The organism is Embleya sp. NPDC056575, assembly GCF_042793325.1.
GTDB lineage: Bacteria > Actinomycetota > Actinomycetes > Streptomycetales > Streptomycetaceae > Embleya.
In genome coordinates, this window is record NZ_JBHTVA010000035.1 from 1 (window position 1) to 57,671 (window position 57,671).

The 57,671-nt window shown below is 72.1% G+C and carries 51 protein-coding genes and 2 pseudogenes (1 of these 53 running past the window's edge); 16 read left to right on the top strand and 37 right to left on the bottom strand.

Annotated features, from left to right (window positions below; translation table 11 throughout):
• Positions 1-216: 216 nt before the first annotated feature.
• Positions 217-693 carry a thioredoxin-dependent thiol peroxidase gene (gene bcp, locus ACFRCG_RS26285; RefSeq protein ID WP_380035714.1) on the bottom strand — a complete coding sequence of 159 codons (477 nt, stop codon included), beginning with the start codon at positions 691-693 and terminating at the stop codon, positions 217-219.
• Positions 694-943: 250 nt separating this feature from the next.
• On the opposite strand from bcp, the pseudogene ACFRCG_RS26290 reads away from it, so the two are divergent.
• The 6 genes and pseudogenes from ACFRCG_RS26290 (at position 944) to ACFRCG_RS26315 (ending at position 5,529) form a co-directional block, all read left to right on the top strand.
• A pseudogene (locus tag ACFRCG_RS26290) lies at positions 944-1,980 on the top strand (energy-coupling factor ABC transporter permease).
• A gap of 1 nt (position 1,981) precedes the next feature.
• A complete protein-coding gene (gene cbiQ / locus ACFRCG_RS26295) occupies positions 1,982-2,743 on the top strand; it encodes a cobalt ECF transporter T component CbiQ (protein WP_380035717.1) in 762 nt (253 codons plus the stop codon).
• Between the two features lie 66 nt (positions 2,744-2,809).
• On the top strand, positions 2,810-3,565 hold the full coding sequence (locus ACFRCG_RS26300) for an energy-coupling factor ABC transporter ATP-binding protein (protein ID WP_380035720.1): 756 nt from the start codon (positions 2,810-2,812) through the stop codon (positions 3,563-3,565).
• A gap of 217 nt (positions 3,566-3,782) precedes the next feature.
• Positions 3,783-4,157 (top strand): DUF3618 domain-containing protein, encoded by a 375-nt coding sequence (locus ACFRCG_RS26305; RefSeq protein ID WP_380035722.1) that lies wholly within the window; start codon positions 3,783-3,785, stop codon positions 4,155-4,157.
• A gap of 223 nt (positions 4,158-4,380) precedes the next feature.
• Positions 4,381-4,683: a co-chaperone GroES gene (locus tag ACFRCG_RS26310; protein WP_052173837.1), complete on the top strand. Its 303-nt coding sequence runs from the start codon at positions 4,381-4,383 to the stop codon at positions 4,681-4,683.
• A gap of 183 nt (positions 4,684-4,866) precedes the next feature.
• Positions 4,867-5,529, top strand: coding sequence for an RICIN domain-containing protein (locus tag ACFRCG_RS26315; protein WP_380035725.1), 663 nt, complete (start codon positions 4,867-4,869; stop codon positions 5,527-5,529).
• Between the two features lie 31 nt (positions 5,530-5,560).
• On the opposite strand, the gene ACFRCG_RS26320 is transcribed toward ACFRCG_RS26315, so the two are convergent.
• Complete coding sequence (locus tag ACFRCG_RS26320) at positions 5,561-7,012, bottom strand: catalase (RefSeq protein ID WP_380035728.1); 1,452 nt, start codon at positions 7,010-7,012, stop codon at positions 5,561-5,563.
• A 237-nt stretch (positions 7,013-7,249) separates the two neighbouring features.
• Between ACFRCG_RS26320 and ACFRCG_RS26325 the strand changes: the two genes are divergently transcribed.
• Positions 7,250-8,299, top strand: a complete 1,050-nt coding sequence (locus tag ACFRCG_RS26325) for an LLM class flavin-dependent oxidoreductase (protein ID WP_380035731.1) — start codon at positions 7,250-7,252, stop codon at positions 8,297-8,299.
• Positions 8,300-8,390: 91 nt separating this feature from the next.
• Here ACFRCG_RS26325 and ACFRCG_RS26330 read toward each other — a convergent pair whose 3' ends face one another.
• Entirely contained in the window at positions 8,391-9,953 is a 1,563-nt protein-coding gene (locus ACFRCG_RS26330; protein ID WP_380035734.1) for a molybdopterin-dependent oxidoreductase, read from the bottom strand.
• Between the two features lie 189 nt (positions 9,954-10,142).
• Here ACFRCG_RS26330 and ACFRCG_RS26335 point away from each other — a divergent pair, with 189 nt between their 5' ends.
• Positions 10,143-10,856, top strand: coding sequence for a GNAT family N-acetyltransferase (locus ACFRCG_RS26335; protein ID WP_380035738.1), 714 nt, complete (start codon positions 10,143-10,145; stop codon positions 10,854-10,856).
• Here the strand turns inward: ACFRCG_RS26335 and ACFRCG_RS26340 are convergent.
• The 10 genes from ACFRCG_RS26340 to ACFRCG_RS26385 all read right to left on the bottom strand — a co-directional run bounded on the left by ACFRCG_RS26340 (position 10,835) and on the right by ACFRCG_RS26385 (position 24,504).
• Positions 10,835-15,625 (bottom strand): DNA repair ATPase, encoded by a 4,791-nt coding sequence (locus ACFRCG_RS26340; protein ID WP_380035740.1) that lies wholly within the window; start codon positions 15,623-15,625, stop codon positions 10,835-10,837. The two genes, ACFRCG_RS26335 and ACFRCG_RS26340, sit on opposite strands and share 22 nt — an antisense overlap.
• 45 nt (positions 15,626-15,670) lie before the next feature.
• Positions 15,671-17,701 carry a flotillin family protein gene (locus ACFRCG_RS26345; RefSeq protein ID WP_380035743.1) on the bottom strand — a complete coding sequence of 677 codons (2,031 nt, stop codon included), beginning with the start codon at positions 17,699-17,701 and terminating at the stop codon, positions 15,671-15,673.
• Positions 17,702-17,839: 138 nt separating this feature from the next.
• On the bottom strand, positions 17,840-18,484 hold the full coding sequence (locus ACFRCG_RS26350) for a hypothetical protein (RefSeq protein WP_380035746.1): 645 nt from the start codon (positions 18,482-18,484) through the stop codon (positions 17,840-17,842).
• A gap of 125 nt (positions 18,485-18,609) precedes the next feature.
• The gene (locus tag ACFRCG_RS26355; RefSeq protein WP_380035749.1) at positions 18,610-19,719 is read right to left on the bottom strand and encodes a PucR family transcriptional regulator; all 1,110 of its coding nucleotides are present in this window, start codon (positions 19,717-19,719) and stop codon (positions 18,610-18,612) included.
• Between the two features lie 123 nt (positions 19,720-19,842).
• Entirely contained in the window at positions 19,843-20,445 is a 603-nt protein-coding gene (gene rdgB / locus ACFRCG_RS26360) for an RdgB/HAM1 family non-canonical purine NTP pyrophosphatase (protein ID WP_380035752.1), read from the bottom strand.
• Between the two features lie 103 nt (positions 20,446-20,548).
• Positions 20,549-20,899, bottom strand: a complete 351-nt coding sequence (locus tag ACFRCG_RS26365) for a cupin domain-containing protein (RefSeq protein ID WP_380035754.1) — start codon at positions 20,897-20,899, stop codon at positions 20,549-20,551.
• 124 nt (positions 20,900-21,023) lie between these two features.
• Positions 21,024-21,422 (bottom strand): hypothetical protein, encoded by a 399-nt coding sequence (locus tag ACFRCG_RS26370; protein ID WP_380035757.1) that lies wholly within the window; start codon positions 21,420-21,422, stop codon positions 21,024-21,026.
• A 281-nt stretch (positions 21,423-21,703) separates the two neighbouring features.
• Positions 21,704-22,429 (bottom strand): ribonuclease PH, encoded by a 726-nt coding sequence (gene rph / locus ACFRCG_RS26375; RefSeq protein WP_380035760.1) that lies wholly within the window; start codon positions 22,427-22,429, stop codon positions 21,704-21,706.
• 52 nt (positions 22,430-22,481) lie between these two features.
• Positions 22,482-23,237, bottom strand: coding sequence for an MBL fold metallo-hydrolase (locus ACFRCG_RS26380; RefSeq protein ID WP_380035763.1), 756 nt, complete (start codon positions 23,235-23,237; stop codon positions 22,482-22,484).
• 292 nt (positions 23,238-23,529) lie between these two features.
• Positions 23,530-24,504, bottom strand: coding sequence for a zinc-binding alcohol dehydrogenase family protein (locus ACFRCG_RS26385; RefSeq protein ID WP_380035766.1), 975 nt, complete (start codon positions 24,502-24,504; stop codon positions 23,530-23,532).
• Between the two features lie 143 nt (positions 24,505-24,647).
• Here ACFRCG_RS26385 and ACFRCG_RS26390 point away from each other — a divergent pair, with 143 nt between their 5' ends.
• On the top strand, positions 24,648-25,265 hold the full coding sequence (locus ACFRCG_RS26390) for a TetR/AcrR family transcriptional regulator (protein ID WP_380035769.1): 618 nt from the start codon (positions 24,648-24,650) through the stop codon (positions 25,263-25,265).
• A gap of 123 nt (positions 25,266-25,388) precedes the next feature.
• On the opposite strand, the gene ACFRCG_RS26395 is transcribed toward ACFRCG_RS26390, so the two are convergent.
• From ACFRCG_RS26395 to clpS, 7 genes are all read right to left on the bottom strand, one after another.
• Entirely contained in the window at positions 25,389-26,339 is a 951-nt protein-coding gene (locus tag ACFRCG_RS26395) for a PLP-dependent cysteine synthase family protein (RefSeq protein WP_380035772.1), read from the bottom strand.
• A complete protein-coding gene (locus tag ACFRCG_RS26400) occupies positions 26,339-26,620 on the bottom strand; it encodes a MoaD family protein (RefSeq protein ID WP_380035775.1) in 282 nt (93 codons plus the stop codon). The genes ACFRCG_RS26395 and ACFRCG_RS26400 overlap by 1 nt, the downstream gene beginning before the upstream one ends.
• Before the next feature lie 168 nt (positions 26,621-26,788).
• A complete protein-coding gene (locus tag ACFRCG_RS26405; protein WP_360307782.1) occupies positions 26,789-26,887 on the bottom strand; it encodes a putative leader peptide in 99 nt (32 codons plus the stop codon).
• A gap of 163 nt (positions 26,888-27,050) precedes the next feature.
• Positions 27,051-27,464, bottom strand: a complete 414-nt coding sequence (locus ACFRCG_RS26410; RefSeq protein WP_380002726.1) for a Mov34/MPN/PAD-1 family protein — start codon at positions 27,462-27,464, stop codon at positions 27,051-27,053.
• A gap of 69 nt (positions 27,465-27,533) precedes the next feature.
• Positions 27,534-28,943, bottom strand: coding sequence for an amino acid permease (locus ACFRCG_RS26415; protein ID WP_380035778.1), 1,410 nt, complete (start codon positions 28,941-28,943; stop codon positions 27,534-27,536).
• Positions 28,944-29,072: 129 nt separating this feature from the next.
• Positions 29,073-29,669 (bottom strand): DUF2017 domain-containing protein, encoded by a 597-nt coding sequence (locus ACFRCG_RS26420; protein WP_380035781.1) that lies wholly within the window; start codon positions 29,667-29,669, stop codon positions 29,073-29,075.
• 88 nt (positions 29,670-29,757) lie between these two features.
• Positions 29,758-30,048, bottom strand: a complete 291-nt coding sequence (gene clpS / locus ACFRCG_RS26425; protein ID WP_174861535.1) for an ATP-dependent Clp protease adapter ClpS — start codon at positions 30,046-30,048, stop codon at positions 29,758-29,760.
• Positions 30,049-30,163: 115 nt separating this feature from the next.
• Between clpS and ACFRCG_RS26430 the strand changes: the two genes are divergently transcribed.
• The 3 genes from ACFRCG_RS26430 (at position 30,164) to ACFRCG_RS26440 (ending at position 34,168) form a co-directional block, all read left to right on the top strand.
• The gene (locus ACFRCG_RS26430) at positions 30,164-31,108 is read left to right on the top strand and encodes an RDD family protein (protein ID WP_380035784.1); all 945 of its coding nucleotides are present in this window, start codon (positions 30,164-30,166) and stop codon (positions 31,106-31,108) included.
• A gap of 186 nt (positions 31,109-31,294) precedes the next feature.
• Entirely contained in the window at positions 31,295-32,002 is a 708-nt protein-coding gene (locus ACFRCG_RS26435; RefSeq protein ID WP_380035787.1) for an RDD family protein, read from the top strand.
• 369 nt (positions 32,003-32,371) lie between these two features.
• Positions 32,372-34,168, top strand: coding sequence for an immune inhibitor A domain-containing protein (locus ACFRCG_RS26440; protein WP_380035790.1), 1,797 nt, complete (start codon positions 32,372-32,374; stop codon positions 34,166-34,168).
• A gap of 436 nt (positions 34,169-34,604) precedes the next feature.
• Here the strand turns inward: ACFRCG_RS26440 and ACFRCG_RS26445 are convergent, their stop codons facing one another.
• From ACFRCG_RS26445 to ACFRCG_RS26460, 4 genes are all read right to left on the bottom strand, one after another.
• Entirely contained in the window at positions 34,605-35,228 is a 624-nt protein-coding gene (locus tag ACFRCG_RS26445) for an isochorismatase family protein (RefSeq protein WP_380035793.1), read from the bottom strand.
• A gap of 53 nt (positions 35,229-35,281) precedes the next feature.
• Complete coding sequence (locus ACFRCG_RS26450) at positions 35,282-36,586, bottom strand: nicotinate phosphoribosyltransferase (protein ID WP_380035796.1); 1,305 nt, start codon at positions 36,584-36,586, stop codon at positions 35,282-35,284.
• Positions 36,587-36,695: 109 nt separating this feature from the next.
• Complete coding sequence (locus tag ACFRCG_RS26455) at positions 36,696-37,502, bottom strand: SDR family NAD(P)-dependent oxidoreductase (protein ID WP_380035799.1); 807 nt, start codon at positions 37,500-37,502, stop codon at positions 36,696-36,698.
• Positions 37,503-37,595: 93 nt separating this feature from the next.
• On the bottom strand, positions 37,596-37,958 hold the full coding sequence (locus tag ACFRCG_RS26460) for a zinc ribbon domain-containing protein (protein WP_143658021.1): 363 nt from the start codon (positions 37,956-37,958) through the stop codon (positions 37,596-37,598).
• Between the two features lie 271 nt (positions 37,959-38,229).
• Here ACFRCG_RS26460 and alaS point away from each other — a divergent pair, with 271 nt between their 5' ends.
• The gene (gene alaS / locus ACFRCG_RS26465) at positions 38,230-39,540 is read left to right on the top strand and encodes an alanine--tRNA ligase (protein WP_380035801.1); all 1,311 of its coding nucleotides are present in this window, start codon (positions 38,230-38,232) and stop codon (positions 39,538-39,540) included.
• 188 nt (positions 39,541-39,728) lie between these two features.
• On the opposite strand, the gene ACFRCG_RS26470 is transcribed toward alaS, so the two are convergent.
• A complete protein-coding gene (locus ACFRCG_RS26470) occupies positions 39,729-40,586 on the bottom strand; it encodes a helix-turn-helix domain-containing protein (protein ID WP_380035804.1) in 858 nt (285 codons plus the stop codon).
• Between ACFRCG_RS26470 and ACFRCG_RS26475 the strand changes: the two genes are divergently transcribed.
• On the top strand, positions 40,585-40,752 hold the full coding sequence (locus ACFRCG_RS26475) for a hypothetical protein (protein WP_380035807.1): 168 nt from the start codon (positions 40,585-40,587) through the stop codon (positions 40,750-40,752). The genes ACFRCG_RS26470 and ACFRCG_RS26475 overlap by 2 nt on opposite strands.
• 397 nt (positions 40,753-41,149) lie before the next feature.
• Here ACFRCG_RS26475 and ACFRCG_RS26480 read toward each other — a convergent pair whose 3' ends face one another.
• The gene (locus tag ACFRCG_RS26480; RefSeq protein ID WP_380035810.1) at positions 41,150-42,517 is read right to left on the bottom strand and encodes an FAD-binding oxidoreductase; all 1,368 of its coding nucleotides are present in this window, start codon (positions 42,515-42,517) and stop codon (positions 41,150-41,152) included.
• A gap of 72 nt (positions 42,518-42,589) precedes the next feature.
• On the opposite strand from ACFRCG_RS26480, the gene ACFRCG_RS26485 reads away from it, so the two are divergent.
• Positions 42,590-43,060 carry an Lrp/AsnC family transcriptional regulator gene (locus ACFRCG_RS26485; protein WP_380035813.1) on the top strand — a complete coding sequence of 157 codons (471 nt, stop codon included), beginning with the start codon at positions 42,590-42,592 and terminating at the stop codon, positions 43,058-43,060.
• 39 nt (positions 43,061-43,099) lie between these two features.
• Positions 43,100-43,349 (top strand): annotated as a pseudogene (locus ACFRCG_RS26490) (ABC transporter permease); the annotation flags it as partial.
• 50 nt (positions 43,350-43,399) lie between these two features.
• On the opposite strand, the gene ACFRCG_RS26495 reads toward ACFRCG_RS26490, so the two are convergent.
• The 11 genes from ACFRCG_RS26495 to ACFRCG_RS26545 form a co-directional block, all read right to left on the bottom strand.
• Complete coding sequence (locus ACFRCG_RS26495) at positions 43,400-44,170, bottom strand: PDZ domain-containing protein (protein WP_380035817.1); 771 nt, start codon at positions 44,168-44,170, stop codon at positions 43,400-43,402.
• 84 nt (positions 44,171-44,254) lie between these two features.
• Entirely contained in the window at positions 44,255-44,926 is a 672-nt protein-coding gene (locus tag ACFRCG_RS26500) for an IclR family transcriptional regulator (protein WP_380035820.1), read from the bottom strand.
• A 619-nt stretch (positions 44,927-45,545) separates the two neighbouring features.
• A complete protein-coding gene (locus tag ACFRCG_RS26505; RefSeq protein ID WP_380035823.1) occupies positions 45,546-47,327 on the bottom strand; it encodes a DEAD/DEAH box helicase in 1,782 nt (593 codons plus the stop codon).
• A 236-nt stretch (positions 47,328-47,563) separates the two neighbouring features.
• Positions 47,564-48,574 (bottom strand): phosphotransferase family protein, encoded by a 1,011-nt coding sequence (locus ACFRCG_RS26510; RefSeq protein WP_380035826.1) that lies wholly within the window; start codon positions 48,572-48,574, stop codon positions 47,564-47,566.
• On the bottom strand, positions 48,571-51,066 hold the full coding sequence (locus ACFRCG_RS26515; protein ID WP_380035829.1) for a hypothetical protein: 2,496 nt from the start codon (positions 51,064-51,066) through the stop codon (positions 48,571-48,573). The genes ACFRCG_RS26510 and ACFRCG_RS26515 overlap by 4 nt, the downstream gene beginning before the upstream one ends.
• A gap of 128 nt (positions 51,067-51,194) precedes the next feature.
• On the bottom strand, positions 51,195-52,607 hold the full coding sequence (locus ACFRCG_RS26520) for an MFS transporter (RefSeq protein ID WP_380035832.1): 1,413 nt from the start codon (positions 52,605-52,607) through the stop codon (positions 51,195-51,197).
• 667 nt (positions 52,608-53,274) lie between these two features.
• A complete protein-coding gene (locus tag ACFRCG_RS26525) occupies positions 53,275-55,446 on the bottom strand; it encodes a xanthine dehydrogenase family protein molybdopterin-binding subunit (RefSeq protein ID WP_380035835.1) in 2,172 nt (723 codons plus the stop codon).
• Between the two features lie 13 nt (positions 55,447-55,459).
• A complete protein-coding gene (locus ACFRCG_RS26530) occupies positions 55,460-56,041 on the bottom strand; it encodes a (2Fe-2S)-binding protein (RefSeq protein ID WP_380035837.1) in 582 nt (193 codons plus the stop codon).
• Positions 56,038-56,871, bottom strand: a complete 834-nt coding sequence (locus ACFRCG_RS26535; RefSeq protein ID WP_380003144.1) for an FAD binding domain-containing protein — start codon at positions 56,869-56,871, stop codon at positions 56,038-56,040. Before ACFRCG_RS26535 ends, ACFRCG_RS26530 begins: the two co-directional genes overlap by 4 nt.
• A gap of 268 nt (positions 56,872-57,139) precedes the next feature.
• A complete protein-coding gene (locus tag ACFRCG_RS26540; RefSeq protein ID WP_380035840.1) occupies positions 57,140-57,454 on the bottom strand; it encodes a DUF3039 domain-containing protein in 315 nt (104 codons plus the stop codon).
• Between the two features lie 110 nt (positions 57,455-57,564).
• A protein-coding gene (locus tag ACFRCG_RS26545) for a YqgE/AlgH family protein (RefSeq protein ID WP_078977041.1) crosses the window boundary here: on the bottom strand, positions 57,565-57,671 show its end. It continues 451 nt past the right edge of the window; 107 of the gene's 558 nt are visible here — the last part of the coding sequence; the start codon falls outside the window, past its right edge; the stop codon is at positions 57,565-57,567.

The window sequence follows — 57,671 nt, forward strand, 5'->3', positions numbered from 1 at the left end:
GATGTCGGCTTGGCCTGAAGTCGAGCGGTGGTCTCGGTGCTCGGCCGGGCTGAGCAAAATCCAGCCCGGCCGGCGTTTGAGGCCGCCCGCCCGGAGCCCGGCAGCGTCAGAGGTTTATAAGACACTGGTTTGAGGCCGCCCGCCCGGACTCCGGGCCGACCCAAGCAAAGCCCGGCCGGCGTGTGAGGCCCGGTCGCCCCGGCGCCGGGGCGGGCCTCACGTGGTGGCGAGCTTCAGATCCTTGAGGAGCTTGGCCACGTGGCCCGTGGCGCGGACGTTGTACAGGGCGCGTTCCACCTTGCCGGTCTCGTCGACGATGAACGTGGAGCGGATCACACCCTTGACCGTCTTCCCGTACATCGTCTTCTCGCCGAAGGCCCCGTACGCCTCCAGCGTGGCCTTGTCCGGATCGGCCAGCAGCGTCACCCGCAGGTTCTCCTTCTCCCGGAACTTGACCAGCTTCTCCGGCTTGTCCGGCGAGATGCCCAGCACGTCGTAGCCGGCCCCGGCCAGCAGATCGAGGTTGTCGGTGAAGTCGCACGCCTGCTTGGTGCAGCCCGGGGTCAGCGCGGCCGGGTAGAAGTACACGATGACCTTGCGGCCCGCGTAGTCGGACAGCGAGACGGACCCACCGTCGGCGTCGGACAGGGTGAAGGCGGGGGCGGTGTCGCCCGCCTGGAGGCGGTCGCTCACGAAGAACTCCTCGAATCGAATCGCTCGGCAACGCAACGTACGCCGCAACGCTAGCGCCGCCGTCGGACCGATCCCGGCCGCCCGCCCCCGGCCGGCCGCGCGTCCCCGGGGCGCGTTCTTCGTCAAAGCAGGGCAAAAACCGACGCCCGAGCGCCCTTGTTGCCACCATCACCCAATTGCAAGACTTTTGCAGGTACGGCCGGACGTCATAGGATCCCTCCGCCGAATCCGGCATTTCGGGAGGGGCCACATGCACATACCCAACGGCTTCATCGACGGCCCCGTATCCGCGGGTGCAGGCGTGATCGCGATCGCCGGCGTCGCCGTCGGCCTGCGCGGCGCACGCCGCGAGCTGGACGAGCGCACCGCACCGCTCGCCGGCCTGGTCGCGGCCTTCGTCTTCGCCGTCCAGATGCTCAACTTCCCCGTCGCGGGCGGCACCAGCGGCCATCTCCTCGGCGGCACCCTCGCCGCGATCCTGGTCGGCCCGTACACCGGCGTGTTGTGCGTGGCGGTCGTACTGCTGATGCAGGGCCTGTTCTTCGCCGACGGCGGACTGACCGCGCTCGGCCTGAACATCACCATCATGGGCGTCGTGACGGTCGTGGTCGGCTACGGCCTGTACCGGCTCACCCTCGGCCTGCTGCCCGCCCGGCACTCGTCCGTCCCGATCGCCGCGTTCGTCGGCGCGCTGGTCTCGGTACCCGCGGCCGCCTGCGTGTTCACCCTCTTCTACGCGATCGGCGGCACGACCGACGTATCCATCGGCAAGGTGGCCGGCGCGATGATCGGCGTACACGTGCTGATCGGCATCGGCGAGGCGATCATCACCGCCGCCACCGTCTCCAGCGTGCTGGCGGTGCGGCCCGACCTCGTCCACGGCGCGCGCGGCCTGGCGCGTCCCCTCGAACTGCGCTCGGCTGGGGAGACCCGATGACCCGCGTCCGTACCCGCACCCTGCTGATCGCCGGGGCCGTGCTCGCCCTGGTCCTGGCCGGATTCGTCAGCTACTACGCCAGTCAGAGCCCGGACGGCCTGGAGAAGGTGTCCGCCGACAAGGGCATCGACGCCAAGGAGCGGGACCACCAGTTCAAGGACGGCCCGCTGGCCGACTACAACGTCAAGGGTGTGCACAACGAACGCCTGTCCGGCGGCCTGGCCGGGGTGATCGGCGTCGCGGCCACCCTCGCCGTCGGCACCGGCGTGTTCCGGCTGGTCCGGCGCCGTCCGGTCGACGCCCCGGCGAAGCCCGCCCACGACGGCGTCGACTCGGGCAGCGGCGGCTGACGTGGCCGGCGGACCCGAACACCGGCTCTTGTGCCCGGGCGACTCCCCCGTGCATCGGCTGCCGCCGCACTGCAAGCTGCTCGCGCTGATCGGCTTCGTCCTGGCGACGGTGTCCACCCCGCGCGAGGCCTACTGGGCCTTCGGCGTGTACGCGGCGCTGCTCGCGGTCGTCGCCGCCATCGCCCGCGTCCCGGCCGGCTTCGTACTGCGCCGGATGCTGGTGGAGACCCCGTTCGTGCTCTTCGCGCTGCTCCTGCCCTTCGTCGCCGACGGCCCAACCGTCGAGGTGCTGGGCCTGACGGTCAGCCACGACGGCCTGCTCGGCGCCTGGAACGTCCTGGCCAAGGGCACCCTCGGGGTCGTCGCCGGCGTGCTGCTGGCGGCCACCACCGAACTGCGCGCCCTGCTGCTCGGCCTGCGGAAGTTGCGCATGCCGGCGCTGCTCGTGCAGATCATGTCGTTCATGCTGCGCTACGGCGCGGTGATCACCGCCGAGATGGGCCGGATGCGGATCGCCCGCGAATCGCGCGGCTTCGTCGCGCGCGACCTGCGCCAGACCCCGACGGTGGCCAAGTCGGCCGGCGCGCTGTTCATCCGCTCCTACGAGCGCGGCGAGCGGGTGCACCTGGCGATGCTCAGCCGCGGGTACACCGGGACCATGCCGATCCTCGTGGACACCCGCGCCCGCGCCGCCCAGTGGGCCGCCGCCGCGACGCTGCCCGCGGCGGCGTTCGCGGTGTGGGCGGGGGCACTGCTCCGGTGACCTCGCGCGTGACCGGACAATCGCGGGATCCGCGACACCGCGCGACCCGAGAACGGAGTACCCCACGTGAGTGAGTCCCCGCCCCCCTCCCTCGCCGTCCGCGGCCTCGCCTACGCCTACCCGGACGGCCACCAGGCCCTGTTCGGCGTCGACCTGACCATCGCCCGCGGCGAACGGGTCGCCCTGCTCGGCCCCAACGGCGCCGGCAAGACCACCCTCGTCCTGCACCTGAACGGGATCCTGACCGCCGGCGCCGGCACCGTCGAGGTGGCCGGACTGCCCGTGGCCAGGGAGCACCTGCGCGAGATCCGCCGCCGGGTCGGCATCGTCTTCCAGGATCCGGACGACCAGCTGTTCATGCCCACCGTCCGGGAGGACGTCGCGTTCGGCCCGGCCAACCTCGGCCTGCGCGGCGCCGCGCTGGAGGAGCGGATGCGACACGCGCTCGACCGGGTGGGCATGGCCGACTTCGCCGACCGGCCGCCGCACCACCTCAGCTACGGCCAGCGCCGCCGGGTCGCGGTGGCCACGGTGCTGGCGATGGAACCGGAGATCCTGGTCCTGGACGAGCCGTCCTCGAATCTGGACCCGGCGAGCCGACGCGAATTGGCCGACGTGCTCCGCTCGCTCGACGTCACGGTGTTGATGGTGACCCACGACCTGCCCTACGCGTTGGAGCTGTGTCCACGTTCGGCGGTACTCGCGGGCGGCGTGGTGGTCGCCGACGCAGACACCCGCGACCTGCTCCTGGACCGTGACCTGATGGCCGCCCACCGGCTCGAACTGCCCTACGGTTTCGACCCGTCCTCGGTCCCGGCGTAACCGCCCGCAGCGCGCCGACGGACGCCACGGGACCCGGTTGACCCGGGGCCGGGGAGGTAACTGACAGACTTGGGCGACACACGAGCGCAGGAGCCGGAGAGGACGGGTTGTGAGCGACCACGGGCGGGAACTGTCTCCGGCGGAGTTGGAGCGGCAAGGCCGGGCGGCATTGGGCCGTCCGGTGACGGCACACGCTGAGCGGAGTCGGGTGGAGTCGGTGAACGGTGCACACAAGGCTGACGTTTCGAACGCCGGGCACGGGGACGGCAAGTCCGCCGGGCACGATGTGAACGGTGCCCCCGACCGACGTACGCCGCAGCAGATCGAACGGGACATCGAGGCGGCCCGGGCCAACCTGGCGGTGACCCTGGACGAGATCGTCGACCGGGTGAAGCCGGCCAACGTCGCGGCCCGCGCGAAGGACAAGGTACGGGCGCAGTTCATCGACAGCGACACCGGCGCACCGCGCATGGAGCGGATCGTGCCGCTCGCGGGCGGCGTGGCCGGGCTGGTCCTGCTGGTCGTCCTGGTCAAGAGCCGGGGCGGCGACAAGGCCGCGGCGAAGAAGGCCAAGGCCGCCAAGAAGCGCTGACCACCGCGGCACGCCGGTCGGGCCGACGCCCGGCCCGACCGCGTGCGGCCCGGCCGAAGCCGATCCGGGACGGTTTTCGGGCCGAAGCGGATCGGGACATCACACCTCCCGGTGACGCACGTTCGGCCTCGGACGGGTAGCTTGTCGAAGCGTGAGTTCCGACAGGTCCCAGTCTTCGAGCAACAACACCGCCCACGACCTCGGCGAGAAGCTGCCCATCCGCATGCTGCACGACCGTGTCCTGGTCCGCCAGGACGCCGCGGAGGGTGAGCGCCGCTCCGGCGGCGGCATCCTGATCCCCGCGACCGCGCAGGTCGGCAAGCGGCTGGCATGGGCCGAGGTGGTCGCGGTCGGCCAGAACGTCCGCACCGTCGAGCCGGGCGATCGTGTCCTGTACGACCCCGAGGAGCGCGCCGAGGTCGAGGTGCGCGGGGTCCCGTACGTGCTGCTGCGCGAGCGCGACCTGCACGCGGTCGCCGCCGAACGCATCGAGGTCTCCGGCGAGGCCACCGGCCTGTACCTCTAGCGCCCACCCCACCCCGCCCCGACGCCGACCGATCCGGCGGATCGACCGCGGCGTCTCCGCACGCCGGATGGTGAGTCCGTTCACCATCCGGCGGCCCACACCGGCCGATTCACCCCTTGGGGTGAACTCTTCTGCCAGGATGTCCCGATCCGCGGGAAGAGCCGGCCACGAGGAGAGGGACAGATGCCGCGACGTCGGATCTGGATGGCGGCGCTGTGCGCGGTCGCCTTGGCGGGGTTTTTGGCCGGCGGCCTGGTCGGCGTGTTCGACGGTGGCGGCGGGGGCTCCTCGCATGCCGCGGCGACCTCGCCGGTGCCGACCACCTCGCCCTCGCCGACGGCGGTGAACGCCGGGCAGATCAGCTCCGCGCCGCCGACCACCGCCCCGCCCACCTCGGCGTCGCCGACACCGTCCAAGACCGCGTCCGCCAAACCGCCGTTGGCCGCGGGCGGGCGCTACGTACTGCTGCTGCCGGACGGCCGGGCGATGGACGTGATGGGTGCCAGCGACCGGGATCGGGCCGCGGTGATCGCGTACCCGATGGGACCGGGCAAGGCCAACCAGCAGTGGGTGGTCCGCGACGCGGGCGGCGGCTTCGTCCGGCTCGAGTCGGCACTCTCGCGCAAGTGCCTGGAGGTGTCCGGCGGCCGGGAGCCGCGCGCCTACCAGGACGACTGCGGGCGCGCCGAGAACCAGATGTGGAAGCCGCAGCCCAGCGGCTCCGGCGTGGTCTTCGTGGCCCGCAACGGGGCCGCCCTCGGCCTTGGCGACCAGGTCGGCGGCCAGCAGGGCCTGGGCCTGGTCCCGGTCGGCTCCGGGTCGGTGTGGCGGCCCAGCGGCGCCTGAGCGGCAGCCGCCGGGCCGTCGGCGACCTGCGTCAGCCGCCGTTGTACTTCTTCGCGACGCGCGCGCCCAGGTCCGGGTCGACCCTCGTCCAGTATTCGATCACCCGGGGCAACACCTCGGCGGTCACCGGACCGTCGCTCTTCATGTGGCCGACGATGTTGCCGACCAGGTGCTCCCGGTCGGTCTCGGACATCACCTTGCGGTACAGCGTGCCCGGCTGGCCGAAGTCGTCGTCCTCGGCGTGCGGCCGGTAGGCCGAGCGCACGATCTCGCCGGCGACCTCGTAGTTCTCGTCCTCGTACGGCGCCGGGTCGGCGACCGGTCCGCCGCGGCTGTTCGGCGCGTACACCGGGTCGCCGTAGTTCTCGTACCGCATCGCGCCGTCCTTGTTGTAGGAGTGCACGGGCACGATCGGCCGGTTGATCGGCAGCTGGAGGTAGTTCGGCCCGATCCGGTAGCGGTGCGTGTCCGGATAGCTGAACAGCCGGCCCTGGAGCATCTTGTCCGGGCTGGCACCGATGCCCGGGACCAGGTTGGCCGGTTCGAACGAGGCCTGCTCGACCTCGGCGAAGTAGTCCGCCGGGTTGCGGTCCAGCGTCATCCGGCCGACCTCGATCAGCGGGTAGTCGCCGTGCGGCCACACCTTGGTCAGGTCGAACGGGTTGAAGCGGTAGTCGGCCGCCGCCTCGAACGGCATCACCTGGACGTGCAGCGTCCACGACGGGTGGTCGCCGCGGGCGATCGCCTCGCGCAGGTCGCGCAGGTGGAAGTCGCGGTCCTCGCCGGCCATGGCGGCGGCCTCGGCGTCGGTGAAGTTCTCGATGCCCTGGTCGGTCAGGAAGTGGTACTTGATCCAGAACTTCTCCCCGCCCGCGTTCACCCACATGAAGGTGTGGCTGCCGAAGCCGTGCATGTTGCGCCACGTCTTCGGGGTTCCCCGGTCGGACATCAGGAACATCACCTGGTGCGCCGACTCCGGCGAGAGCGTCCAGAAGTCCCACTGCATGTCGTGATCGTGCAGGTGGGTGTCCGAGCGGCGCTTCTGCGAGTGGATGAAGTCGGAGAACTTGCTCGGATCCCGGATGAAGAAGATCGGCGTGTTGTTGCCGACCAGGTCGTAGTTCCCGTGCCGGGTGTAGAACTTGATCGCGAATCCGCGCGGGTCGCGCACGGTGTCCGGGAAGCCGAGTTCGCCGGCGACCGTGGAGAAGCGGATGAACATCGGGGTCTCGCGGCCCGGCTGGAACAGATCCGCCTTGGTGAACCGGCTCACGTCCTGGGTGACCCGGAACACGCCGTGGGCACCGCCGCCCTTGGCGTGCACCACCCGCTCCGGGACCCGCTCGCGATTGAACTGGGCCATCTTCTGGATGACGTAGTGGTCCTGGAGCAGCAGCGGACCGTTGGGGCCGACGGAGAGCGAGAACTCGTCGCTCGGGGCGGGAATGCCCGCGTCGGTCGTGGTCGTGGGGCGTTCGGTCATCGCCGATATCCCTTTCGTGGTCTCGGGTCGCACGCGAGTGAGGCTCGACTGCCCCTTATGCCCGATGTGCTCTCCGATACGCCTGGCCGGCGGAACAGCACGGGGTGTGCGGCGGTTGCACCTCAGAGCACGAATACGCCTGCGTGCGGAGCGGCGGACGGGGCGGGACACGGGCCGGAACGCGGCCGGGAACGGGCCGAGTGACGGCCGAGAGCGGGCCGGAGAAAGGGACGCGGAGTGGACGCGGTAAAGCTGTCGGTATTGGACGTGGCACCGGTCGGGACGGGATATTCGGCGACCGAGGCGCTACGGACGAGTACCGAGTTGGCGAAGCGGGCCGAGCGGTGGGGCTTCCATCGGTTCTGGGTGGCGGAGCACCACAACATGCCCGGCATCGCCAGTTCGTCCCCGCCGGTGCTGCTCGCGCACCTGGCCGCGCACACCACCACGCTGCGGCTGGGTTCGGGCGGGGTGATGTTGCCCAACCACGCGCCGCTCGTGGTGGCCGAGCAGTTCGGCACGCTCCAGGCGCTGCACCCCGGCCGGATCGACATCGGCATCGGTCGGGCCCCGGGCACCGACCAGGTCACCATGCGCGCCCTGCGGCGCGGTGGCGGCGCCGAGTCGGTGGACGAGTTCCCGCAGGCGCTCGGTGAGCTGATCGGCTTCGTCACCGGGCGCTTCGCCGAGGAGCACCCGTACGCCCGGATGCACGCCGTGCCGGGTCCCGCGTCCGGGATCGAGGCGGGCGGCGAGTTCGCCACCGCGGAGGCGCCGGTGTGGCTGCTGGGGTCCAGCGGTTACAGCGCGCAGCTGGCCGGGATCCTGGGGCTGCCGTTCGCCTTCGCGCACCACTTCAGCGGACAGCACACGCTGCCCGCGCTGGAGCTGTACCGCGAGTCGTTCCAGCCGTCGGCGTCGCTCAAGGAGCCGTACGCGATGATCGCGGCCGGGGTGATCGCGGCCGACACCCGGGAGCAGGCCAAGCGGCTCGCCTTGTCCCAGGCGTTGTCGATGCTGAAGCTGCGCAGCGGCAACCCCGGGCGCATCCCGTCGCCGGAGGAGGCCGAGGCGTATCCGTGGACGCCGGCCGAGCGCGAGTTCGTGGAGAGCTACCAGCGGCAGCACATCAGCGGAGACCTGGCCGACGTGCGGGCGGGGATGCGGGAGTTGCGCGAGCGCACACAGGTGGACGAGTTGATGGTGATCAGCAACGTGTACGGGCACGACGCGCGGATCCGGTCGTACGAGTTGATCGCGAAGGCCTGGGGGCTGATCGAGGAGTGAGGGGCGCACCGCCCGGCGGTGGGAGCCGCCGGGCGGGCGTGGGCCTCGGCTCGGCGGGCCCTCGGGTCGGTGGCCTCGGCGCGGCCCCCGCTCAGCGGACCGTGACCTCGATGTGGTGGTGGCCGGTGGCGCCGTCGGGGATCACGTCGGCCGACGTGTCGGTCTGGACCGCACCGGTGCCGTCCGTGGCGCGCACGCGCAGGGTGTGCCGGCCCGGGGTGGCGTCCCACGTCCACCGGTATTGGCGCCACGTGTCGGTGGTGGTCTGCGGGGCGAGTTCGGCGGGTTGCCAGGGGCCGTCGTCGACCCGGATCTCCACGGCGGTGATGCCCCGATGCTGGGCCCAGGCGACACCGGCGACCGGGACGGGGCCGGCGCGCAGGTCCGCCGCGTCGCGGGGGGTGTCCAGCCGCGACTGGGTCTTGATCGGGGCCAAGCGGGCCCACCCGAGCCGCACCCAGTAGGCGCTGAACGCGGCGAACCGGGTCACCTCGATGTCCACGATCCACTTGCACGCGGACACGTACCCGTACAGGCCCGGCACCACCATCCGGACCGGGAAGCCGTGCTTGATCGGCAGCGGCTCGCCGTTCATCGCGTACGCCAGCATCGCGTCGCGCCCGTCCATGACCTCGCGCAGCGGGGTGCCGATGGTCATCCCGTCCGGCGACCGGGAGACGATCTGGTCGGCGCCGGGCCGCACGCCCGCCTCGCGCAGCAGGTCGGCCAGCGGGGTGCCCAGCCACCGGGCGTTGCCGATCAGGTCGCCGCCCACGTCGTTGGAGACGCAGGCGAGGGTGATGTCCCGCTCGATCGGGAAGCGGGCCCGCAGTTGTTCGTAGCTCAGCCGGATCTCCCGGTCGACCATGCCGTGGATGCGCAGTTCCCAGTCCTCGGCGCGCAGTTGCGGCACGGTGAAGGCGGTGTCGATCCGGTAGAAGTCCGCGTTCGGGGTCAGGTACGGGGTCAGCCCCGGGGCGACGAAGCCCGGGCCCGCCGGGGCCGCGGCGCTGATCGGCCGGGGCAGCGTGCCCGCGACGCCGGCCCGGGACTTCTCCGCGTTGAAGCGGGCGTGCTGGAGCATCCGACCGCCGAACCCGGCCACCGCGGCCGCGACGGCGGCGCCGACCACGAGTACGGTGCGGCGCGCGGTGTCCGGGGCCGGTTCGGCCACGTCGTCCTCGGGCGCGACCGGCAGCGGGCGGGCGAGCGGCCGGCGGTCGACCAGGTCCGGGCGGGTGAGCAGGACCAGCGCGAGCACCCCGAACAGCGTGCCGACCAGCGTCGGCGCCAGATCGGCGGCGCGGTACGAGGGTCGGTCGGCGGCGGCCCACGCGGCGAAGCCGCCGAGCGCCAGGACCCCGGCGACGCCGTAGCGGAGCCGGCGCGCGGCGAGCACCCCGAGGCCGGCCGCGAACAGCGCGAGCAGCACGGCGATCACGGTCAGCAAGAACGCCTTGTCGCCGGTCCCGAAGGTACGGATCGCCCACTCGCGCGGCCCCGTCGGCGCCCGGTCGGTGACCGCCCCGCTGATCGTCACGAACGGCGTGGCCTCCGGTCGGACGAACGCCGCGACCGCCTCGGCCACCCCCACCGCGACCGCGGCCGACACCACGCCGACCACCGCGGCCCTGATCCCGCCGGCACGCCGCACCACGCCCACCTCACGCTCGAAATCCGCCTCCCCTCATCCTGACGCCCCGACCCGGACGGTGGCCGAATCGCCTGCTTACCGTTGTGTGACGAAGCGTCGGCGGCCCGGCGGCCGCAAACCCGCGAGTTTGTTGCAAACGCCTTGCAATAAGCTTGGTCGGTTCGTGTCGCCACCGTATGGGGAGTTGTCGTGAGCACCGCCGATCGGGAACGGGTCATGTCCGACGCAGAGCTGATCCGGGCCTGGGTCGGCGGGTGGGCGGTGGCTCGGGCGGTGACGGCGCCGGTCGCGGTGGACGGCGGGTACCGGCTCGACGTCGGACTGCCCGGGCATCGGGTGCGCTACGTGTTCTTCGACCCGGACCGGCCCGCCGAGGTGGTCCGCACCCGGACCGAGCCCGGCACCTGGATCAAGACCCTCGCGCCCGTCGAGCGGGTTCGGCCCGCGCTCACCTCCGCGTGGACCGTGGGCGAGCCGGAGTACCCGATGACCGGGCCGCTGCGCCGGCAATCGCCTGCGGCGCCGGCCGGCTACACGATCGAGGTCGAGACCCGGGACGAAACCACCTTCGGCCGGCTGCTCGCCGCCGACGGGGCGGTCGCGGCCCACGGACGGATCGGGGTCACCGGGGACACCGCGGTGGCCGACCAGATCCACACCGACCCCGCGCACCGCCGGCGCGGCCTGGGCAGCGTGGTGATGACCGTGCTCGCCGACGCCGCCGCCGCGCGCGGCGCCCGGACCGGGGTCCTGGTCGCCACCGCCGCCGGACGGGAGCTGTACCGCACGCTGGGGTGGACCCAACACGGCGTGCTCACCGCCGCGTGGATCCCGGAGCAGCAAACGGGGACCGCCGAGGCCGCGCCGGAGCCGCCCTCCGCTCAGCCGCGCGCCGCCAGGTAGGCCCGCTTCACCTGCGCCCACCGCGCCCGCTGCTCGGGGGTGGACCGGCCGCGCAGTTCGGCGAGCTTGAGCAGGTTGGCCTCCGCGTCGGTGGTCAGCGTCTGCGCCTCCGCCGCGTAGTGGTCGTCCAACAGCCGCTCGACCTCCGCCTCGTCCAGGACCGGCAGGATGCGCTCCGCCAGCTTGTTGGTGTCCCGATACGAGCCCTGCAACCGGAACGGCGGCTCGGTGCGCGCCGCCTCGGACTGCGCGGCCGAGGCGATGTAGGCCCGGTTCGCCGCGAGCACCGTCTCCACCACGTGCAGCAGTCGGCGCAACACGGCCAGGACGCGGTCCAGTTCGGTCGCGTCGTACGGGTGCGCGAGCCGATCCGGGCGCGCGCTGCCATCGCCCCGGGCCAGCCGGATCAGCAGGTCCAGATCGGCCCGGTCGCGCCCGGCGATCGGGGCCAGGACCGGGTTGGCGGTCAGCGCGTTCTCGATGTGGCTGAGCGCGAACAACTCCTCGCGCCCGCCGAGCACATCGCCCAGGTTCCACACGTCGGCCCGGTTGGCCAGCATGTCCGGGATCCGAAAACGCGCGCCGGACTCGGTGTACGGGTTGCCGGCCATGCACACCGCGAAGCGTTTCCCGCGCAGGTCGTAGCTGCGCGACTCGCCGTCACGCACCCCCTCGATCCGCCGCTGCGCGTCACACAACGAGACGAATTTCTGCAGCAGTTCGGGTGAGACGTGCTGGATGTCGTCCACGTGCAGCAGCACGTTGGCGCCCAGTTCCAGGGCGAACCCGATCTTCTCCACCTCGCGCCGCGCGGCGGCGTCCGGCGCGGCGGCCGGGTCCAGGGACGTGGTGCGCGCGCCGAGCGCGGGGCCGTCGATCCGGACGAAGAGCAGGCCCAGTCGGGCGGCGACGTACTCCATCAGCGTGGTCTTGCCGTAGCCGGGCGGGGACAGCAGGAGCAGCAGCCCCTGGCTGTCGGTGCGCCGTTCCGGCCCCGCGGCACCCAGCTGCTTGGCCAGGTTGTCGCCGATCAGCGGCAGGTAGACCTCGTCGATCAGCCGGTTGCGGACGAACGCCGACATCACCCGGGGGGTGTGCGCGTCGAGCCGCAGCCGCTCGCGGGCGGCGGCCAGCAGTTCGGTGCGCCGGCGCTGGTACGCCCGGTACGCGGGCACCCGGGTGTGGCGGAACTCGTCGGTGCGCGTCAGGAACTCGTCCAGCCGCAGGTCCAGCGTGCCGCCGCTCGCCACACGCGGGTGCGCGCCGAGCAGGCCGGTGACGGTGGCGGAGATCGGGGCGTCGACGTGGTGTCGCTCCAGCGCCGCCCCGCACACCTCGACGGCGACCGCCTCGGCCAACTCCGGGGGTGGGTCGGTGTCGAGGCGGGCGGCGTAGGCGCCGAGCCAGGCGCCGACGAGTTGGTGCCGGGCGGCCAGGTCGCCGTCGAGGGCGCGCAGGTCCTCGGCGAAGTCCTTGGCCGCCGGGGCGTCGTCGCCGCCGAGCGAGGCGCGGAAGCCGGTCAGGAGCGTGCGAGCGACCGCGCCGGTGGCGAAGCGCGGGCCGCCGGCGGCGAGTTCCTCGAACAGGTAGGCGCCGATCGTGGTGCCGGGCGTGCTCGGCGGGGCCAGCGCCTCGGTCAGGAACCCGGTTGCCCGCTCGCCGAGTTCGGCGGCCAGGTCGGCGACGGCGGGGATCGGGCCGAAGGTGTCCCTGGCCCGGCCGAGCGACTGGGCCCGGGTCGTCCAGCGTTGCCGGGCGTCGGCGGCCACGCCGTGCGCCCAGTACAGCTGGGCCGCGGCCCGTACCTCCGGCGCGAACCGCAGCAGCCCGGCCCCGGCGCGCAGGCGCAGTACGGCCGCGAGCAGCGCGGCGGCGTCCCGATCGTGCACCCCCCGGTCGTAGCCCTCGCCGGGGCGCGACAGCGCGATCCGGCGCACCTCGGCGAGCAGTTCCTCGGCCGGCAACGCGTCGATCGGGCGCCCCTCGGTCTGCGCGAGCACCACCGCCGCGAGGTATTCGGCGCGGTAGACCCGCGGCGACTCGGAGCCCAGCGGCTGGTCGTGGAAGACCTGATGGGCGGCGGGCAGCGGCTCGCGCACCACCTCGCGGTAGTCGGTGCCGGTGATCGCGAACGCGAGGGTGTCCCCGTGTGGGACCAGGGTCAGCTCGATCGGGCGGTCGTGCACCGCGAACCGGTGCCGGCCGAGCCGTACGGTGCCCGCCGCGTCGTACAGTTCGGCGCGGTCGCGCAGGGCCCGGACGGCCTCCTGGCGGGCCGCGGTGAGCCGGCCCTCCAACTCGCCGGCGCGGACCGGGTCGCCGAGGCGGCGCAGTTCCCCGGCGGTGGAGCGGACCTTGCCGACCAGGGCGTCGGAGGCGAACCAGGTGTTGATCTCGTCGATGCTCGCGAGGGTGGTGATCCGGCGGGCGATGGTGGTCAGGACGCGCTGTGCGGAGTCGGCGAGGCGGCGGCCGTGCCGGGCCCGCTCGTCGAGTCGGGCCTGCTTGCGGGCGGTGAACGCGTCGTGGACGCGCTCGCGTTCGACGCCGATCCGGGCCAGGTGCTCGTCGAGCGCGCCGAACCCGGCCTCCAGGTCCTCGATCCGGGCCAGCAGCCGGGCCAGGTGTTCGTCGCACTCCTCGGGCGTCTCGGCGGCGGCCAGCGCGCCGACCACGGTCTGCTCCAACAGCGCCATCTCGGCGGCGAACTCGGCGCGCTGCTCGGCGTCGAGCAGGTCGCGACGGCGCGCGTCCAGGGTCGCGCGGGCCCGGTTGACCCCGCCCAGGACCTCGCCGATCCGGGTCAGGATCGTGGTGCGCACGCCGGCGTCGGTGCCGTCGAGGGTGCCGATCACCTCGGTGACCACGCGCATCCCGTCGCCCTGTTCGTCGATCCGGGCGGTCAGCGTGCCCGCCTCGGCCACGGTGGCCGCCGCGGCGGCCTCGGCGGTCAGCTCGTCGACGATCCGGTGGGTGGCCACGAAGGCGTCGTCGTCGGCCAGGAACGCCACCGCCCGCCGGCCCGCCTCGGCCAGTGCCGTGACCAGCACGGCTTCCGCCTCGGCGAGCGCGTCCGCGTCCAGGTGGCGAAGGTCCCGCAGGCTCGCCAACCGGCCCTGCGCGTGCCGCAGTTCGCCGAGCTGTCGGACACAGGCGGCGGCGCTGTCCGGCACCTCGCCGCGCACCCGCCGGGTCAGCGCGGTGGTGCTCGCGACCGCCTCGGCGAGCGCGTCGGCGGCGATCCGGCGCAGGTCCAGGACCCGGCGGAACTCCTCGACGACATCCGCCGCGGCGCCGCGCACGGTGGCCAACGGTGCGGCGAGGGACCCGAGTTCGGCGTCGCCGAGCCAGTGGTGGGTGTCCTCGACCCGGGCCGCGGCGGAGGTGATCGCGGTGAAGACGGCGGTCGTGGGCGCCGTCTCCTCGGCCATCGCGGCGATCGCGAGGCAGGCGGCGATGCCGCGGACCAGTTCCGGGTTGCCGATCCGGGCCAGTGGGCCGCTGCCCGGCGGGCGCGCCGCGGCGTACGCGTCCGAGGTGTACGGCGTGTCCCACATCTGGACGGTGTGCGTGCGGGTGGGTTCGGCGTCGAGGACCCGCAGGATCGCCATCGTGCCGTCCGCGAAGAACGCCCGGCCGTGCCCGACGATCGGCGCGGCGGCCTCCTCGCGGATCACGTTGTAGGACAGCAGCGTGACGCGGCCCTCCGCCCGGGCGTGGAACACGTACAGCACGTCCTCGCCGTTGGGCGAGCGCACCGTCGCCTCGAACTCCGCGTCGGTGGTGTCGATGTCGAAGGTGCGTGCGCCGCCCGTGCTCGGGTGATAGCCGCCGGGGAAGACGATGCCCTGGTCGTCGGGCAGGCGCCGGCAGGCCGCCGCGATGCCGTCGAGGCGGCGCACCTCGGCGGTGCGCGTGTTGTACACCAGGTGGCGCGGTTCGCTCTCGTTGTACGGGCGCACCCGGACCAGCAGCAGCGGTCCGACCCGGGCGTGCGCGACCTCGGCGTCGGCCAGCGACTGCAGCGGGTCGTCGACGGGTTCCGCGTAGACGCCCTCGGCGGTCTCGGTGTCGTTCTCGACCTTGACCACGAGCCGACCGCCCGATGTGGACAGGTACAGCGTGTCGGCGATCGTGATGTGCGGGTGCCGGCCCGGGACGTGGTCGGCGCGGGTGCTCTCGGTCCAGGCGAAGTCGTACGCGTCCGGGAGGACGTGCTCGCGCTCGCCCTGCGCGTCGAGGTAGGCGGGGGTGCCGTCGGGGGCCAGTCGCCAGCGCAACACCCGGATGTCGGTGGGGCGTTCGCCGACCCGGAAGACCGCGAGCAGGTGGGTCCCGATATCGCGCAGTCGCAGCAGCCGGGCGTCCCGGAAGTAGCGGTACAGCTCGGTGAAGTCCTGCCGGAAGCGGGTGTCGTCGAGCAGACCCGGAACGGCGTCGGTCGGAGCGGGCACGAAGCCCTCCGGGGTGCGCCGGTACAGCGCGAACACGTCGGCGGGCCCGACCTCCTCGCCCGACCCGCCGTCGGTGTTCCAGCCGGCCAGGAGCAGGCCGCCGACCTGGACGATGTCCCGTGCCACCACGGCCCGTTCGGTGTGCAGCCGGTGAGTGTCGGTCAGCGCCGGCGCGCCGCCGCCGCAGGTGAGCACCCGGCGCTCGTTCAACTCCCGTGCCCGCGTGCCCAGTTCCCGGGCGGCGGCGAGCAGTCGCCCGCGTAGCACCTCGTAGGTCCCGGGCTCGGCCTCCGGGCCGCCCGCCTGACCGCTCACGTTCGGGTCAACTCCCTCGTCCGGCACGGTGATCGCGCATCCCCGCTACTTGGCCAGGCCGTTGAGCCGGACCGGGGCGGTCAGGTCGGCGAGTCGGGTCTCGCCCAGCCCGCCGGCGCGGACCGCGTCCAGCAGGCCCTGGAGGGTGGCCGACTGCGGTCCGCCGCCGGCGATCAGCGCGCCGAGCGCGCCCGCGAGGGTCAGGTCGCGCACGCCGCCGGAGCCCAGGCCCGCGGCCAGCGCGCCGAGGTCGTCGACAAACGTCGAGCCGTTCGGGTCCAGCCAGGAGGCGGCCATCGTGCGCACGGTGTCGGAGCGGTCGACGAAGGCGTCCACGCTCTTCCCGGCGGCCATCGCGCCCATGATCCGGTCGAAGAACACGCTGTCCCCGCCGACGATGTCGATCTTGGCGTTCTCCAGGCCGGTGGCCAGCACGGTGGCCTGCGCCTCGGCGATCTGCCGGTTCACCTCCAGGCCGGCGAGCCGGATCTCCTTCTCCGCCTCCAGGCGCAGTCGGTATTCCTCGTGCACCCGGCTGGACTCGTCGAGCGCGGCCATCGCGGCGGCCTTCTCGGTCAGGCCCTCGGCCTCACCCTTCAGCCGCTCGCGCAGCCCGTCGGCGCTCGCCAGCGCCTTCTCGCGGGTCACCGCCGCCTCGGCGTGGCCCCGCTTGGACACCGCCTCGGCCATGCGCTCGGTCACCTCGGCCTCGGCCAGGCCCACCGCGGCGGCCTCGGCCCGCTTGCCCTCGGCGGCGCGGATCGCGGCCTGGGTGTCCAGTTCGGCCGACTTGCGCCGGGCCTCGGCCATGGTGAGCTGCTCGGCCGCACGGTGCCCGGCCGACTGCTCGGCGGCCTCGGCCGCCTTGATGTCCTTGACCAGTCGTCCCTGGGCCTCGGCCTCGGCGTGGATGATCTGCGCCTGCCGCTCGCGTTCGGCCTCCTCGACCATCCGCAGCTTCTTGATCTCCTCCTCCTGCGCGGCCACCGTGCGCTCGACCGCGATCCGCTCGCGGATCACCTCGGCGATGTCCCGCTTCTCCGCCTCGACCTCCTTGTCGCCGGCGATCCGGCGCAGCTGGGTCTCCCGCTCGCGGGCGATCACCTCCAGGAGGCGGTCCTTCTCGATGCGCTCGTTCTCCACCGCGATCACCCGCTCGCGGTTCTTCTGCGCGACGGCGACCTCACGCTCGCGGTTCTCGTTCTGGATCCCGAGCGTTTCCTCGGTCTTCATGTGCGCCGACTGCGCGCGCAGCCGTTCCTCGGCCTGCACCCGGGAGGTCTCCGCCTCCTCGCGGGCGCGGCTGATCTCGATCTCGCGGCGCTGCTTGATCTCCGCGTCGGCCTGGCGGCGTTCCAGTTCGAGCACCGTCTCGCGGGCCTCGACGTTTTGCCGGGTCATCTCCTTCTCCTCGGTGCGCTGGTACTCGTTGGTGCGCACGTGCTCGATGGTGGTCAGCTCGGTGATCTTGCGAATGCCCTGGGCGTCCAGGATGTTCGCGGCGTCGAGTTGGCTCATCGGGGTCTGTTCGAGGAAGTCGATCGCGGCGTCGTCGAGGTGGTAGCCGTTGAGGTCGGTGCCGATCACCGCGAGGATCCGGTCCCGGAACTCCTCGCGCTTGGTGTACAGGTCGACGAAGTCGAGTTGTTTGCCGACCGTCTTGAGCGCCTCGGCGAACTTGGCCGCGAAGAAGTCCTGGATCGCCGCCCGGTCGCTGGCCCGGTCCGCGCCGATCGCCTGGGCCACCTTGATCACGTCCTCGACGGTCTTGTTGACCCGGACGAAGAAATAGATGTGGATGTCCGCCCGGATGTTGTCCCGACAGATCAGCCCCTCGCGCCCGGTCCGGCGGATCTCGATCGTCTTCACCGAGATGTCCATGGTCTCGGCCCGATGCAGCACCGGCAGCACCACGGCGCCGGTGAAGGTGACGTCGACCGTGTTGGCCTTGGAGATGATCAGGGCCTGGCCCTGCGAGACCTTGCGGTAGAGCCGGGTCACGGCGAGGAAGACGACGAGCACGACGAGCAGGACGACGGCGACGAGCACGCCGATGCCCACGGTGATGGCATCCATCAGTGAAATCCCCTGGTCGAACGGGACGTTGGTGACCGCACGGGCAAGGGCGCGCGGCGGCGGACGGGCGGGGCGGAAGGCGGGCGGGCGGGCGCGGGCCCGTGGACCGGCTCGGGCCGGCCGCAGGCACGGAAGGGGTCAGCCGGTGACGCGGTCCGGGTCCAGCGCGCTGTCGAAGCGGGTGACCCGGAAGAACTCGCCGGCGACGTCGTAGTCGAAGATCAACGCGGTGTTGCCGGAGACCAATCCGCTCTCGTCGGTGCGGACCTGGAGGAGCGCGGTCGAGCCGTCCTCGGCCCGGACCTCGGCCTGACCGAAGTCGTGGCCCACCCGACCGGTCCGGATCAGGCAGGTACGACCGACGAAGTCGGTCCGCAGGGAAGGCCGTTCGGGCTTGAGGAAACGGCGGCCCAGCGCCCGCGCGAGGCACGCGGCCAACCATCCGGCACCGAGCGCCGCGGGGAGCGCCGCGGCGCGCAGCCACCACCGCTCGGTCAGCGCGGTACCGACCAGGCAGCAGAACCAGGTCACGGTGATCGCGAACGAGATCGTCACCGTGACCGGGACACCGGCGGTGTCGCCCGGGCCGTGGTCCCCATGGCCCCCGTGACCGTCATGACCCCCGTGGGCCCAGTGCCCGCCATGATGACCACCCCCGGTGCCGCCATGGCCCACGGCGACACCGCCGATCAACACCAGCAGCCAGTAGGCCGCCACCACGACGAGCGCGAAGCTGAACAGGACGGCGGGAAACGCCAGTGCCGCCCGCACGAAATCCCCCACCGTCCCACCCCCTCGGCCTGTCGTGCGCCGTCATGGTGGCACCGCCGCCGACACGCGCGCATTGCCGGAAGCCGGCAGTGTTGGCCGCTCCTTGACGTCCGATCCGCGACCCGGGGAAAGCGGGATCAAAGAGAAGTACCCGGCCAGCCCAAGACGCGGGCACCGAGCGCCGCGGTCTCCAGGGTGTAGCGCTGCAACGCGTCGCCCGGGTCGTATCCGGTCAGCGTCCGGATCCGCTCCAGCCGATAGGAGAGCGTGCGTACGCTGATCCGCAACCGGCGGGCGGCCTCGGCGTTGACGTAGCCCGCCGCCGCGCAGGCCGTGATCGTCTCCAGGAGCGGGGCCGCGCCGCCGCGCGCGTGCACCAGCGGCCCGAGCGCGGTGCGCACCAGATCGGCCATCGCCGCCCGGTCGCGCAGCAGTACCGGGAAGACCAGCAGATCGGCCGCGTCGAGCACCGGTCCCGGCAGGTCCAGCCGCTCGGCCAGGTCGAGCGCGCCCAGCGCCTCCTCGTAGGACAGCACGACCCCGCCCGCGCCCGGGTGCGATCGGCCCAGGGCGACCCGGTCGGCGCTCTTCCGGTCGCCGCCCGACCAGGTCACGTACTTGGCGAAGGCGGCGAGCACCGGCCGCTCGTCGTCCGGCGCGACGCACACCAGTCGGCCGCCCTTGGTGGTCAGCAGCACGTCGCGTTCGCCGAATCGGCCGATCAGCTCGCGCTCGACCCGGCGGACCAGCGGGTGCGCCTCGTCGTACGCCACCTCGCCCACCGCCACCGCGACCGCGTGCGCGCGGGCCAGCCGCAGCCCGAAACGCTCGGCGCGCTCGGCGAGTCGGCCCGGGTCGCTGCGGCCGTACAGCAGGTCGTCGATGAACTCGCGACGGGCGGCCTCCTCCTGGCGGACCGCCAACCGCTGGGCCCGCTCGTGGCCGGCGCCCAGCGCGCCGATCGCCGCCTCCGAGGCGGTCAGCACCGCCTCGCCCGCCCGGGCCGCCTCGCCCACGTTTCCCGCGCGGGCGACGCCCGGCAGCGTGGTCCACACCCGGCGGGTCTCGCGCAGGTACAGGTCGACCAGCGCGCGCCAGTGGTGTCCGGCCTCCGCGGCCCGTTCGCCGAGGTCGGCCAGCACGTCCAACTCGGCGCGGCGCAACAACCGCCCGGTGGTGGAGACCTCGCCGAGCAGTTCGGCCCAGTCGTGCAGGAACTCGGCGGGTATCGCGTCGTCGCTCTTCACACGTTTTCCCCCGTACCCCGTAGCCCCGCTTCGCTGCCGGAAATCCGGCACGAAGACGCTACCAACCTTGCCGAATCCCGGCAGGGACGGGCGGACGCGGGCACGGGCGGCCGGGGGCGGCGGTCAGCCGATCAGCTCGCCCACGATCGGGGCCAGTGCGCGAAACGCCTTGCCCCGGTGGCTGATCGCGTTCTTCTCGGCGGCGGTCAACTCGGCGGCGGTGCGGGTGTCACCGGCCACTCGAAGGATCGGGTCGTAGCCGAAGCCGCCGGTGCCGCGCGGCTCGCGGGTCAGCGTGCCCTCGAACCGACCCTCGACCACCCGCTCGGTGCCGTCGGGCAGCGCGAGCGCCGCCGCGCACGCGAACCACGCCTCGCGGTGTTCGTCGGCGATGTCGGACAGTTGGGCGAGCAGCAGCCGCAGGTTGGCCGTGTCGTCGCCGTGCGTACCGGCCCAGCGGGCGGAGAAGATCCCGGGCATCCCGTTGAGCGCGGCCACGCACAGGCCCGAGTCGTCGGCGATCGCCGGGAGTCCGGTGGCCCGCGCGATGGCGTGCGCCTTGAGCAGCGCGTTGGCCGCGAAGGTGAGCCCCGTCTCGGGCACGTCGGGCACGTCGGGATAGGCGTCCATCCCGACGAGTTCGACGTCGAGTCCGACGTCCGCGAGGATCTGCTGGAGTTCGACGACCTTGTTGGCGTTGCGCGTGGCGAGTACGAGACGGCTCATGGCGCAAAGCCTAGGGTCGCCGCCCGCCACCGGCCGAACCGGGCGTACGGATCACCCCGTCCGGGCGCGGACGCCCGGATCGCCGCTTCGCCGGCGAGTGCGACTACTTGGCGTAGTCGTGGATGTTGCCGGCGAAGTCGAAGACCAGCGTGGTCTCCTCACCGACCACCCATGCGTCGTGGCCGGGGTCGCAGACGAAGACGTCGCCCGCCTTCAGGTCCTTCTCCTCACCGTCGTCCATGCGGATGTGCATGTGTCCCTGGGCGACGTAACCGTTGTGGTGGAACCGGCAGCTGTCGGTCCCGGCGATGGGCCCGACGTCCTGCGACCACCGCCAGCCCGGCTCGAATCGGGCAACGCCGAAATCGATGCCTTCCAGACTGACCACGTCCAGGTGACCGTGCGGTATGTCGCGGCTCTCGTCGGCTTCGTTGATCGATCGCACAGCGAGCATGGTGGATCATCTCCTTCGGAGGTCACCACTTCCATCGTGCGCCTCGGCGCGGACGATCGCGAACGCACCGCGGCGCTCCCCGTGTGTCCCGCTCGATCCGCTCGAACCGCCGCCCCCGGGCGAGCTACTTGACGCAGATCGTGGTCAGGTTCTTCGCGCCGTTGATCAGCGGCTGCACGTCGCTCGCGCTGAGGTTGCCGCCGTTCGCCGCCTTGGTGCTGAGCTGGGTGATCACGTCGCCCAGGCCGTTCGCGGCGTTCTTCGCGTCGTCGGAGTCCAGGTCCTTGGTCTTGTCGTTCAAGGTCTTCTGGAGGTTGTCGAGCGCCTTGCGGGCGGCGGGCGGGTCGTTCAGCACTTTGCCGAGATCGGAGACGTCGTTGGTGAGGTTCATCGCCAGTTCGGCGCACGAGATCGCCTTCTGCGCCTCGCTGCACGCGGCGGTGGCGAACAACGCGCCCGCCATGGCGGTGGCGGCGATCGTGACGCGCAGGACCCGGCGCGGACGGTACGTGGCGCGGAACATGGTGCTCCTCGTCAGGGACGGGCCGTCGGGCCCGGTCGTGGCTGCCACTGATCGGGATGACCAGGTGCCATGACCGTACTGGTGTCCCGGGCCGCGCCGGGCCGACGGTCGCACACCCGGTGCGTGTCGGTTGCGTGTACGTGACACTCGCAACCGGCGCGTGACCACCGTTTGCCACGGTATGCCGGGAACACCCCCTCGGGGCACCACCATTGCCGCCCGCAGGCCCCGGGACCCGAGGTCTGGGCCTCGCCGCCTCCGGGGCTGCGCCGTTCGGCCGCTCAGCCCTCCAGGGCGCGCTGCTGAAGCGCCGTCAGCTCCGCGCAGCCCAGGGTGCCCAGGTCCAGCAGGTCGTTCAGCAGCGCCCGGTCGAAGGGCTCCTTCTCCGCGGTGCCCTGCACCTCGACGAAGCGCCCGTCCCCGGTGCAGACGATGTTCATGTCGGTCTCGGCCCGCACGTCCTCCTCGTACGGGAGGTCGAGCATCGGTACCCCGTCGATGATCCCGACGCTGACCGCCGCCACCGACCCGATCAGCGGGTTGGCGCCCTTGCGGGTGAGCTTGTGCTCACGTGCCCAGGTCACCGCGTCGGCAAGCGCGACATAGGCCCCGGTGATCGCCGCGGTCCGGGTGCCGCCGTCCGCCTGGAGCACGTCGCAGTCCAGGTGGATGGTGGTCTCGCCGAGCGCCTTGGTGTCGATCACCGCACGCAGCGAGCGGCCGATCAGCCGCGAGATCTCGTGGGTGCGCCCGCCGATCCGGCCCTTGACCGACTCGCGGTCGCCGCGGGTGTGGGTGGCGCGCGGCAACATCGAGTATTCGGCGGTCACCCAGCCCTCGCCGCTGCCCTTGCGCCAGCGCGGCACACCCTCGGTGACGCTGGCGGCGACCAGGACGCGGGTACGGCCGAACTCGACGAGGACCGAGCCCTCGGCGTGGTCGAGCCACTTGCGCTGGAAGCCGATCGGGCGGAGCTGCTCGGGGGTACGGCCGTCTACTCGTGACATGCCTCCAGCCTAAGCCGTGGCAGGTGCCGTTCCGGACCGCCCGGCGCCGGGCTCAGACCGTGTGCGAGGCATCCGGCAGGGCCAGGTCGACCGCGCCGGTGAAAGTCTTGCGGGCGTCGTCGAGATTGCGCTCGCGACTGGTCCACGGCGGGATGTGGGTGAGCAACAGCCGACCCACGCCCGCCCGTTCGGCATGCTCGCCGGCCTGCCGGCCGTTCAGGTGCACGTGCGGCAGGTCTTCTCGGCCGTGCTCGAACGACGCCTCGCACAGCAACAGGTCCGCGCCGCGCGAGATGCGCACCAGGTCGTCGCTGACTCCGGTGTCACCGGAGTAGACCAGCGATCGCCCGCCCGCCTCGATCCGGAAGGCGTAGGACTCGACGGGGTGCGGCATCCGGTCGGCGGTGACCCGGAAGGGGCCCACGTCGAAGGTGCCGGTGACCACCGTGCGGAAGTCGAACACCTCGGCCATGCGCCCGTTGTCGATCGCGCCCTCGACGTCGTAGGCGCGCGCGATCCGCTCGTGTGTGTCGGCCGGCCCGTAGACCGCCAGCCGGGGCAACTCCCCCGCCGGACAGTACTTGCGGGCCACGAAGTAGCAGGCGAGGTCGAGGCAGTGGTCGGCGTGCAGGTGGCTGAGCAGTACGGCGTCGATCGAGCCGAGCGTGGCATGGCGCTGGAGGGCGCCGAGCGCGCCGTTGCCGAGATCGACCAGGATCCGCACCCCGTCGGCCTCCAGGAGGTAGCACGAGCAGGGGCTGTCCGGTCCGGGATAGCTGCCGGAACACCCGACGACGGTAAGTTTCACGCGAGCGCTCCGAACACGTCGACGCCGGCGACCCCGAGCACACCCCGCGTCGGCCGACCGGCCACATGCGGCGACCACTCGAACCCGGCCCGGGCCACGGGAGGGCCACCGACCCCGGAATCGACGATCCCGCTCGGCGCGCCGCTGGATACGAACACCACCCCCCGAGAGTACGCAGAGACCCCCCACGCGCCCCCACACAACGCCCCCGGAGTAACCGACGTCATACCGCCCACCCCACCCGCGCACCGGCGGACGGCGGGAAAGTCGACGACCGCCCGCTTCGGCGGCCTCAGGGAACGAGCAGGATCCGGCCGCGTTGGGTGCGTTCTTCCAGCAGTCGATGGGCCTGTACCGCCTCGGTCAGCGGGAGCGTCGTGTGAACCGCCACGCGCAGCCGGCCCGACGCGAGGTGTTCGGTGAGTTCGGCCACCTCCTCGCGGGCCCGTTCGGGGGCGGCGGCGCGCCACGCCAGGAGGGAGAAGCCGGCCACGGACCGGAGGGCGAACAGGTCGGTGAGCGCGATGCCGGACACGTCGCCGCTCGCCGCGCCGTAGACCACGACCCGCCCGAACGGCGCCACCACGTCGAAGCCGCGGCGCAGGATCTCCCCGCCCACCGAGTCCAGCACGACGTCCACACCGCCGGGCACGACCTCCCGCACCCGCTCCGGCCAGTCGGCGGCGGAGTAGTCGACGGCGAAGTCGGCGCCGTACGCCCGGACGAAGTCGAACTTGGCGGCCGACCCGACGGTGGCGACGACCGTACCGGCGCCGAGCAGTTCGGCCAGTTGCACGACGAGGTGGCCGATTCCCCCGGCGGCGGCGTGCACCAACACCGTCTCGCCCGGGGCCAGTCGCCCGGTCCGCACCGCCCGCAACGCCACCGGCGCGGCCAGCGGCAGCGCGCTCGCCACACCGGCGTCGAGCCCGTCGGGCACCACCACCGCCCACTCGGCGTCGGCGAGCACGAAGTCGGCGAACGCGTCCTCCGCCAGCGCGGCCACGCGCGCACCGACCGGCGGCCCGCTCACCCCCGGGCCGAGCGCTTCGACCCGGCCCACCACGTCACCGGTGAGCATCCCGGGCAACGGCCGCCGGAACAACGGACCGGCGGCGGGCCCGCGCCGGAACCGGGTGTCGACGAAGTTCGCGCCGATCGCCTCGCACCGGATCAGCACCTGTCCCGGGCCGGGCGTCGGCACGTCGGCCTCCTCCACGGTGAGGACTTCCGGATCGCCGTACTCGTGATAGCGGACTCGTCGCATTCGACCCTCCGGGCGGCAGGAGAACATGGTGGATACCCGACCCGGCGCCAAACTGGACCACCGGTCAAGTTGACTTCGAACGTACTGGACCGCCGGTCAAGTTGTCCATGGATCACAAGCCTCGACCAGTGATGAGGAACGCGATGCCCGAAGCCCCCACCGACCGCCCCGAACGCGCCGACGCGGCCCGCAACCGGCGCGCGATCCTGCGCGCCACCGAGGAACTGCTGGCCCGGCACCGCCCGGAGCGGATCTCGATGGAGCAGGTCGCCGCGGCGGCGGGCGTCGGCAAGGGCACGGTGTTCCACCGCTTCGGCAGCCGGATGGGCCTGATGGAGGCCCTGATGGCGGAGCGCGCACTCGCCCTGACCGCGGCGGTCACCACCGGCCCGCCGCCGCTGGGCCCCGGCGCCCCGCCCGGGGAGCGCCTGCTCGCGTTCCTCGACGCCATCGTCGACGTGGTCGCCCGCAACAAGGGCCTGATGGCCGCGCTCGGCCACGCCGCGAGCACCACCCCGAAACCGGCCGCCGACCCCACCGAGGATCCGCGCACCGCACACCCGGTCTACGGGTTCTGGCACGGACACATCGCCGATCTGCTCGCCGCCCGCCGCCCCGACCTCGACGCCGAGACGCAGGCCCACCTCCTGCTCGCCGGTTTGCAGAGCCAATCGGTGTTGCGCCTGCTCGAACAGGGCGAGGGCGAACGAGTCGCCGCCGCCGTACGCACCCTGGCCCAAGCCCTGCTCACCGCCGCCTGAACACCCGCGCCCCCAACGCGTCGAGGCCGCCTCCACACCCCCGGCGCGAACCGGGAGGCGGGAAGCGGCCTCGATACGGGAACAGGGAAGAGGGCACGAAGAGCGAACAAGCGAACAGGAGCCTCAGGCCCAGAGTTGCCCGTGCAGCCCCTCCACCGCGGCCTCGGTCGACTCGGCCGTGTAGATCCCGGTCGACAGGTACTTCCACCCGCCGTCCGCGATCACGAACGCGATGTCGGCGGACTCCCCCGCTTTGACCGCCTTGCGCGCGATGCCCAACGCGGCGTGCAGCACCGCGCCGGTCGAGATGCCCGCGAAGATGCCTTCCTTCTCCAGCAGTTCGCGAGTGCGCCCGACCGCCTCGGCGGAGCCCACCGAGTAGCGCGTGGTCAGTACGTCGCCGTCGTACAGCTCCGGCACGAACCCCTCGTCGAGGTTGCGCAGCCCGTACACCACGTCGTCGTAGCGCGGCTCGGCCGCCACGATCGTCACGCCCGGGACCTTCTCGCGCAGGTAGCGCCCGACGCCCATCAGCGTGCCGGTGGTACCCAGACCCGCCACGAAGTGGGTGATCGTCGGCAGGTCCTCCAGCAGTTCGGGGCCGGTCGTCGCGTAGTGCGCGTCCGGGTTGGCCGGGTTCCCGTACTGGTACAACATCACCCAGTCGGGATGCTCGGCCGCCAGCTCCTTGGCCACCCGCACCGCGGTGTTCGACCCGCCCGCCGCGGGTGAGGCGATGATCCGCGCGCCCCACATGCGCAGCAGCTCGCGGCGCTCCTCGGAGGTGTTCTCCGGCATCACGCAGACGATCTCGTAGCCCTTGAGCTTGGCCGCCATCGCCAGCGCGATGCCGGTGTTGCCCGAGGTCGGCTCCAGGATCGTGCACCCCGGCGTGAGCAGCCCGTCCCGCTCGGCCGCCTCGATCATGTGCAGGGCCGGGCGGTCCTTGATCGAACCGGTCGGGTTGCGGTCCTCCAGCTTTGCCCACACCCGCACGGTCGGCGACGGCGACAACGTCGGCAGGCCGACCAGCGGGGTCCGGCCCACCGAGTCGAGCAACGATTCGTAACGCATCAGATCGAGCCGCCGGCGACCGCCGGAAGAATCGTCACGGTGTCGCCGTCGTCCAGCTTGGTGGTCAGACCGCCGGTGAAGCGCACGTCCTCGTCGTTGAGGTAGACGTTGACGAAGCGGCGCAGTTCGCCGTTCTCCTCGACGAGCCGAGCACGCACGCCCGGGTGCCGGGCCTCCAGGTCGACCAGCAGGTCGGCGAGCGTGGCGCCGCTGCCGGGCACGGCCTTCGCGCCGTCGGTGTAGGTACGGAGGATGGTCGGGATGCGGACCTCGATGGCCATGGATGCGCTCCTCTGGTTGTGACGCGAACGGAGAGAACGCAGTCCGGACGCGGGCCGCACCCCCGACGCTCCATCGGAGGCGGTGGGGCGGGGGGTCGTTCATATGCGCCGGTGCTGCGGGACGTGCCTGCTGCCTGGGGTGCCTGGTGGGCCGATCCGACTTCGGGATCAGCCCACGCGCGCAGCGCGACAGAGGGCGCTGGAGAGTCGGCACAGGTCGACGTGCAGGCGTGCGACGAGGAAGGCACCCGGGGCTCCGCCCGGCACCGCTTCCGTCGTATTCACGCCCGCATAACGCATATGGTCATGCTAGCCATTCCCCCGGGGCGCTCCGATGTGATCTCGTATTCCGGAACATCCCATATCGACGGGTGAGACGACGGCGGGGCGAGGGTGAGCCGGCGGCGGGCCGTCGCCCACCGTTGCCCGGTCAGTAGGCGTCCACCACGTTGACCTCCTCCTCGGTGATCACGCCGTCGACGATCCGGTACGACCGGAACTCGTAGGTGTCCTCCTCGCGCGTGGACACGAGCACGTAGTGCGCGTTCGGCTCGGACGCGTACGACACGTCCGTGCGCGACGGGTACGCCTCGGTCGCGGTGTGCGAGTGGTAGACGATCACCGGCTCCTCGTCCCGGTCGTCCATCTCCCGGTAGAGCTTGAACAGGTCGGCCGAGTCGAACTCGTAGAACGTGGGCGAGCGCGCGGCGTTGAGCATCGGGACGAACCGCTCGGGGCGGTCGCTGCCCTCGGGCCCGGCGACCACGCCACACGCCTCGTCGGGGTGGTCGGCACGGGCGTGGGCGACGATGCGATCGCGCAGGGCTGCGGTGATGGTGAGCATGCCCCGAGCGTACTGAGCACCCGCGCGACCCGCGTGCCCCCGCGGCCGGCGCCGGCTCCACCCCCGCGCTCACGCCCGCGCCCCGTGCGCGCGCCGCACCGGGATGTACGCCACCACCAGGAACGCCACCCAGATCGGCACCACGTACAGCGCGATCCGGGTGTCCGCCGAGAAGCCGAGCAGGACCACCACCATCGCCAGGAACGCCAGCACCGCCCAGCCCGTGTACGGCGCGCCCGGCATCCGGAAGCCGTGTCCGGTCAACCGCCCCCGGTCCACCGCGCGCCGATAGCGCAACTGGCAGCCGACGATCATGCCCCACGTCCACAGCGCGCCGACGGTGGCCACCGAGGTGATGTACATGAACGCCCGGTCCGGGACCAGCGCGTTGACCAGCACCCCCACGCCCATCACGATCGCCGAGACGGTGATCGCCATGGCCGGCACCCGCTGCGAGCTGAGCCCGCTCACCTGCGGCGGCGCCTGCCCGTCCACCGCGAGCGTGCGCAACATGCGACCGGTCGAGTACAGCCCCGAGTTGCACGAGGACAGCGCCGCGGTGAGCACCACGAAGTTGATGATCGCCGCCGCGGCGGGAATGCCCACCCGGTCGAAGACCAGTACGAACGGGCTCTCCTTGGCGTGGAAGTCGGTCCACGGCGCCAGCGAGAGGATGATCACCAGGGCGCCGATGTAGAACAGCCCGATCCGGAACGGGATGGTGTTGATCGCGCGCGGCAGCACCTTCTCCGGGTTCTGCGCCTCGCCCGCGGTCACTCCGACCAGTTCGACGCCCAGAAACGCGAACATCACGATCTGGAGCACCAGCAGGGTCTGTCCGACGCCGTTGGGCGCGAACCCGCCGTCGGACCACATGTGCGATACGGACGCCTGGTCGCCGGCCTCGCCGAAGCCGAAGATCAGCACCCCGATGCCGATCAGGATCATCCCGATGATCGCGGTCACCTTGATCATCGAGAACCAGAACTCGAACTCGCCGAACAGTTTGACCGAGATCAGGTTGGCCGCGAACAACACGAGCAGCACCACGAGCGCGGTCACCCACTGCGGCACCGCCGGCCACCAGTACTGCACGTAGACACCCGCGGCGGTGATCTCCGCCATCCCGGTGACCACCCACATGATCCAGTACGTCCACCCGGTGACGAACCCGGCGAACGGACCGAAGAACTCCCGCGCGTATTCCGCGAAACTGCCCGCCACCGGGCGGTACATCAACAACTCGCCCAGCGCGCGCATGACGAAGAAGATCATCACGCCGGCCACCGCGTAGGCGGCGATCAACGACGGCCCGGCCTTCTCGATCGCCCCGCCCGCACCGAGGAAGAGCCCGGTGCCGATCGCCCCGCCGATGGCGATCATCTGGATCTGCCGGCCGTTCAGCCCCCGCTCGTAGCCCTCGGCGTCCGCACCGGGCCCGGCCCCCGAGGCGGTCGATCCGGCTTCGGTCTCCGTCATGATCGCTCCCGTTCGTCGGTACGGAGGCCGTATTACCAACGATGGGGGGTGGAAACCGGTATTCCGATTGTTCCGGCGTGTTCCTTTGGCCGGGATGGCCGGTTCGGTCCGTGTGCGCCCGGTGTGGGTCTACAACGCTCCGAGCAGCGAGTCCTGGAGGCCGCCCAGCCAGTGGAACACCGCGAACAACCACCGGCGCGGGTCGTCGTCGGCCAGCTTGGCCTCGAACTCCTCCATGTCCTCGGTGACTTCCAGTCGTGTACCGATCACCAGGCGCAGGTCGTTGAGGGTGCCGAGCCAGGCCTGCACACCCGCCGCGTCCAGCACCACCCGGTGCTCGCGGCCGCTCATGACCTCGTCCTCCTCGGCCGGTACGGTCAGGTCGACCAGTTCGGCCAGGTCGGCGAGCACGATCCGCGCGTTGTCCCGCTTGCGCAGCCGCAGGTCGGTCTCGGTGTACCGGCGGAACTCGGCCGCCGCCTCCACGTCGTCGGCGTAGGCGTCCGGCAACAGGCGGGCCAGCGCCGGATCGTCCGGAGTGGCCGGCACCTCGGTCGAGCCGAGTCCGGTCAGGCCCAGTTCGGCGGCCAGCGGATCGACCGCCTCGTCGTCGGGCGAGACCATCTCGACCAGTTGACCGCACAGATCGGCCAGCACTCGCACGTGCATGTCCTCCAGGACGATCTCGGGCCGTCCCGAGCGTCCGCGCATGAAGAGGCCGTTCACAGGCTGTGCAACTCCCGGAGAATATGGGCGAGGAGAGGGTGCGGCGGGCGCCCGAGGGGCCGGCCGGGTCGTGCGAACCGCGCGGGCGTCACTTGTCGTGCTGGATGGTCGCCCACAGCCCGAACCCGTGCATCGCCGTGGTGTCGCGCTCCATCTCCTCGCGCGTCCCCGACGACACCACGGCCCGACCCTTGTTGTGCACGTCGTGCATCAGCTTCTCGGCCTTGCGCTTCGGATAGCCGAAGTAGGACTGGAAGACGTAGGTGACGTACGACATCAGATTGATCGGGTCGTTCCAGACGATGCACACCCACGGGGTCTCGGCCCGGACATCCTCGTCGGGCTGATGCTTCTCGACCTCGATGGGAGCGACACTCATGGGTCCCATGCTGCCATCAGCCCAGGGCCCGGGCGAACCGGCTCGACGGGGCCGGCGTGCCCGGATGTGACCCGGGGCGTACCCGTCCCCCCTCGGATACGGCAAAATCCCGCGCATGTCCTCTGCGCCCGCACCGGGTTGGTACCCGGACCCGGAGATCACCGGCCACATCCGTTACTGGGACGGCGGTGCCTGGGTGCCGGACAGCAGTCGGCCGGCCGAGGAACCCGGCCGGCCCGCCGACGGCCCGACCGCCGACGCGGGCGGCGCGGCCGGTGGCGCCGCGATCCGGGCCAACGCGCCGGAGGCGATCGGACAGGGCGGCCGGGTGATCCGCGGCGAGGTGTTGTCCACCAGCACGGGCGCGCCGTACGACATGTCGTCGACCGGGATGTACGCGCCGCCGAGCGCCGAGCCGGGACCGGGCGGCGCGGGTGCGCCGCGTTCGGGGGCGGCGGGGGCGACCGGTGGGGCGAGGGGGGCGACGCCGCCGGGTGAGACCGTGCCGCCGCCGCGCGCCGACGGGGAGGCGGGGCCGTGGCGGCCGGTACAGGCCGATCTGTTCGGCAGCAACGAGCGGCGGCCGGCGCACCTGGGCCGGCGCCTGCTCGCCCGGATCGCCGACGCGCTGGTGCCGCTCGCGGCCGGCATCGCGGTGGCCATCCCGATCGTGCCGGACGCGGTCGACCACATCCGGGACAAGATCGACCGGGCCCGGTACGAGGGTCGCGACACCACGGTGTGGCTGCTCGACGGCACCACCGGCACCGCGCTCGCGATCGTGCTCGGCACGGTGCTCGCGGCGGCGCTGCTGTACGAGGCGCTGCCCACCTGGAGGTGGGGCCGCTCGCTGGGCAAGACCCTGTTCGGCCTGCGGGTGGCCGACCTGGACAGCCACGACACCCCCACGCTGTGGCAGTCGGTACGGCGCTGGCTGGTCCTGTACGTCCCGGGCGTATTCGTGCTCGGCGTGCTCGGCGCGCTGTGGGGGCTGTTCGATCGCCCGTGGCGCCAGGGACTGCACGACAAGGCGGCCCGCACGTTCGTCGCCCGGGACTGACCGGGCGGGCGGGCGGGGGGTCGGGGGCGGGTGAGGGTGGGCAGGCGGGTCGAGCCCGACGTACCCCACTCGCCCGACTCGCCCGACTCGCCCGTCCCGTCACCCGTCACCCGTACAGACGCGACACGCCAGGGTTGGTCGAAGGCGTCACGCTCACGTCGGCTTTTGTCCGCTTTACTCGGTTTTATGACAGGAAGCCCACCGCCCCCGCCGCCTTCCGACCCGTCCGGCAACGACCCGACGCGCGGGAATCCGTATGGACAACAACCACCGGCCGGCAACCAGCCTCCGTACGGACAGGACCCGACCGGGCAACAGCCGCCCTACGGACACGATCCGTCCGCGCAGCCGCCGTACGGCCAGGACCCCACGGGCCAGTACCCCTACGGCCAGGGCGGCCCGTACGGCCAGGAGCCGACCTACGGCGCGGGCACGGGCGGCGGCGGGTACGGGGGCGGGCCGACGCTCGGCGGGCCGCTGCGCCGACTGGTCGCGCGGATCATCGACAGCCTGATCGTCGGCGTGGTCGCCGGCCTGATCTCCTGGCCGGTCACCGGCAACGAATACGACGACGTGTCGTTCGGCACGCAGTTCGCCTCGGGGCTGATCTTCTCGCTGCTCTATTTCCTCTACGACGGCTTCCAACTCGACCGGTTCGGCCGCACCCTCGGCAAGCGGGTGATGGGCATCCGGGTGGTTCGGGTGGCCGACGGCGGGCCCATCGCGGGATCGATCGCGTGGACCCGCGCCGGCGTGTACAGCCTTCCGCTCATCGTGCCCTGTCTGGGCACGTTGTTCTGGCTGGTCAACGTCCTGTGGCAGTTCTGGGATCAGCCCTGGCACCAGTGCCTGCACGACAAGGCCGCGCACACCACGGTCATCCGCGGGGCGTGACCCGAGCCGAGTGATGCCGGGCTCGGATTCCGAGTACTGCCGTCGTCGTGCCGAGCGCGACCCCGATGCCCATGGCGACGGCAGCCCCCGCCACGGTGCGCGGTTCCCATGCCGCGAGTAGTGAGACCGTCAAGACGATCGTGACGAATACGCCGTAGCCGAGTCGGAAGAGATCTCCTCTTGCCACGACGCACCACCTCCCCTGCACCCCTTTGTGCACGCCCCCCTGTTTCACGCTACTGCGCGCGACGCGCAATGTAAGCATTCGATTGCGATCGGGATTTATCGATCCCGACTCCGGGCACCCTCCCGCGACCGATCGGGGTGGTGATCCTCGATCTCGGACCGCCCGAGCCCCGGAGCCTCCTCGTGAATCCCAGGCGCGTCACTCCCGCCCTCGTCACCGTGCTGTGCGCGCTGCTGATCCTCGCCGCGGTGCCCACCCCCGCGGCGCCGAGACCCGACGAACCGGCCGCGGGGGCCGACTCCGGGGCCTTCGCCGAACGTGACCACGACCTGTCGCACCCGTTCAGCGAGCGGCGCCGACAGCGGCGCGACGCGGCGGCGCGGGCGATGACCGAGGACCCGGGGCTGACCTCGCGCACCGTGCCGGCGGGGGAGGCGGGCAGCGCCGAGACCCGACCGCCCGCCGAGTCGCGGGTGTTCGTGATCCTGGTCGAGTTCGGCGATCGCCTCGACGGCCCGAACGGGCAGCGCCACGGCTCGCACCCCGGCCCCCGGCACAACACGATCCCCGCGCCGGACCGGGCCCAGGACACCACCACGATGTGGCGGCCGGCTTACGAACGCGACCACTACCAGGACCTGTTCTTCGGCCCGGGCACGGTCGCGCCGTCGCTGGCGTCGTACTACCTGCGGCAGTCGGCGGGGCGCTACTCGATCGACGGCGAGGTCGCCGACTGGGTGCGGGTGCCGTACAACGAGGCGCGCTACGGCAACGACGCGTGCGGCAGGCACGTGTGCCGGGACGTCTGGGCGCTGGTCCGCGACGCGCTGAAGGTCTGGTACGACGCGCGGGCCGCGGAGGGGCCGAGCGCCGCGCGGATCCGCGAGCGGCTCGCCTCGTTCGACCGGTGGGACCGGGACGACTTCGACGGCGACGGCAACTTCGACGAGCCCGACGGCTACCTGGACAACGTGGAGATCGTGCACGCCGGCGTGGACAAGGCCCAGGGCGGCGGCGAACAGGGCCGCGGCGCGATCTGGTCGCACCGCTGGTACGCCGAGGCCGACCAGGTGGGCCGCACCGGCCCGGCCGGCAACCGCGCGGGCGGGGTGCCGATCGGGGACTCGGGGATGTGGGTGGGCGACTACACGATGCAGCCGGAGAACGGCGGACTGGGCGTGATCGCACACGAGTTCGGCCACAACCTGGGCCTGCCGGACCTGTACGACCGGGGCGACTCCACCGACGGCCCACCCGGCTTCTGGTCACTGATGGCCCTCGGCGCCTACCTCGGCGACGAGGACGGCGCGGGCTCCCTGCCGGGCGCCCTTTCCGCGTGGGACAAGCTGCAACTCGGCTGGCTGGACGTCCGGGTCGTCGACCCGACCCAAAAAACCGTGGTGCAACTGGCCCCCAACCAGTCCACGGGCGACCCCCAGGCCCTGCTGATCCCACTGCCCCCACGCCCCAACGGCGCAAAACGCTGGTACATCGTCGAGAACCGCCAATACGTGGGCGCCGACACCGCCCTGGTCGACGGCCCGTACCAACTCACCGCCGGCAAACGTGTGGCCACCCACTTCCCCTACGGCGAGGGCGTCCTGATCTGGCTGTGGGACACCGCGTTCACCGACAACGACGTCTCGCGCCACCCGGGCGAGGGCCTGATCCTCCCGATCGACATCCACCCGGAACCCCTCCGCGACCCAACCGGCAAACCCCTGCCCACCCGCTTCCAAACCGCCGACGCGGCCCTGACCGCAGAATCCGAACAAACCTCCGCAATCACCCTGGGCCGGCTGGGCACCTTCCCGTCCCGCCCGGGCACCCCAACCTTCACGGACTCAGCCACGTACTGGTCCGGAGCCTCCCCCACAACAGGCGTAAAGGTCCCCCACACCGGCGTACAAATCCACACGGAAGGCCCCACCAGAACGGGCGGCGCAACAAGGGTCACAATCACCAAGTCCACGCCCTGACAACGCCCACTGGGGGGTCGCCGAGTGCGTCGGGAGTTGACGGCGCGCGTTGCGCGTCGAGGTGCGGGGTGGGGGGTGCGGGGTGCCGGTGCGGCGCCGGTCCGAGTCGTGGGGCGGGCCGCCCCCGGAGTGGGGGGCTCCGAGACCCGGGCTCCCGACGAGGCGCGCGTATTGGCCGGCGAAACCGCCCGGCAGCGGGGAAGCGGGAGGGTGGTCCGGTCGGGTTCTCCGGAGGCCGTTCCGAGTGGGCCGGCTGTTGGCGGCAAGACTCGCGCCTTGGGTCACGGGCGGCCGGTCCGGGGCTGGTCAGAGCCCGTGATGGGCCGCCACCGACTCTGACAAGCCCCGGACCGGCCGCCCCCGGCGCAACCAACGCACAAGCTCCGCCTCACCCCCCAAGCCAGGCCACTCAGTCCGGCCGGCGTTTGAGGCCGCCTCACCCCGCGAGCGGCTCGCCCACCAGTTCCACGCCCGCCCCCCGCAGCTGCGCCAGCGCTGTCGCCGTGCTCGACGGGTCCACCCCGGCCGTGAGGCTCAGGAGCACCCGTGTGGCGAAACCCTCGCCTACCGCGTCGAGGGCCGTTGCCCGGACGCAGTGGTCCGTGGCGATGCCCACCACGTCCACCTGTGTGACCCCCCGCTCCCGCAACCACGTGGCGAGGGACGTTCCGTCGGGGGCGGCTCCCTCGAAGCCGCTGTAGGCGGCGGCGTGGGCGCCCTTCGAGAAGACCTCCTCCACCCGCCCCGACTCGACCGCCGACGCGAACGCCGGGTGGAAGAGCGCCCCTTCCGTCCCGGCGACGCAGTGCACCGGCCAGGACCGCGCGTAGTCCGGCGTCGCCGAGAAGTGCGCCCCGGGGTCCACGTGGTGGTCCCGCGTGGCCACGATGTGCGCATACGCCGGCGTCTCCGCGTGTACCGGGTCCGGCGGCTGCTCGGCCGCGTTGGCCGCCACGTGGTGCCGGATCGCCTCGGCCACCGCCGCGCCGCCCGCGACGGCCAGGCTTCCGCCCTCGCAGAAGTCGTTCTGTACGTCCACCACGATCAATGCCCGGGTCATCGCCACCTGCCTCCTCGTGACCGGCCCGTCGCCACCGACGAACCCGCTCGCGCCTACTCGTAAATGGTCGGAAGTACCGGTTCCCCGCGCGAGAGCTGCGTAGCCGAAAGCGGCAGTTCCTCACGCGAACGCTCGTGCCGCGCCCGCGCCGCCGACAGCGGCTCGCGCCCGACGATCTCCCCGCCCAGCACCAGCGGGACCAGCAGTTCCCGCTCCCCCGGCACCGGCTCCGCGTCCGCCCGGAACGGCCGCAGCACCTCGGCCTCGGCCACCCCGTCCGCGTCGTAGCGCCGCACCGCGCTCTTGCGGCCGCCGTGGCTGGGCTTGCCCGGCGACTTCTTGGCCACCGGCACCAGCGGCGCGTCCGGCTCGTCGCTCATCGCGCGCGCGACCAGCTTGTACACCAGCGACGCGGTCGGGTGTCCCGAGCCGGTGACCAGCTGCGTGCCCACCCCGTAGGCGTCCACCGGGGCCGCCCGCAGCGAGGCGATCGCGTATTCGTCGAGGTCGCTGGTGACCACGATCCGGGTCTTGGCCGCGCCGAGTTCGTCGAGTTGCGCCCGCACCCGGTGGGCGAGCAGGAGCAGGTCGCCCGAGTCGAGGCGGACCGCGCCGAGTTCGTGCCCGGCGACCTCGACCGCCGTCCGCACCGCGGTCGCCACGTCGTAGGTGTCCACCAGGAGCGTGGTGTCCGCCCCCAGCGCGGCCACCTGCGCCGCGAACGCCTCGCGCTCGTCGTCGTGCAGCAGCGTGAAGGCGTGCGCGCTGGTGCCCCGGGTCGGAATCCCGTACCGCTGCCCCGCCCGCAGGTTGGACGTGCTCGCGAAGCCGCTGATGTACGCGGCGCGCGCCGCGGCGACCGCGGCCTCCTCGTGGGTGCGGCGCGAGCCCATCTCGATGCACGGCCGCCCGGCCGCCGCCGAGGTCATCCGCGACGCGGCGGCGGCGACCGCGGCGTCGTGGTTGAGGATCGACAGGATCAGCGTCTCCAGCACCACCGCCTCGGCGAAGCTGCCCTCGACCACCACCAGCGGCGAGCCGGGGAACCAGCACTCGCCCTCGGCGTAGCCCCACACATTGCCGGTGAAGCGGTAGCCGGCCAACCAGTCCAGCGTCGCCCGGCCGACCACGCCGGCCTCCTCGAGGAAGCCCAGCGTCTCGTCGTCGAAGCGGAAGTTCTCGATGGCGTCGAGCAGTCGCCCCGTGCCGGCGGTCACGCCGTAGCGGCGCCCGTCCGGCAGCCGGCGAGCGAAGACCTCGAACACCGAACGACGGTGCGCCGCACCGCTGCGCAGTGCGGCTTCGAGCATCGTCAGCTCGTAGTGATCCGTCAGCAATGCCGTGGTTGCGGTGTCCATGTCGTCAGCATAACACGATTACGCGTCAGTTTGACGATTACTCGCAAGAGTGGCGCACATCACGGAAATTCCGCCACAACAGCCCGCATTCATCCACCACTTCGGACATTTACCCGATCCGATCCTCCTCCGGCGTAGGCGCCCACGTCGACCCGTTGATGTGCGTCCCGCCGCCCACGAACAGGGTGTTGCCGGTCACGTAGCGCGAATCCTCGCTCGCCAGGAACAGCGCGACGCCGCCGATGTCGGTCTCCGGGTCGCCCAACCGCCCCATCGGATTCAGCGCCTCGGCGGCCGCGGCGGCCTCCGGGTTCGCCCTCGCGTACGCCTCGAACGCCTCGGTCCTGGCCCCGGGGCAGATCACGTTGGCCCGAATCTGGTGCGGCGCCCACTCGCGCGCGGCCGAGCGGGTCAGCGCGCGCAGCGCCTCCTTGCCGACGTTGTACTCGGCGGTGAAGCGGTGCGCGTTGACCCCGTTCAGGCTGGCGATGTTAATCACGCTGCCGCCGCCCGCGTCCCGCATCGGCTCGAACGCCGCGCGCATCGTCCACCAACCGGCCCACATCGCCATGTCCAGGCCGTGCCGGAACTGTTCGTCGGTCTTGTTCTCGATCCGGTTGATCCGGCCGCCGCCCCACGCGTTGTTGACCAGCGTGTCGAGGCGTCCCCAGCGGGACAACGCGGCCTCGACCAGTCCGACCGCCTCGGCCTTGACCGTGACGTCGGCGACCACCGCGAGCGTCTCGACGCCGAACGTGTCGGTGATCTCGGCGGCCACCCGCTCCGCCGTCTCACCGCGGATGTCGTTGACCAGGACCCGACACCCCTCGGCCGCGAATCGCCGGGCGATCCCACGCCCGATGCCGGCGCCCGAGCCGGTGATCACCGCGACGTGGTCCAAAAGACGTCCTGCCATGCGCTGCCTCCCACGGGATCGTTGTGCTCTCGTGGGTTCGGTGGGTATCGGCAACCGCGCGACAAAACAAGGGCGTACCGGTGGAACCGCAGGTCAGCTGGGTCGCCACTGGTGATCGCAGTCCCGGCACTTGCGGTCCCCGTACGGCATCGAGGACACCTTGCCCGAGCCGCACTCGGGACAGGTCGGCCCGTCCGCGGCGGTCGGCGGTCGCCAGCGCGCGGCGCACGAGCCGCAGACGTAGTCGCCGACGATGTCGGTACTCACCTTGGTCGAGCCGCACTTGCCGCACTGCACCTCGACGTGCCGCCGCTTGCGCGGCGCGGCGCGGCCGATCGCGGCCTGGCGTTCGCGCTGCGCGGAGAAGCCCCAGTAGGAGCGCAGTCGATCGGCCATGTCCGGGCGCAGGTCGCCGCCGTCGCCGGCCGGGACCTCGCTGCGTGGCTGCTCGCTCATGATCGGCACGGTAGGGCATGCCGACCGGCGCGAGAAGCCGGTTCACCGGGCCCGCGCCGGGATTTCGGGCCCGAGTCCCGGTTCGCCGGGCCCGCGCCCCGGATATCCCGTCGACCCCGGCGAAGCGTCCCGTTATCGTCGGGGGCATGGAGATCCACGAGCAGCGAGCTACCGGCGTCGGGCCGGCGAACCGGGCACGATAGCGCGCCTCGGCCCGGCTCGGCGTGTGTGTACCCCCACCGCCCGCTGCTCTCGCGAAGGCCGATGCGCCATGCTCTCTCCACACATCCGCTCCACCTTTCTCGACTTCTTCACCGCGCGCGGACACCGCCCGGTGCCGTCCGGTTCACTGCTGCCGCCCGATCCGAGCCTGCTGGTGGCGAACGCGGGGATGAACCAGTTCAAGCCCTGGTTCCTGGGCGACGTCGAGCCCGAGTTCCCCCGCGCGACCTCGGTCCAGAAGTGCGTCCGCACCGTCGACGTCGACAACATCGGGTACACCCGTCGACACTCGACGTTCTTCGAGATGCTGGGCAACTTCTCCTTCGGCGACTACTTCAAGCCGGAGACCATCGCGTTCGCGTACGAACTGCTCACCGAACACTTCGGCCTGTCCCGCGACCGGTTGTGGATCACCGTGTACGAGGACGACGACGAGTCGGAGCGGATCTGGCGTGCGGTCGGCGTGCCGTCGTCGCGGATCCAACGGATGGGCGCGGCGGACAACTTCTGGTCGATGGGCGTGCCGGGGCCGTGCGGGCCGTGCTCGGACGTCACCTACGACCGCGGTCCGTCGTTCGGGTCGGACGGCGGACCGGCGGTGGACTCGGAGCGCTTCGTCGAGTTGTGGAGCCTGGTCTTCATGCGCGGCGTGCGCGGCGAGAGCGGGCCCGACGGGAGCTTTCCCGTCCTCGGCGAACTGCCGCGCACCGGCGTCGACACGGGGCTCGGGCTGGACCGGCTCGCGGCGATCCTCCAGGACGTGGGCGGCGCGGTCGAGACCGACCTGCTGCGGCCCACGCTCGCGGTGGTCGAGGAGTCGGCGGGTCGGGGCTACTCCCCCGTCGATCGCGAGGATCCCCACCGGGTCTCGTTCGAGGTGGTCACCGACCACGCGCGGGCGATCGCGTTCCTGCTCGCGGACGGCATCCGGCCGGACAAGGAGGGCACGGGGTACGTTGTGCGCCGGCTGATGCGACGCGCGATCCGGCACGGCCGCCGGCTCGGCATCGAAGGCGCGATCCTGCCGCCGATCACCGCGAGCGTGGTACGCAACCTGGGCCCGTCCTGGCCCGAACTCACCCTCGCGGCGCCCCTGATCGAGGAGGTGACCGCGCGGGAGGAGGAGTCCTTCGACCGGGTCCTCACCCGCGGCACCCGCCTGGTCGACCGCGCCATCCGCCGCCGCCTGGCGACAGGTGAATCCGACCTGCCGGCGGAAGCCGTATTCACCCTCTACGACTCCCACGGCTACCCCCCGGACCTGACCATCGAGGCGGCACGCGAGTCCGGCCTGACGGTAGACCACCCCCACCTACGCACCCTCCTACCAACCCTCCCCCCGAACCCAACCGGGCAGTAACAAAACCCGCTCCCGGCTCGGTGGTCCTCAAACGCCGGACACGCTGAAACGCGTGCCACATCGCACGTTCGCCACCCCGAAGCGCAGCCGGTCGACCCGGGTCACCCAGCCCGTCCGGCGCTTGAGGACACCCGGGCCGGAGGCCGGCCCGCCGCGAGGCAAGCCGCCCCGGCCCGCCCCCACCCCGCTCAATCCCGCCCCATGCCCGCCTCCGCCGAGGCCGTCATGGTCTGCACGCCCACCACCCGAAGCAGCGCCAACTGCTCCGCCGCCCGGCTCCCCGGCTCGGCCGTGTACACGATCAGCCGCTGATCCGCCTCGGCCGCGACCAGCACCTGGCACCGCACCGTGATGTCGCCGATCGACGGATGTCGGAACGTCTTGTCCGTCGACTGCCGCACCGCCACATCGTGCGCGGCCCACAACTCCGCGAACTCCGCCGACCCCGCCGACAGTTGCGCCACCAGCGCCGCCGCCCGGGGATCGCCGGCCCGCCGCCCGACCGTGGCCCGCAGATCGGCCACGTGGGTACGGGAGGCGGCATCCGCGTCCTCCGCCCGGAAGCGCGACCGCGAGTCCGGCTCGGTGAACCACCGCACCAGGATGTTGCGTCCGACCCCCGGCCCCATCAACGCGACCGCCATCGTGTTCTGCGCGAGCACGTCGCCCAGATCGGAGATCACCTGCGCCGGCACGTCGTGCAGCCGATCGAGCACCAGCAACATCGCCGGCGGCACGTGCGCGTCGCGGCCCGACGAGCGCCCCGGCGGTACCTGCCCGGCAAGGTGGAAGAGGTGATCGCGACCGTCCTGGTCCAACCGCAGCGCGCGGGCCAGCGCGGCGAGCAGGTGCGACGACGGGTTGGGGACCCGGTTCTGCTCCAGCCGCGCGTAGTAGTCGACCGACATCCCGGCCAGCCGCGCGACCTCCTCGCGCCGCAGCCCCGCGGTGCGCCGCCGGGAGCCGTCGGGCAACCCCACGTCGGCCGGGGACAACCGCTCCCGGCTGCGCGTCAGGAAGCCGGCGAGTTCGCGTCGATCGCTCATGCCCCCAGCATCGGCCCTGGCCGAAGCGGTATCCAGGGACCATGTGTCCCTGGATCCGCAGTGCCCGGACGACCCGCCCGAGGTCGACGAGTCCGCGGTCGAACCGGACCGCCCGACCGCCGGCGGCGTGGACGGCGCCGCCGGGCGGCGGGGGCGTACATCGTGAGGGGAGCCGGTCAGGCGGCTCGGCGGATCGCGGTGACGAGACGGGCGGTGGCCTGCGCGCGTGCCTGTCGACGGCGGCGCAGCGCGATCGCCGCGACTCGTACCTCTCGACTGTCCCGCTTCTCCACGACCGCCACCTCCGAACGCACCCCGGTCCGCCCGAGAGGGCGACACCGTGCGCCCCAGCAGGGGCGACGTATCCAAACCTAGGTGTCGTACCCCCATTCGGGCGTCGGCCGGGAGTGCCGATCACGCCTACTACCCGAGGACGACCCGAACCCCGACGTACCCCCGGGGCATGCCACCCCGGGAGCAGTCGACAGGACCTCCGAGGGAGCAGCGGGTGCTCCGGATGTCCCCGCTCCGGATCCCCCGCTCCGGGTTCGCTCGGCCCACCCTCAGACCACCTTGCCCGGGTTGAGGATGCCCAGCGGGTCGAACGCCGCCTTGATGCCGCGCTGCACCTCGACGCCCACCGGCCCCAGTTCCTCCGCCAGCCACTCCCGCTTGAGTACGCCCACGCCGTGTTCGCCGGTGATCGTGCCGCCGAGGTCCAAGCCCAGTCGCATGATCGCGTCGAACGCGAGACCGGCCCGCTCGACCGCGGCCGGGTCGGTCGCGTCGAAGATCACGATCGGGTGGGTGTTCCCGTCGCCCGCGTGCGCGCACACCCCGATCACCGTGTCGTGGCGCTCGGCGATCGCGGCCACCCCGTCGAGCATGTCGCCCAGTCGCGAACGCGGTACCGCGACGTCGTCGATCATGCTCGTGCCCAGCCGCTCCAGGGCCGGCAGCGCGAGCCGGCGGGCCTGCATGAACATCGCCGAGTCCTCGGCGTCCTCGGCGGTGAACGCCTCGAACGCGCCCGCCCCGGTACAGATCGCCTCGATCGCGGCCAGCTCGGCGGCCGGCTCCGGGGTGTCCACGGCGATCAGGAGCAGCGCCGCGCTGTGCTCGGGCAGGCCCATGGCGGCCAGCGCGTTCACCGCCCGCAGCGTGGTGCCGTCCATCAGCTCCATCAGCGAGGGCGTGTGCCCGGCCGCCATGATCGCGGAGACCGCGCGGGCCGCCGAGGCGGTGTCGGCGAACTGGGCCACCGTCACCAACGCGGGCGGCGGGGTGGGGCGCAGCGCCAGGGTGGCCCGGGTGACCACGCCGAGCGTGCCCTCGGCGCCGACGAACAGGCGGGTCAGGTCGTAGCCCGCGACACCCTTGGCGGTCTGCCGCCCGGTGTGCAGGACCCGCCCGTCGGCGAGCACGACCTCCAGGCCGAGCACGTACTCGGCGGTCACGCCGTACTTGACGCAGCACAGCCCGCCCGCGCCGGTACCGATGTTGCCGCCGATCGTGCAGGTCTCCCAGCTGGAGGGGTCCGGCGGGTACACCAGGCCGAACTCGGCCGTGGCCTTGGACAGGTCGGCGTTGACCACACCCGGCTCGACCACGGCGATCCGGTCCACGGGGTCGACGCGCAGGATCCGGTTCATCCGTACGAGCGACAGCACGATGCAGCCGTCGACCGCGTTGGCCCCGCCCGACAGCCCGGTCCGGGCGCCCTGCGGGACCACCGGCACCCGCAGCCGGGTGGCCACTCGCATCACGTGCCGCACCTGTTCGGTGGTCTCGGCGAGGACCACCACCCCAGGGTTACCGGCCGCACACAGGCCGGCCATGTCACGCGCGTACGATGCGGCGATGTCCGCGTCCGTCACCAGGACGTGCGCGGGTAGATCCTCCCGCAGCGCCGCGATCAGGTCGGTCGTCATGCTGCCTCCCGGTGTGGCCGTGAATGGCCCCAGGGTAGGCACCGGGAACCGAGTACACCGAGGGAGGGCACCGTGCAGATCGACCGGTTGGATGCCGCGCTGATCAGGTTGTTGGTGGACACGCCGCGGATCGGTGTCGTGGAGTGTTCGCGCCGGCTCGCCGTGGCGCGCGGGACGGTACAGGCGCGCCTGGACCGGCTGCGCGAGGGCGGCGTGATCAGGGGCTTCGGGCCGGACGTGGACCCGGCCACGCTCGGCTTCCCGGTGACCGCGTTCATGACCCTGGAGATCCGCCAGGGGCAGGGGCGTGACGTGCGCAAACACCTGGAGTGTGTGCCGCAGGTGCTGGAGGTGCACACGATCACCGGTCGGGGCGACCTGCTGTGCCGGATCGTGGCCCGCTCCAACGCGCATCTGCAACAGGTGATCGAGGGGATCGTCGAGCTGGAGGCGGTGGTCCGCGCCTCCACGACGATCGCGACGGAGAACCCGGTGCCGTATCGGGTGTTGCCCCTGGTCGAGTGCGCGGTGACGGAGGGGTGAGCGGGGGCGACGGGCGGCGGTAACCGCCGGCGGTCGGCACTCGGCGTCGCGCCGACCGTGGTCGCGCTGGTGTCGTACGCGCCGCTCCCGATCGTGCGCAACACGATCGTCGGGCCGGCCGGGGTCGATCCACAGCTTGTGGACGCCGCACGCGGGATCGGGATGACCGCGTGACGATCCCGCTCCGGATCGAGCTGCCACCGGCCTGGCCGGCGCCGCACAGCGGCATCCGGGTGTCCCCCGGATGATCATGGGCATCGCGGCGATCGCCGAAGCCCACCCAAGCCCGACGTCAGCCGAACGACCATCCGGCCCGGCCGGCGATCGAGGCCGAAGGCGTCAACACGACGGAACCTTGCCCCCGGCGTTGAGCGCGTTCAACGCATCGACCGCCCCCGAGAGCGTCTCCACCGGAATCAGCTTCAAGCCCGAATCCCCCACCCGCCCGGCCTCGCCGCATTCACCCTTCGGCAGGATGAACACCGTCGCCCCCGCCCGCTTCGCCGCCAACAACTTCATCGGCAACCCACCGATCTCGCCGACCTTGCCGTTCGTGTCGATCGCCCCCGTACCGGCAATCGTCCGCCCGCCGGTCAACGGCCCCTCGGTCATCTTGTCCACGATGCCCAGCGCGAAGAACAGCCCGGCACTGGGCCCGCCGACATCGGACAGGTGCAACGTGACCTTGACGTCCTCCGGTGACTTGCCCAGATACCGAAGCGCCGCGACCGTCGCGCTGTCCTGCGACTTGACCATGTCCTTGACGTTGGTCTCGACGACCTGCTCGACCGATTTGCCGTCCGGGTAGATCGACTTCCGAGGCACCACCGACTCCTCCTCGTCCCACCACGCGGAAAGCAGCGACCCGAGGCGATGCTTCTCGTTCCGCCCGCTCGCGTGGATCGTGGTCAGCAACAGGTGCCCGGTCGTCGGGTATACGGGAGCCGGCCCCGAGATCTCGACCACCGGCCGCCCCCCGTCGTCCCCGAGCGTGTCGGCGACCGAGCCCGGCGTGATCAGGACGTACGGCATCGGCACCAGGAACGCGAAGCCGAAAAGGCATGCGACGAGGAGCAGAGACACCGGCAGGGTGAGCTTGGTTCGGGCCACGCTTGGCAATTAAACACGGCGCGACAGTCCACGCCGTACCGGACTCGCGTCACCGCCCCCGCAGGCACCGCTCCGACCCCGACCCTACGCCGCGGACACCCGCACGCCGCCCAGTTCGTTGGACAGTTCGGCCGCCGCCTCGGCCACCCGACGCCCCAGGCGTTCGGTGTCCAGGTTGCCGAGCGAGACGATCCCGACGCTCGATTCCACCGCCGCCAGGTCCGGCACAGCCGCGGCGATCCCCGGCACCGTGTTCCGACCGTCGCCCGGGGCGTACACATAGGACCTGGGCCCGTCCAGCCCGGCCATCACCCGACGCGCGGCCAGGATCGCCAACCCCGCCGCACCCGCGTCCAGCGCGTGCCGCGAGCCGACCCGGTAGGCCACGTGGTAGTCGGTCCAGGTGGGTTCGGCCACGGCGACCACGAGGGCCTCCACGCCGTCCACGATGGTCAGGTGCGCGGTGGCCCCGGTCTCCTCGGCGAGCCGACGCAGACACGGCACCGCCGCGTCGCGGACCAGCGGGTGGGCCCGACGGGCCAGTTGCAGCGCACCGAGGCCGAGCTTCGTACGTCCGCTCTCGTCGCGGCGGACCAGGCCGTGTTGCTCCAGGGTGGCGAGAATGCGGTAGACGACGGTGCGGTTGACACCCAGTGCGGCGGTGATGTCGTACACCGACAAACCGTCCGAGGCATCGGCGAGCAGTTCGAGGACCTTGAGTCCTCGGTCCAGGGTCTGTGACGTCTCGGCGACCACCGGCCCCCCTCCCTTCGCGTGACGTTGCATTACGTCCAGCGGCGGCGTTCGATCCCCGAACGGAACGCCACATTCGCGAGGCTGTGCGGCGCCAGATCATGGGGCCAGGACACGTACTCGTCACCATTCGACGGGCAGGCCGAACGGGTTCCCACGCCCACGCAGGACGGTTTCTCCTGTGCGAGGCGTCAGAGGATCACGCTAACCAGAGGGGGAAGCTTTGGCACCGGATATCCGAGATACGGACAACTAAAATATCAGATGTATCAGGACATAAGTCACAAATAAACCAATCCACAACATGCGATCCTCGCCACGTTGCGCGCAGGGCGGCATCCGGGCAACTCCGTACTCACCAGTCGGACATCGCGTCCCAACCCCTGAGACCAAGAGCAGTCCGCCCCCGACCCCCGAGCGCGCTCCACCACCGAAATCGAGACGATCCCAACCGCCGCCATCGACCCGAAATCACAAGCCTCACCCGGGTCGATCACCCATCGACCGGGGGCGACGCGGGCTCGGACGGCTCGGGCTCCGGCGTCGGCTCGGGCTCGGGCCGAAGCTCGGGCGAGGGCTCAGGCACGCCACACCTCCTCGGCGCGCCACCCCGCCCCCGCACTCACCGCCCCGAAGTGGCCCACTCCCGGATCTTCCCGATCCGCGCCTCCAACTGCCCCGCCGAGGCCTGGGCCACCGCCGGCCCGCCGCACACCCGCCGCAGCTCGTTGTGGATCTGCCCGTGCGTCTGCCCGGTGCGATGGTGCCACGCGGCCACCATCGTGTTGAGTTCCTTGCGCATCGCGGTCATCTGACGATGCGTCACCACCGGGCGCTGGTCGGCCGGTTTCTCCGACAGGTCGGCCTCGTGGTCCGGCCGGCGTCGGCTCTTGGCCACCTGCTTGGCCTGGCGCGACTGCAACAGCATCTGCACCTGGTCGGGTTCGAGCAGCCCGGGCAACCCCAGGTATTCCTGCTCCTCCTCGCTGCCCACGTGCGCCTGGAGTCCGAACTCCGCGCCGTCGAACAACACCCGGTCGAACCGGGCCTCGCTCTCCAGCGCCTCGAACGCGAACTCCTCCTGCTGTCCCGGCTCGTCCTTCTGCGCGTTGGCCTGGGCGAGGAGGGCGTCCTCCTCGTCGTACATCCCGCCCTCCTTCTTCGGGCGGTCCAGCACGTGGTCGCGCTCGATCTCCATCTCGTTCGCGTGCTGGAGCAGCGTCGGCACGGAGGGCAGGAACACCGACGCGGTCTCACCACGGCGGCGGGCCCGAACGAAGCGCCCCACGGCCTGCGCGAAGAACAGCGGCGTCGAGATCGTCGTCGCGAACACACCCACCGACAGCCGAGGCACGTCCACCCCCTCGGACACCATCCGCACCGCGACCATCCAGCGCTCCTCGGAGGCGGAGAAGTCCTCGATCTTCTTCGAGGCGCCGGCGTCGTCGGAGAGCACCAGCGTCGCGCCCTGACCGGTGATCTCCCGAATCATCCGCGCGTACGCCCGAGCCGACTCGTGGTCGGTGGCGATCACCAGACCACCCGCGTCCGGAATGGCCTTGCGCACCTCGCCCAACCGCTTGTCGGCGGCCCGCAACACCTGCGGCATCCACGACCCCTGCGGATCCAGCGCGGTACGCCAGGCCTGACTGATCGCGTCCTTGGTCATCGGCTCGCCGAGCGACGCCGCGATCTCGTCCCCGGCCTTGGTCCGCCAGCGCAGATCGCCGGAGTAGGACAGGAATATCACCGGCCGCACCACGCCGTCCGAAAGCGCGTGGCCGTACCCATAGGTGTAGTCGGCCGACGACCGCCGGATGCCGTCCTTGCCCTCCTCGTACGCCACGAACGGAATCGGGTTGATGTCCGACCGAAACGGCGTACCGGTCAACGCGAGCCGCCGGGTGGCCGGCTCGAACGCCTCCATGCACGCCTCGCCCCACGACTTGCTGTCGCCCGCGTGGTGGATCTCGTCCAGGATCACCAGCGTCTTGCGGTTCTCCACCCGCCGCCGATGCAACATCGGATGCACCCCGACACCCGCGTAGGTGACCGCGATGCCGTGATACTCCCGCGAGACCGGTCCCGACGAACTCGAATAATTCGGATCGATCCGCAGCCCTATGCGCGCGGCGGCCTCGGCCCACTGCTTCTTCAGATGCTCGGTCGGCGCCACGATGGTGATCTGGTGCACCACATGCGCGTCCAACAACTCGGAGGCGATCCGCAACGCGAACGTGGTCTTGCCGGCACCGGGCGTGGCCACCGCGAGAAAGTCCCGAGGCTGCCGCTCCAAATACCGATCAAGGGCCCCCTGCTGCCAAGCACGCAACTTGTTCGCCGTACCCCACGAGGCACGATTCGGAAAGGCCGGGGACAGATGGGACGCGGCTGCGGTACTCACTGCGACGGCTCTGCTCCAGACCGAAAGACAACCAAAGACAAGCGCTCAGGCTACCCGAGCGCCCCATCGGGGCCCTCCGAACACGACCCCATGCCCGGGCGAAACCTCTCCGCTCACCCCTGATTCCGCCCAAATCCCCGGGCCCTTCGCCCACCCAAATCCCATCCACCTCGACGTCCCAGGCGCGTCCCGACAAACCCCCCGCCCCTCGGCGGATCGACGTGTCGGCTTCGACGTCACTCCACGACGGCGGGCGCGTGTGCGCCCAGGATCCGGCGCGTCTCCTCGCCGGCCAACCGGGCGTCCAGGCCCCAGACCGCCCTGGCCCGGTTCAGCTTCGTGGTCAACGAGGCGACGAGGCGGGCCTCGGTCCCCGGGTCGACCGCCGCCGTGATCAACTTGGCGTACCGAACGGTGTCCACGAGGGCCGACTTGACCCGCTCGTGCCGGATGTACGCGGGCAGATCCACAGCGGCCGCCGTCCTCGCGTCGGCCGGCATCGCCGCGAGCCAGCCGCCGCGCACCGCCTCGGCCTCGTCCGGGAGGTAGTCCATCTTGTGCAGGTGCACGGCCAGGTCGTAGAGCGGATCCCCCCACAGGGCCAGTTCCCAGTCGAGGAAGTACGTCCGGCCCGCCGCCACGATCAAATTCTTGCGATGCACGTCGCAGTGCAGCGCGCGAAACACTCGCCCCGTCAGCGCGGGCCAATCCGCCTCCACCCGGTCGAGCGGATCCGCAGGCACCCCCAGGGCCGCGTACAGCGCCGCGTACGGCTCGCGAAAGCGCCGCCAGACGTCTGCCGTGACCGCCGACAGCCGTGCCCCGAACCCGGCCGTATCGCTCTCCTTCGGCCAATCGGCGGGCAGGTCGGGCAGGGCGTCGTGCGGCACCTCGGACATCGCGCGGAAGAAACGCACCACGTCTCCCGGCAGGTGCGCGGGCACCGCCATACCGCGCGGCGCGATCGTGTCCACCACGTCACCCGCGATGAATCGGTGGATCTGGAACACCGGATCCGCCGAGACGTGCAGGACCTCGGGGACCGCGGCGACCCACGGCGCGACCGCCCGGATCACGTCCTGCTCCGGCCATACGCGCAGATCCATACCGTCCGCGCCGTGGATCGGGATGCGGACGATCACCGCTCCGTCGTCCGTCTCGGACCGCACGTTGTCGTTGTAGAACCCGGACGCGCTCGTACCCGACGCGCGGGCCTCGCGATAGAGCGTGATCGCATCCGGCGTCATGCCCGCTCCCCCAGGACCCCGGCGATCCAGGCGTCCACTCTCGCCTCGAGCGCGCCGAGTGTGTCGACGGGACGGATCGCGGCCCGGGCCCGGGCCAGGGAGGCCGCGTGCTCCGGTCGATCGAGCCCCGACCTGCGCAGGGTGCACAGCGAGGCGATGACGAGCGTGGGATACACCTCCGCCGCCTCGAACTCCCGAATCGCCCACTCCGCGGTGCCGCGCGCGTTCTCCGGTTCGCCGCGGCGCAACAGCGCGAGTGATCGGACCAGTTGGGCCCGTGCCGTGCCCGACCGGTACCGGGCCCGGCCGAGCACCTCAAGCGCGGTGTCCAGCGACGATTCGGCCTCCGCGGCGCGCCCGCAGCGAAGCAGGGCCAGTGCCTTGGCCGTGTACGCCTTGCCGAGTTCGTGCAGGGCACCGATCTCGCGCTGCGCCGTGATCGCCTCGTCCGCCACGTCGCCGGCGTGTTCGGGTTCCGTCCAGGCGAGGAACTCGGCCCGGTTGACCACCAGGTTCGCGAGATGGACCGCGGATCCGGCCTCCAGATAGTGCAGTTGCGCCTGGTCCAGGCTGCTGCGGGCGGCCGGGAAGTCGAACGCGAACCGTCGACCCAGATGGATCAGCCGCGCGGTGTCTCCGCGCAACAGGTGTTCGTCGCGATGCAGGGTGGCGGTGAGCCCGTTCACCACGGTTTCCGCGTCGCGAAAGCGCCCACCGGCCATGTACAGGTCGGCCGCCCACAACGCTGCGCTGCGGCCCTCGGGAACAGTGGCCCGCTGCCACAACGACGAGTAGCGGGCCAGTGCCTCCGAGGTGCGGCCGAGCACCCGCAACGCATCCGCCCCGGCGAGCCCCAGCCGCACCTGGGCCGAGTCGCCGCCGTCGATGTCGCGCAGGCCGCCGGTCAGCGCCTCGGCGTGCTCGACGTCCCCGACCAGGATCGCGGTCTCGGCCTCGACGCAGCGCGCGGCGGTCTCCAGATCCGGGCGCGGCTGCTCGGCCGCGGCGCAGAACCGCCGTACGTCCTCGACCACCCCGCCCAGCGAGCGGATGCCGCCGCTCGCGGCGATCTCCCCGGTGAGGGCGAGCAGTTCGGCCGGGGTGAAGTCCCCCGCGTGCATGCTGTGGTAGACGACCTCGCGCAGTTGTGCCCCGGTGGTTCTGCGGATGCTCGCCACCGCTGCCCCGGAGACGTCGGCACGGGCGCGCCACTCGGCCCGGAGCACCCGGTGCACGGCCCGGCGCAGCTCCGTCGTCTGGCGGGCTCGCAACTCGCCGGCCATCAGCTGGTGCAGTTGGAACCGCTCGAGGCCGGCCGGCTGGACGAAGGAGTACGCGGTCAACGTTTCCCAGGTCAGACGATCCGCCGCGAGGCCGAACGCGGCCGCGACCGCGCGGAAGATCTCGTAGTCGACGGTGCGGGCCACGGCGAGCACCTCGAGCAACCGGACCTCTTGCGGGTCCACGTGATGCAGGAAGCGTTCCAGGATCTCCTCGCCCGACACGGCGGAAGTGAGCGCTCCGTCGCCGCGATCGGTGCCGGTGTCCGCGTCGAGGGCCAGATTCAGATAGAAGGGCACGCCGGAGCTGGCCCGGGCCAGCGCGGCGCGCTGCCGCGCGTCCGAGACCCCGTGCACTTCGAGGAGTTCGACCCGCGCGGTCATCGGCAGGCCGTCGAGCGGAATGTGCACCGTGTGTGCCATCCATTGGCGGTCGTACGTCTCCCAGCCCAGCGGTTCGCGACTGGCGATCGCCACCACGCCCCGGTCCATCTGCGACACGAGATCGCGCAACCACGCGTCCAGCCCGGCGGTCCGACCGGCCCGGGTGCTGCCGCCCACCAGCGCCTCGTAGGCGTCGACGCAGACGAGGTAGCGCTGCTCCGCACTGGCCAGCCGCAGATCCTCGGCGAACAGGAAGGTCGCGGCGTCGGCGAGTTCGGCGGGATCGAGGTCGTCGAGCCGCTGGAGGGTTTCGTCGTTTCTGAGCCAGCGCCAGCGCTTGAACCTCTCGGACGAACGACCGGCCAGATTCAGCAGCCCGCCGACAGTCCGAAACACCGGCAACCCGCCCACCGCGTCCGCGAGATCGGCCAGGACGTCGCTCTGCTGGCGGGCCGCGACATCGGCGAGTGAGATCTGCAGGTGCGGGTGCAGGCGCTGCCACAGTGCGAGGTAGGCGAGGTCGTAGCGGGGGAAGGCGGCCCCCTGGGCGCCGAAGCCCGACCGTAACACCGCGAGGGCGGCGTCCTGTTCGCGCAGCGCGGGAATCTGCAGGTCGAGCAGCACGGTGCGGGCCTCGGCCGTCGACCGTGCCTGGCACTCCCGCAGGAATCGCGACTTCCCGATGCCGCCGACACCGGTCACGTTCACGACTCGCAGGCCGGCCCCGGTGTCGGTCCACACCGCCTCGAAGGCCGCCGTGGCCTCTTCCCGGTCGACGAACCGCCGCTGCGAGCCTGCGGATCTGCGAAAACGCGGTTGCAACGGCATGAGCCCCCATCCCCGATGGCGCGCGATACCGCACGCGCTCGGGACTCAGGGTAGTCGCAGGAGTCGCTGTCCGTATCCGGAATCTCACCGCCGATCGACGAGCCCACGACCGGGCCGGGGGCTCTCGGTCAGCTTCGGGTGGGGCGGGGGCGGATTCGCGGGGGCAGGAACGTGCCTGCCAGGGCGAGGATGAGCATGATGGCGAAGATCAGGGCGAAGACGCCGCCGTCCTTGCCGGAACCCTCGTGGAGGGCGGCGAAGACGGCGTTGGAGATGCCGATCATGACGATCGTGCCGAGGGAGTCGGCGACCTGGAGGGAGGAGGAGTTGGTGCCGGATTCCTCCGGAGTGGACAGGTCGAGGGTCAGGACGCTCAGCGAGGCGACGGCCAGGCCCATGCCGATACCGCCGAAGAACCACCCCGCGGTGACCGTGTAGGGGGTCATGCCCGGCAGCAACGCCAGCAGCGCTCCGGCGATCGCGAGCACCACGAACAGGAAGCCGACCCGGACCAGCACGGGACGGCGCTCGTGGGACGAACGACCCTGATACCAGGATCCGATCGCCCAGGACAACGCCCCCACCGTCAGGGTCAGGCCCGCCTCGGTCGGAGACAGCCCGTGTTCGCTGATCAACATCAGCGGAACGAACGACTCGACCGTGAAGAAGGCGCCCGCGAGCACGCCCCGGGACAGGATCACCGTCGGCAGGCCGCGTACCGCGCGCATCGTGCCCGTCGGCAGCAGCCGGGGCACCGTCACGGCCATCAGCGCGGTCCCCGCGACCAGGAGCGGTATGCCGACCACGTCCAGGTCCTGGCCGCCGTACTCCAGCATGCCCGCGCCCAGCGCGGCGCCGGCCGCCGCGCCGATGCGGCGTCGGTTCATTCGCACGTCCGGGGCCGACTCGCCCGCCATCCGCTCCAGTTGCGGCAGCATCATCACGATCGGCAACACCACGAGCACCGGGATCGCCAGGAACACCCAGCGCCAGCCGAGATGGTCGGTGACCAGGCCGGACACCGGCGGCCCGACGATCGAGGGCAGCACCCATGCCGCCGAGAAGGCCGAGAACACGCGTGGGCGCAGCGCCGACGGATACGCCTTGCCGACCACCACGTACAGGGACACGATCACCAGGCCGCCGCCGAGGCCCTGGACGGCCCGGCCGGCGATGAAGGGCCACATCGACTGCGCGGTGCCGGAGAGTACGAGGCCCGCGGCGAACGCCCCGATCCCGCCGAACAGCGGCAGCCGCGGTCCACGCGTGTCACACCACTCGCCGGAGACGACCATGGCGAGCAGGCTGGTGGTGAAGAAGCTCGAGAACGCCAGCGCGTACAGCTGCACCCCGTCCAGTTCCCGAACCGCCACCGGCATCGCGGTACCCACGGCCATCGCCTCGAAGGCGATCAACAGGACGACCGACACGATCCCGAGCGTCAGATGCCGGTAGGGCCGGGTCAACACCCCCGGCTCCCGCCCCTCGGATCCTGCGGCGCCACGTCGTGCGGCGGACTTCGACTCCCCTACGGCTGTCACCGAGACAGCCTAGGCCCTGTCACATCAACCGACTTATCAATGCAATCACCCCACTTTCTCAACGAACCACACCCAAGGCGGGCCACGTCCCTGTGCACGCGGGGACCGCGACCGGCAACACGGCGAGGGCCGCATCAGGGCACGACGGCGCGTGGCGTCGGGCTCGAGCCGGGGCGAACGCAGCGGGGCGAGCCCGAAGGCCGCCTAGGACACGGCGGATGTCGTGAGCCGCCGCAGGCAAGGTGTGATGCGGAGCCCGGGAGCGGAAGGCGACGGACAGGTCGGTCGTGGTGGGCGTGGCGCGGGCAGGGTGCGACGAGCAACCGCCGCACGACAGACCGACAGACGCCGCGAGACGAAACGGCGGGCCGAGCGCGACGGACGTGGCGCGCACCGAGCGGGCATGGCGGGGCGGCGGGCATCCGGGATCGGCAGACGTCGCACCGGGCACGCCGGGAGAGCCTGGCGCGCCGGGCGTGGCGGGTTCGGGGCTCGGTGGGGTGTGGCGGCGCCGTGGGGCGAGGCGGCTCGCCGGTCCGGGCATGTCGCGCTCGGAGGCGCCGGGTGGGCGGCGCCCGAGTGCGTTCCGTCGTGTGACACCCCGGCATGGGCGCGCGAGCCACCATCGGCAGGCGCGGTCCGTACCGTGGCGGCACCGGCGGGGGCGTCAGTCCACCACTACGTCTCTTGGGCGCATGGGGAGGCGGGGGAGTTCCAGGCCGGTGGCGTTGCGGACGGCCGCGGCCAGGGCGGCCGGGACCGGGACGATCGCGGCGTCGCCGAGGCCCTTCGCGCCGAAGGGGGCGCCCGGTTGGGGCTCCTCGATCCACGCGGCGACCCGCACCGGCGGTACGTCCCACGGCCCGGGCGGCGCCCACACCGCCTCGGCGTCCTCCGTCAGCGCCAGCCCCACCCCCATCGCCACCGAACCCTCCACCCGCACCCGGGCCTGCGCCGGATCCAGCACCCGCCCCGCGTCGTAGGACCCGGTCACGTCCACCACCCGGATCGTGCCCAGCTCCGGATCCAGGTCCACCACCACCCGACACGCCGAAAACGCCACCGCCGGGTACGCGTTGCCCTGCCCCGCGTCGTCCAACGGCTCCGTGCTCGGCGCCCGACACGCGCCCGCCGTGGTCACCGTCGCCGTGTCCTCGTACATCACATCGACCGGCAGGTCGATCAGCCCGTCATAGGACCGGATCCGCCCGTCGCGCACATCCAGCAACCGCGCCGTCATCCCGTACCGCGCCGCCACCGGCGCCAACAGCCGCTCCCGGATCTCCCGCGCCGCCTGCTCCACCGCCCCCGCGGTCAGCCACGTGTGCCGCCCCACCCCCGGCGCCCCCGCCGTCGGCAGCGCGGTCCCGGCCTGGAGCACGATCGCGTCCGGCACCCCCAGCACCTCGTCGACGATCTGCCGCACCAGGGTCACGAAGCCCTGCCCGACCTCGACCGCCGCGCACGTCACCGTCACCACCCCGCCGTCGAGCCGCACCGTCGCCGTCGACGACTCGTCGGCCCCCTCGATCCCGAGCAGCGGCATCAGCCCGACCGCGTACCCCGTCCCGCGCAACGTCCCCGGCGCGGGCGCCGCCGCCGGCGGCGCGGCCTCGGCCACCGCCCGCAACGCCGCCCCCACCGGCACCGGCCCGTCCAGCACCTGACCCGTCGTCAACATCGTCCCGGTGCTCAGCGCGTTGCGCAGCCGCAGCTCCACCGGGTCCATCCCCAGCGCGTCCGCCAGCTTGTCCATCTGCGCCTCGTGCGCGAAGCACACCTGCACCGCGCCCGGCCCCCGCATCGCCCCGGCCGGCGCGTTGTTGGTCCGCACCGCCCACGCATCCACCGCCGCGTACGGCACCATGTACGGCCCCGCCGCACACCCGATCAACCGCCCGACCACCTCCGCCGACACCCCGGCGTACGCGCCGCCGTCGAGGATGATCTGCGCCTCCACCGCGAGCAGCCGGCCGTCCCGGTCCGCCCGATGCGTGTACTTCATCCGCGCCGCGTGCCGATGCCCGCCCGCGCGCAGCGACTCGGCCCGATCGAGCACCGCCTTGACCGGCCGCCCCGTGCGCAGCGCCAACAGCCCCACCACGGCGGTCAGTCCGACGTCCTCGCGACCGCCCCCGGAGCCGCCCGCGCCGGTGGGCATCAGCCGGACCATCCCGGCCGGCAACCCCAGACACTCGGCGACCTGGTCGCGGTCCGCGTGCGGATACGGCGTGGCCACGTGCAACTCGACCCCGCCGTCGGGCGAGGGCAGCGCGAGCGCGGCGTCGGTGGCCGGATTGGCCTGATACTGCGCCGGCACCTCGTACAGCCCCTCGACCACCACCTCCTCCACGGGCGTACCGTCCCGACGCACCCTGACCGGCCGCCCGTGCCGCAACGCGATGTGCCGCAGCACGTTCCCGTCCGGATGCAACGGCGGCCCGGCGAAAGCGTGTTCGGGGTCGACGGCCGGCTCCAGCGGCTGGTACGACACGAGCACCGCCGCGGCGCCGGCCCGCGCCGCCTGCAACGTCTCCGCCGCCACCGCCGCGACCGCCTCCCCGGCGAACCGCACCACACCGTCGGCCAGTACCGGCCGATCCGCCACGATCGCCCCGTGACACGCCCCGGCGGGCAGGTCGGCGGCGGTGACCACACCGCGCACCCCCGGCACCGCGTAGGCCGCCCCGGCGTCGACGCCCAGGATCCGCGCGTGCCGATGCGGCGAGCGCACCAGCACGCACCACAGCAGGCCCGGCGCCCACAGGTCGCCGGTGTACGAGAACCGCCCCCGGGCCTTGGCGTCACCGTCGGGGCGCGGCGCGGATTCGCCGATCACCGGGTCCGCCCGCTCACTCGGCGCCGCCGGACGTCGGCGGCGCGATCACGTTGAACATCATCGTCGAGTGCGTCTCCCGAGGCACCCGCCGGCGCGCCGCGATCCGCACCGCGTCCACCATCGGATGCGGCCCCGCACACCGACACGGGTGCCCGTCGAGCGCCCGCCGGATCTCCACCTCGCTCGGCTCGGGCACCCGGGCCAGCAGCGCGCACACCGACGCGACCACACCCGGCGCGCAGAACCCGCACTGCACCGCGCCGGCCTCGATCAGCGCGCGCTGTACGTCGGCGGTCTCCGGGTCGTTGTCCAGGTCCTCGATGGTGCGGACCTCACGATCGCCCAGCGTGGCCGCGGCGATCAGGCACGCGGCCACCGCGACCCCGTCCAACTGCACGGTGCAGGTGCCGCACACGCCCTCCCCGCAGCCGTCCTTGGCACCGGGCAGGCCGAGCCGCTCGCGCAGCACGTACAGCAGGTTCTCGCCGATCCAGGCGTTCTCGATCAGCCGGGCCTCGCCGTTGACCCGCAGCACGTACGACGTCGTCGGGGTCGTGTCGCCCCCGAGGACGTCCCCGAATCCGGGCCCGCTCATCCGCCGAACGCCCGTTGTACCGCGCGCCGCGCGCACACCGCGACCACGTGCCGCAGATGCGCCCGGGCGGCCCGCTGCTCGGCATCGGGGCGCACCTCGTCGGCGACGAGCCGGCCGAAGTCGGCCGCGTCGCGCCCGTCCGCGAGCCGCCCGGTACGCGCGTCCATCCGCCCCGCCAACCACCGCTCGGCCTCGAACGCGCGCACCGGCCCGGGATGCGCCCCGCCGACCGCGCAGCGCACGTCGCCGACCACGGGCCCGGCCACCAGGGCCAGGGTCAGATACCGGCCCGCGCCCACCGGCGCCTTGACGAACTCCTGCACCCCGCGCAGCAGCGGCACCCGCACGCCGGTGATCAACTCCCCCGGCCGCAAAAGTTGTTCGGCGATCGGACCGGACCGGGGTTCGAGCAGGTGCGGTGCGACCTCGCGCACCCCGCCGGGCGAACGGCACGACACGGTGGCCTCCAGGGCCGCGAGTACGGGCAGCGAGTCGGCGGGTCGGCCGCTCGCGAGGATGTTGCCGCCGAGCGTGCCCATCGCGCGGACCTGCGCGGTGCCCACCTCGTTGGCGGCGGCGGCCAGCGCCGGGACGAGCGCCGCCAGGTCCGCGTCCGCGAGCCGGGCCCAGGTGAGCCCGGCGCCGAGCATGGCGAAACCGTCCTCGTAACCCCATCGCCGCAGGTCGGCGACCTTCGCCAGGCCCACCAGGGCCGACGGTCGCACCAGTTCGGCGTTGACACGGGGCATGAGGTCGGTCCCCCCGGCCACCGGCAGTGCCCGGGGATCGCGCGCGAGGGCGTCCACGGCCTCGTCGAGCGACAACGGCATCAAGATCGTCGCGTCCACAGCGCCGCCCACCCTATTGCCACGCGGCCACGAAACGAGCGGACCCGGCCGAGATTTGAGCCAACCCGAAACCCCGCCCGGTGAACCGGGCCCCGGAACCGAAACACAACGGGTGAAAAGCGAGTCGAATCCCGCCCCGACCGGCACCACCCGCACCCACCCGAGCCACGACGCGACGCAAGAGGCGCCGACCGAATCGGTCGACGCCCCACGCACACCTCAGCGACTGCTACTACCGCTACCGCGACCGCTACTTCTTGCCGCCGCTCTTGCCACCGCTCTTGTCCTTGTCACCCGACCCGCCCGCGGGCATGGTCTCGTAGATCTCCTTGCACATCGGGCAGACCGGGTACTTCTTCGGGTCGCGACCCGGTACCCAGACCTTCCCGCAAAGGGCGATGACCGGGCTCCCGGACATCGCGCTTTCCATGATCTTGTCGCGCTGGACGTAGTGCGCGAAGCGTTCGTGGTCACCGTCGCCGTGGGAGAGCTTCGGCGTCTCCTCGATCAGCGTGCCGGTGCCCGTCCCGTGCTCCGGCTCCGGGAAGCTCTGGGGAGTGGTCATACCCCCCAGGATAGCCAGACGCCGACGGCATCGATCGGCGCGTGCGCACGAGCGCCGAGCCCGCGCGTGACCACCCCCGCGGGCGCCCCCGCGACCACCCCACGACCGCGCTAATTCAGCGTCGGATCCTCCGGGTACGTGGCGACCATGGCCAACTCGCCCACCTGCCGCCGCAGTACCGCCCGCCACAACCGATCCGGCGTCGGCGTGAAGGCGT

What these genes read in the sequence shown, in the direction of transcription:
- ACFRCG_RS26310 (WP_052173837.1), top strand. Translation starts at nt 4,381, where the DNA reads ATGCTGCACGACCGTGTCCTGGTCCGCCAGGACGCCGCGGAGGGTGAG.
- ACFRCG_RS26315 (WP_380035725.1), top strand. Translation starts at nt 4,867, where the DNA reads ATGCCGCGACGTCGGATCTGGATGGCGGCGCTGTGCGCGGTCGCCTTG.
- ACFRCG_RS26320 (WP_380035728.1), bottom strand. Translation starts at nt 7,012, where the DNA reads ATGACCGAACGCCCCACGACCACGACCGACGCGGGCATTCCCGCCCCG.
- ACFRCG_RS26345 (WP_380035743.1), bottom strand. Translation starts at nt 17,701, where the DNA reads ATGGATGCCATCACCGTGGGCATCGGCGTGCTCGTCGCCGTCGTCCTG.
- rdgB (WP_380035752.1), bottom strand. Translation starts at nt 20,445, where the DNA reads ATGAGCCGTCTCGTACTCGCCACGCGCAACGCCAACAAGGTCGTCGAA.
- ACFRCG_RS26365 (WP_380035754.1), bottom strand. Translation starts at nt 20,899, where the DNA reads ATGCTCGCTGTGCGATCGATCAACGAAGCCGACGAGAGCCGCGACATA.
- ACFRCG_RS26370 (WP_380035757.1), bottom strand. Translation starts at nt 21,422, where the DNA reads ATGTTCCGCGCCACGTACCGTCCGCGCCGGGTCCTGCGCGTCACGATC.
- rph (WP_380035760.1), bottom strand. Translation starts at nt 22,429, where the DNA reads ATGTCACGAGTAGACGGCCGTACCCCCGAGCAGCTCCGCCCGATCGGC.
- ACFRCG_RS26385 (WP_380035766.1), bottom strand. Translation starts at nt 24,504, where the DNA reads ATGCGACGAGTCCGCTATCACGAGTACGGCGATCCGGAAGTCCTCACC.
- ACFRCG_RS26390 (WP_380035769.1), top strand. Translation starts at nt 24,648, where the DNA reads ATGCCCGAAGCCCCCACCGACCGCCCCGAACGCGCCGACGCGGCCCGC.
- ACFRCG_RS26395 (WP_380035772.1), bottom strand. Translation starts at nt 26,339, where the DNA reads ATGCGTTACGAATCGTTGCTCGACTCGGTGGGCCGGACCCCGCTGGTC.
- ACFRCG_RS26400 (WP_380035775.1), bottom strand. Translation starts at nt 26,620, where the DNA reads ATGGCCATCGAGGTCCGCATCCCGACCATCCTCCGTACCTACACCGAC.
- ACFRCG_RS26410 (WP_380002726.1), bottom strand. Translation starts at nt 27,464, where the DNA reads ATGCTCACCATCACCGCAGCCCTGCGCGATCGCATCGTCGCCCACGCC.
- ACFRCG_RS26415 (WP_380035778.1), bottom strand. Translation starts at nt 28,943, where the DNA reads ATGACGGAGACCGAAGCCGGATCGACCGCCTCGGGGGCCGGGCCCGGT.
- clpS (WP_174861535.1), bottom strand. Translation starts at nt 30,048, where the DNA reads ATGAGTGTCGCTCCCATCGAGGTCGAGAAGCATCAGCCCGACGAGGAT.
- ACFRCG_RS26430 (WP_380035784.1), top strand. Translation starts at nt 30,164, where the DNA reads ATGTCCTCTGCGCCCGCACCGGGTTGGTACCCGGACCCGGAGATCACC.
- ACFRCG_RS26435 (WP_380035787.1), top strand. Translation starts at nt 31,295, where the DNA reads ATGACAGGAAGCCCACCGCCCCCGCCGCCTTCCGACCCGTCCGGCAAC.
- ACFRCG_RS26445 (WP_380035793.1), bottom strand. Translation starts at nt 35,228, where the DNA reads ATGACCCGGGCATTGATCGTGGTGGACGTACAGAACGACTTCTGCGAG.
- ACFRCG_RS26450 (WP_380035796.1), bottom strand. Translation starts at nt 36,586, where the DNA reads ATGGACACCGCAACCACGGCATTGCTGACGGATCACTACGAGCTGACG.
- ACFRCG_RS26455 (WP_380035799.1), bottom strand. Translation starts at nt 37,502, where the DNA reads ATGGCAGGACGTCTTTTGGACCACGTCGCGGTGATCACCGGCTCGGGC.
- ACFRCG_RS26460 (WP_143658021.1), bottom strand. Translation starts at nt 37,958, where the DNA reads ATGAGCGAGCAGCCACGCAGCGAGGTCCCGGCCGGCGACGGCGGCGAC.
- alaS (WP_380035801.1), top strand. Translation starts at nt 38,230, where the DNA reads ATGCTCTCTCCACACATCCGCTCCACCTTTCTCGACTTCTTCACCGCG.
- ACFRCG_RS26475 (WP_380035807.1), top strand. Translation starts at nt 40,585, where the DNA reads ATGCCCCCAGCATCGGCCCTGGCCGAAGCGGTATCCAGGGACCATGTG.
- ACFRCG_RS26470 (WP_380035804.1), bottom strand. Translation starts at nt 40,586, where the DNA reads ATGAGCGATCGACGCGAACTCGCCGGCTTCCTGACGCGCAGCCGGGAG.
- ACFRCG_RS26480 (WP_380035810.1), bottom strand. Translation starts at nt 42,517, where the DNA reads ATGACGACCGACCTGATCGCGGCGCTGCGGGAGGATCTACCCGCGCAC.
- ACFRCG_RS26510 (WP_380035826.1), bottom strand. Translation starts at nt 48,574, where the DNA reads ATGACGCCGGATGCGATCACGCTCTATCGCGAGGCCCGCGCGTCGGGT.
- ACFRCG_RS26515 (WP_380035829.1), bottom strand. Translation starts at nt 51,066, where the DNA reads ATGCCGTTGCAACCGCGTTTTCGCAGATCCGCAGGCTCGCAGCGGCGG.
- ACFRCG_RS26530 (WP_380035837.1), bottom strand. Translation starts at nt 56,041, where the DNA reads ATGAGCGGGCCCGGATTCGGGGACGTCCTCGGGGGCGACACGACCCCG.
- ACFRCG_RS26535 (WP_380003144.1), bottom strand. Translation starts at nt 56,871, where the DNA reads ATGCCGTTGTCGCTCGACGAGGCCGTGGACGCCCTCGCGCGCGATCCC.
- ACFRCG_RS26540 (WP_380035840.1), bottom strand. Translation starts at nt 57,454, where the DNA reads ATGACCACTCCCCAGAGCTTCCCGGAGCCGGAGCACGGGACGGGCACC.